Below are 57,671 nucleotides of genomic sequence, written 5' to 3'. Positions count from 1 at the left end.
AATGCAATACTCTTTGATGATCAGATCATACCGTTTCTGTTCCACAATCGTTCGGTAGTGATCATCATAATATTCACTCATTCGAGTAAAACGTAAAATTTCAAAATAAACAGGCAGCATTCTTTCTTGCAAAAAATGTTCCGGATGTTCTGCTAGCCATTCTTTGATCTGTTCCTGTAATTTAAAAAGACTATTAATCAAACTTTCCGGTGCCGCTTGCTGCTGGTGATACGATTCCCCATCCAAAGCTTGCACAATCAGTTCAAATTCATTGTCGACTTTATTAAAAGCTTTCTTTAATTTTTTAAAAGATTTATCTAAGTCCTTTTGGATTTGTGCGATCGTTTCGCGAGAAATACTAGCTGAATACATCTCTTTCGAACGATTGACCAAATTATGCGCTTCGTCTACCAAAACTAAGTTTGTTTTATTCTCTTCATCGAAGAAACGACGCAAATAAACCGTTGGATCGAATAAATAATTGTAGTCGCCTACCACCACGTCACAAAACCGGCTAATATCTAAAGAAAGTTCAAATGGACAAAGTTCATGTTTGCGAGCATAGTGTTCAATGACTGGCCGCGTGTAATGATCCTCACTATTCAACATGTCCCATAATCCATCGTTGATTCGATCATAATACCCTTTAGCAAATGGACAATGTTCCGGTGTGCAATTTCGTTCTGACATAAAACAGATTTTATCTTTTGCGGTTATCGTAACACTTTTAACCCGAACGCCCTTTTTTTCAAGTTTTGTGACTGTTTCTTCGGCAACTTGTCGAGTAATTGTTTTCGCAGTTAAATAAAAGATCCGCTCTCCTAATTCTTCCCCCATTGCTTTAAAAGCCGGAAAAAGTGTCGACATTGTCTTGCCTGTTCCAGTTGGTGCTTCAACAAATAATTTTTGCTGAGCATGGATTGTTTTATAAACAGCGGCTGCCAATTCTCTTTGGCCTGCACGATAGGTGTCAAAAGGAAAAGCTAATGACTTTAGCGACTGATTCCGCGTTTTGCGCCATTGGATTTGAAAGACTAGCCAGTTCTCATAACGTTTGATCAAATCATTGAAAAAATCAGTCAATTCAGCAAAAGTGAATACCCGAATTTGCCGCGTGATTTTTTCTTCCGTTGTTTGGAAATAGGTCAGTCGAGTACTGATCTCTGTTAATTCTTCTTGTTCACTATAAATATAGGCATAAACCATCGCTTGATAAAAATACAGATTAATCGTTCCTGCTTCTAGTTCTTCAAAAGGTGTTTCAGAAGTTTTGATCTCATCAACAAAGACTCGATCCCCTTCGCGATAAATTCCATCTGCACGTCCTTCGATTTGAACAGCGGTTTCGGCAATCTCAAGCGGTTTTTTTAGCCAAACTTCTTTTTGATAGTCAGGACCTGCTTCTTTTTGTAATTTTCGATGAATTCGCGCGCCTTCTTGCGGTGTGTGGTTGCTGTTTTTTCCCTCATCAAGGCTCCCGCTTCGCAAGATGAACTCGACCAATTCACGAATCGCCAATTTTTTTACTGTCATCTTGTCCCCTCATTCTTTGTTTCAACTAGCTTTTTTGAAATTATTTTGCTGTTTCACCATAGAAGAATTTTTCGTACTCGTCAAGTTTTATTTGTCTTTATTTTTTTTGAACAGCTGCTGAAGAAAAGTTCGAAAAACCTCCGTTTTGATCCCCATTTTTTCATAATTCTCAAGGATCGAGTGCAGTTCCATCAAAAGAAACGAAAGATAGAAAGCGTAGAGTAAGACACTCCCCGCTTGAAACGGGATCAAACTTGAGACAGGCAAGAAAAACAGCAATAATAAAATACTGGCAATTTTTCGTAAAATACCATTGATCCCGATTTTTGATGAGATTTGTTTTGTTAATTTAGCAGCGATCAATCCTGTTAATAAATCCAATAACATCGCGACTGAAATCAGCATTAATACAAAAAGTAAACGTGGCTCCTCTTCGATCATTTTTATCCAATTCGTCATTTTAACTCCTCCTATTTATTATTTGGCTTCTTTTTTGATCTTGCGTTTTAACGAAAAGATCAGTTTTGATCGCCTTTATAACTATTAACGAAAATTTTGAGCAAAATGCGTACCTGAAATACCAAAATCATTCACAGAAGCCACAATTTTTTTGCTTTTAAGGTATAATTAGAAGAGGAATTTATGATGTTGGCTTTTGCTGATTTTTGATTGTGTCAGCACTTATAAATCGATTCAAAGAAATTTATTTATTCATCCAGGGAGGAAAATAATGATTCAAATCGAAGGCTTTGTTACTGGGAGCGCACAAGAAAATTGCTATTTGATTCATAATGAACAAAATTTACTGATCGTCGATCCAGGTTCGGAAGGCAATCGATTAAGTCGAGAAATTGACCGCATCGGTAAAATCCCATGCGCGATTCTCTTGACCCATACTCATTTTGACCATATTGGTGCAGTTGAACAATTGCGAAAAAAATACGATGTTCCTGTCTATGTTAGTCCCTTGGAACAGACATGGCTGGGAGATCCTATTTTGAATCTCTCTGGTTTGGGACGCCACGATAATATGCCTGATTTAATCGTTCAGCCAGCAGAATATGAATTTGAAATGAAAGACTACACGATTGGTGGCATGACGTTCCAAGTTGTCCCAACTCCAGGACATTCGATTGGCAGTCTCAGCTTCATTTTTGATGATTTTGTCGTTGTTGGCGATGCATTATTCAAAGGCAGTATCGGTCGCACAGATCTTCACACTGGCGATCTGCAGCAATTACTATACAGTATCAAAAATTATCTATTCACCTTGCCTCGCGAACTGCCAGCATATCCTGGTCATGGCGATGCAACAACGATCGGTCATGAGATCGATACAAACCCATTCTTTAATTAATCAACTTTTTGGAGGTTTTAAATATGGCAGAAACTAATCTTTATATCGTTCGACATGGTAAAACAATGTTCAACACACTAGCTCGGGTCCAAGGTTGGTGTGACACTCCCCTGACAAAAACAGGGCGTGAAGGTATCCATTATGTAGGACTTGGTTTACAGGATACACAATTTGAAGAAGCGTATTCAAGCGACTCTGGTCGAGCAATCGAAACGATGCGGATTCTTTTAAGCGAACACCCGGAAGGCAAAAATATCCCTTACCACGTAGATCCACGCATTCGCGAATGGTGCTTTGGTTCTTTAGAAGGCGCCTATGATGCTGAGATGTGGGGCGTTTTACCGCGAGTATTGAATTTTAAAACAGAAGATGATTTGTTCGCAACAGATGTTACTTTTGAAGAAATCGCAAATGCCGTTGAAGGCGCAGATACAGCAAATTGGGCAGAACCTTATACTCAATTAAGAGATCGCGTTTGGAATGGTTTTGAAGACATTGCACAAAACCGCGAAAAAAATGGTGGCGGAAATGTTCTGATTGTTTCTCATGGATTAACAATCGCCTTTTTACTTAGTTTAATTGATTCAAATCAACCTGTTCGAGCAAACCTATTGAACGGCAGTATCAATCGTCTAAAATACGAAAATGGTGAATTTTCGATCCGCGCGATCAATGATATCAGTTACATGGAACGTGGAAAAACAATTTCTGATCATACTGGTGCCTAGAGACAAGTTATGATGGAAAGCAATAGCTTCTTCGCAATTTCGACTTCCTTTCGAAGAAGCAAAAATAGCATTTATTTAGAAAGAGGTGTGACAAAACTTTTGTTACACCTCTTTTCTTATAAAAAGCTTAGCCTTTTTTCGATGGTCTTTTCAAAGATGAAACGGTATACTATTTATTGTTATTAATTTGAAAGGACGTAAATTATGCTTATTGCAAATATTTTTAAAGCAATTATTTTGGGGATCGTTGAAGGAATTACCGAATGGTTGCCGATTTCTTCTACTGGTCATTTGATCTTAGCAGATGAATTCATCAAATTAAATATGAGTTCAGCATTTATTGAAATGTTTAATGTAGTGATCCAGTTAGGGGCTATTTTAGCGGTTGTGGTACTGTACTTCACCAAATTGAATCCCTTCGCCCCCAGCAAGACTCACGAAGAGAAACAGGATACATGGACATTGTGGTTCAAAGTAATTATTGCCTGTTTGCCTGCAGCGGTGATCGGGTTACCATTAGATGATTTTTTAGAAGCACATTTTCATAAATTTTTACCAGTAGCAATTATGTTGATCGTCTACGGGGTCGCATTTATCATTGTTGAGCGGCAAAATAAAACAAAGACACCAAAATGTACAAGTTTAAACGATTTCACCTATAAAGCGGCACTGATCGTAGGTGCTTTCCAACTGCTTTCACTGATCCCCGGAACTTCACGTTCAGGTGCTACGATTCTTGGTGCGATCATTATCGGGTGCTCTCGGTATGTTGCGACAGAATTTTCCTTTTTCTTAGGAATCCCTGTTATGTTTGGTGCCAGCGGCTTAAAAATCATCAAATTCCTATTAAAAGGAAATTCTTTTGGCGCTTCCGAACTTATTATTCTGTTGATTGGTATGGCGACTGCTTTTATCGTTTCAATTATCGCAATCAAGTTCTTGTTAAACTATATCAAACGAAATGATTTCACCGTTTTCGGCTGGTATCGAATCGTTCTAGGAATCATTTTGATTGGCTACTGGCTAATCGCTATGTAAGATCTGCATTTTTGCAGGTCTTTTTTGTTGTGCCAAACAGATGATAATTACTATAAATTATAATTACGATCAATGATTTTCATAATTGCACCTATTTTTGATTAACTATGAATGATAGTCATTCTCAACACTAATTGATAACTACTTTCGTTCTCATTTAGCTGGTTTTGTTATCATTTACGTTAGTTTCCATGATACTATGAGATTGAAAGAATGAATGAATTTGTTTATTGATTTCAAAGTTAGAAAGGAGATTACGTTATGAGCTCAAAAGGAAGGAACGCCTTATTCTCGACCCTTTTCTGTCTATTATTTTTGATCGTCGGTAAAGTTCTGATGATGCTCTCCCAACCTATCTATCCCCTCTTTTTCATTCTGGCGATTATCAGCGGCGGTTGGAAACAAACCTTTGAAGGGGTTAGCGAACTGCTGAATGAGCGAACGTTGAATGTAGATTTATTGATGGCTTTAGCTGCGATCGGCGCCTGTCTGATTGGGAATTGGTTTGAAGGAGCAATGTTGACGTTTATTTTTTGTTTAAGCGGAACATTGGAAGAATACGCGACCAACAAAAGCAAAAAAGAAATCACTGCTCTGATGAATGTCACGCCGAATGAAGCTTTAAAAATCTGCGGCACTGAACACATCGCGACTCCTGTAGAAAAAATAAATGTAGGAGACTTGGTCTTTGTTCCTAAGGGTCAGGCGATCCCAATTGACGGACGCATGTTAAATGCCTCTTTGATTGATGAATCGGCCATCTCCGGTGAGTCCGTTCCTGTCGAAAAAAAGATCAATGACGAGGCTTTCAGCGGAACAATTAATTTAGGACATGCTTTTACGTTAGAAGTAACCAAAACTAGTGATAATACTTTGTTTGCTCAAATTTTACGCTTAGTCGATCATGCGCAAAATGAACAAAGCGCAACTGCTACGTTTATCGAAAAAATTGAAAATATTTACGTCAAGATCATTTTATGCGCAGTTCCTTTGATGATCCTACTGACCCATTTTTTATTAGGCTGGAGTTTTACTGAAAGTTTTTATCGCGGAATGGTATTGCTTGTAGTCGCTTCTCCTTGTGCTTTAGTTGCCTCAGCAACACCGGCGACATTAGCCGCTATTTCTAATGGCGCAAAAAAAGGACTCCTGTTTAAATCTGGAAAAACATTAGAAAAACTTGCTGATCTTCACGTCATCTCCTTTGATAAGACTGGGACTTTAACTCAAGGCGACCCACACGTAACTGATTACAAGAGTTTTTCTGATAATCCAGTAATTCCACAGCTGTTCTTATCGATGGAAAAACACTCGACCCATCCGCTTGCAGTAGCGATTACAACTTTTTTTAGCGACGAAGACAGTTTACAGCTAAAAGTAGAAGAAAAAGCCGGATTTGGACTAGAAACAAATTATCTCAATCAAACGTGGCGTTTAGGAAAACCTCTTGAAAATCAAACTCACCCCTTGATTGAGCAATGGCATAAAGAAGGAAAAACAGTAGTCGTTCTTAGCCAAAATAATCAACTAGCCGCACTGATTGCATTGATAGATCTCCCCAAGCCCCATACGAAAGAAGTTATCGATTACTTTCAAGAACAAGGTATCCAAACAATTATGCTCACTGGTGATAACTTTGGCGCTGCCAATTATGTGGCTCAACAAGTCGGATTAAGCAATTTTTACAGCGGCTGCCTTCCCGCTGATAAAACAAAGCTCGTCAAAGAACAGCAGCAAGACGCAACGATCAATGCGATGGTTGGTGATGGCATCAATGATGCTCCTGCTTTAGCGACTGCTAGTATTGGGATCGCAATGGGCGAAGGAACAGACGTCGCGATGGAAGTTGCTGATATGGTTCTAATGAAAAATGATTTGACTAAATTGACTTACAGTCACCGTTTAGCAAAAAAAATGAAGCGCGTCATTCGTCAAAATATCGTATTCTCACTCAGTGTTATCATTTTATTGATCGCAAGCAATTTTCTTCAATTTCTAACCCTTCCTCTTGGCGTAATTGGCCACGAAGGCAGTACTATCTTAGTTATTCTAAACGGCTTACGGCTGTTGCTTCCATTAAAAGAGCTTGATCGTTTTAATAAATCAAGCTGTGTAACTTGCCCGCTATATAAAGCAACTCTTTAAAACAACGGATGATAAGTAAAAAACCAGACTGCGATAATTACAGTCTGGTTTTGCTTTATGAATTTTTGATTACTAACCCTTCAATAACATCTGCTGCAACCTCACAAGCATCGGTGATCTTCTCAAGGTGATTGTAAATGTCGCGCCATTTGATGACCTCGATTGGATCTTTCTCGTTGGCGAATAGATCCTGTACTAATGCACTGTATAATCTATCAGCCTCTGATTCTGTTTCATTTACTTGCTCGATATATTGTTTCAACACTTTTGAGTGTTTGAATTTCGCAAATTCTTTCGTTGCTTGTACTACATCAGAAGTTGCCGTAACAACTAATTGTAAAAATTTGTCAGTATTGGGCCGAACGGTGTAAACCAATAAATTTTCAAACAAATAAGTCGTTGCGTTTAATTCATCCAACATATCATCTAAACAATTAGTGATCATCACGATATCTTCACGATCGATTGGTGTAATAAAAGCATCGTAAAGTTCTGTCATGATCTCTTTGGAAATGCGATCACCGTATCCTTCTAAACGATGGATTTTTTCTGATTTATCGATAAACTTCTCAGTTGAATAATCTAAGATCAAATCTAATAATAGAGTCGCTGATTCGGAAGAATATTGCGCCATTTGTTCTAATTTACCAAAATAATCGAATTGTTTTTTTCTAGCCATTATTTATGATCCCCTTTTTAAAAAATTGCGACAAATACTTTTGCCATGATGAATGCGATCGCTCCGCAGCCAGGAAAAGTCAGTACCCACGCGCTAATCATTTCCTTTACGATACTCCAGTCAACACTTGAAGGTCGTTTAGCAGCTCCGGCACCCATGATCGCTGTTGTTTTTGTGTGTGTAGTGGATACTGGAACACCGAAAATAGAGGCCAAGAACAAACAAATCGCCGCACTTAAATCCGCTGCAAATCCTTGATAACGCTCTAATCTGACCATATCCATCCCAACTGATTTAATGATCTTCATACCACCGACAGACGTTCCAAAACCCATCGTTAATGAACATAAAACCATTACCCATAACGGAATAACAAATCCATTACCCGTTTTTTCAGCCAAATTATTATAAAAAAGTCCGAGCATAAAAACACCCATAAATTTTTGGCCATCTTGCGCGCCATGTAAAAACGCATTCATTCCAGCGCTAACTGCTTGGCCAATCGTAAATACATGATTGGCAACTCGTCTGGAGACTCCTTGGAAAATCAATACAATCAGCTTTGTAACTAACCAGCCACCACCAAAACCCATGATGGTTGAAACAACTAAACCTACGAGAACTTTTGTCCATTCTGCACCGCTAACCGCTTCCAATCCGCCCATCGCCATTGCTGAACCCGTTAGACCAGCGATCAGTGCATGGGATTCACTTGTAGGGATACCAAAGAACCATGCTGCGACTGCCCAGACGACGATTGCAAATAAAGATGCTGCCAATGCGACTTGTGCGGCGTTTCCAGCCCCTTCGAAAGTAACAATATTACTGATTGTTTCAGCAACTTGTGAATTAAAATAAGTCATAACCAGCGCGCCTAAAAAATTCATTGCAACTGCCATCCAAATAGCAACATTCGGTTTTAATACCCGCGTTGAAACCGCTGTAGCAATTGCGTTTGGCGCATCTGTCCAACCGTTAACGAAAACAACCCCCATAACCAACGTTATTGTAACAACTAAAGCAATACTCATACTGCACCACCCATTTTTTTATTTCCCCAGTAATGATAGCATAATCATAACCTTTCGTCTTCAAAATTCTTCATTTGTCTCTTTTTTCTATTTATTTTCTGTTAAGGAAAAAAACTTGTCACGATTTTATTGCATTGAAAAGCGGCTTTATGTATAATGAGTAATGTTGAATTGTACGGCTATAACCGTATAAGACTGAATTCGGAGGTGAAATCCATGCCAAACATTGAATCTGCAATCAAACGTGCACGCACTAGTGAAGTTGCTAACGCTAAAAACTCATCACAATTGAGCGCAATGCGTACTACTGTTAAGAAATTTGAAGAAGCTGCTGCTGCTGGCGCTGAAAATATGAACGACCTTTATAAAGAAGCTGCTAAAGCAATCGATATGGCTGAATCAAAAGGTTTGATTCACAAAAACAAAGCAAATCGCGACAAAGCACGTCTTGCTAAAAAATTAGCTAAATAATAAAAACCGATCAGATGATCGGTTTTTTTATTTGGTTCTTTCATGAAATTAGTTGTATAACGGGCTTTAAACCAATTGTTCTTGCTTGGTCTGTTGAACATAGCGATCTATTTCTGTTGCTGCAATTTTTCCAGCTCCCATTGCTAAGATGACGGTCGCTGCACCAGTCACAATATCTCCTCCTGCAAAAAAACCAGGAATTGAAGTCGCACAAGTTTCTTCATCCGCCTCGATATACCCCCATTGATTTAGTGCCAATTCTGGAAATGTGTCTAATAAAACTTTATTAGCACCTTGTCCAATTGCCTCAATCACCGTATCTGCTTCGATGATAAATTCACTATCAGGAATTACGATCGGACGACGACGACCAGACTCATCTGGTTCGCCTAACTCCATTTGAACGCATTTAACTGCCCTTAACCGCCCAGCTCCATCATCAATATATTCAATCGGATTGCTCAGCCAATGATAGTCAACTCCTTCTTCTACTGAGTGATGATATTCTTCCTGACGAGCCGGTAATTCTTCCAATGAACGACGATAAACAATCGATACTTTCTCAACACCTAGACGTTTAGCTGATCGTGCCGCATCCATCGCAACATTTCCACCGCCGATAACAACTACATTTGTTGATTTTTGGACAGGTGTATCATAGATTGGGAATTGATAGCCATGCATCAAATTCACCCGAGTCAAATATTCGCTGGATGAATACACGCCATTCAATGACGTCCCCTTGATTCCTTGAAATTTTGGCGCTCCAGCACCAACGGATAGATAACAAGCATCAAAATCAGCCATGATTTCGTCCATAGTAATTGTTTTTCCAACGACTACATTTGTTTCAATTTTTACACCTTGAGCAATGATTCGTTCGATTTCTTGCTTCACGACCCGTTTTGGTAAACGAAATTCAGGAATTCCATAAGTCAATACACCGCCAGCAGCATGTAATGCCTCATAAACAGTTACATCATAGCCTAATTTCACTAAATCACCGGCGGCAGTCAATCCGGAAGGGCCAGAACCAATAACTGCTACACGGCCTTTTTCACCAAATGTTTCACTGTATTCTATTGGTTGCTCCAACGCCCAGTCAGCCACCAGTCGTTCTAATTTCCCAATTGCGACCGGTTCAAATTTTTTCGAACGCCCTAACCGACAGACCATTTCACATTGCTTTTCCTGCGGACAAACTCGTCCGCAAATTGCAGGTAAATTTGTATAGCGACTCAAAATTTTATGCGCTAGCGGCATGTCACTTTCTTCAACCGCTTTAATAAAGCCTGGAATATCAATCATCACTGGGCAATTTGTGATACAAGGAGCATTTTTACATTGTAAACATCGGCTAGCTTCCAGCTGACCTTCTGCCAATGTATACCCTAAAGCAACTTCATCAAAATTTCGGCTGCGAATCTCTGGTGCTTGTTCTCTCATCGGGGTTTTAGTATAACTGCGTTTAGCCATTTATACTCACCTGCTTTTTGTACCTTTCGTCAGCCAACAATTCTTCTGACCGGTATTGTTGCATCCGATTGACAAATTCGTCCCAATTAACTTCTTTTCCTAAAAACTCTGGCCCATCAACACAAGCAAATTTAATTGAATCTGCAATCGTTACTCGACAGCCGCCGCACATCCCAGTTCCATCGATCATAATTGGATTTAATGACACATAGATCGGTACAGAATATTTTTGTGCAGTCAATGTACAAAACTTCATCATAACACTTGGTCCGATTGCCCAAGCCATCGCGATTTTCTCACGTTCAAAAACCGTCTCCATTGCTTGAGTGACCAAACCTTGTTCACCAGCTGAACCATCATCTGTCATTAAAATCAGTTCATCAGAATATTTGGCACACTCATCTTGGAGAATCAATAAATGCTGATTTTTTGCTCCAAGAATAGTGATGACATGGTTCCCGGCTGCTTTTAGGCCTTTGATGATTGGAAACAGTGCCGCGATTCCTACACCACCGCCAACTAAGAGAACGGTTCCATAATTTTTGATATCAGTTGCTTTACCCAGCGGACCAACGACATCTTTCAAATATTCTCCGGCCATCACAGTGGCAAGTTGCGCAGTTGATTTACCAATTACTTGAAAGATTAACCGGACCCAACCTGCTTTTTGATCTGCATCTACGATTGTCAGCGGAATCCGCTCGCCGCGTTCATCGATTCGTAAGATCACAAACTGCCCTGGCTGTGCTTTATTAGCAATTCGCGGAGCAACAACTAAAATCTCATACTCAGTCGGTGCCAACTCCTTGCGCTCTAATACTTTGAACAAACCCCTCACTCCGTTCTGTTCATCCCTATTTTGCCGCTTCGACCAGTGCTTTCACAAAAGCTTCTAAAACTTCTTCATCCTCGTCATCAGCTTCATTTTCAATTTTTACAGTTTCTGCTGCTTTTTTTGCGCCGGTTTTCTCAAAAGCTTCCTCAAATGCAACTGCTGCATGACAGAAATAATCTGGATACAGTTCACTGTCTCCGCTTCCAACTACACCATAAATTTTCCCTGAAAGATCTTCATCTGGCAAGTCTTCGTGCAAATCTTCCAAGTCAAACGGCAATTCGCCATCACCATCCGTATAAGTAGCTAAAACACAAATATCTGCATCTCTATAAAAGTCTGCATCTGCATCGTCAGCTTCGACACGTTCAACATCAATTCCAATTTCATCGAAAGCATCCTCCAAAATTTCAGAGATTCCTTCTGTATTTCCTGTGTTTGTTGCATAAACGATCTTTGCTAATGTCATTTTATTCATCCTTCCTACAATAAATTTGTTATTTGTGATGCATATATAAAGTCAGACACACTGACTATTATCAAATAAAAAGTAGTGATTTAATTATTTTAAGCATAAAAATAGAACACAAAATCTTATTTTTTCTTTTGAACCTTTTTCGCGAAATAATCTTAGTTATTAGTATTATGGAGTTGTTACTCTTGTTTTATCATACCTTAAAAATGTGAATTGTTAAACATTACCTAGATATTTTTATGCTGATTTTTTTGAAAACAATTGCTATTATCTATTTTCGGCGATGTTCCATTCCAAAGATATAGTCATAAACCTTACTATTTAATCAACAAAAAGAATCAACGAGATAAAATGACTCCCTCGTTGATTCTTTTTTCTTATTTGATAATTGTTATTTAAAAGTTTATTCTGACTATTTCTTTATTTTTTCTGTAGTCTTTAGAATGAATAATTGGAAGTTCAATTCTTTATCTGCTTGTCCAGTTTTTACTTCATAGTCATTTTCAACCAATTCATCATACATCGATACTAATAAATTTAGCGGAAATTTCGCAACTTGCTGCAATGCTAGTTTTACCCGATACGGATGCACACTCAAAGTTTCGGCGATATTTGCTTGTTGGTACCCGATCTTTTGTAACATTTTAGTTTGTAACAGTAAACGGATCTGACCAATCAAAATAGCCGTCAACTTAATCGTTTCTTCCCCTTGCAAATGCAACTCTTCATATGTTTGATACGCTTTTGCTGCATCGCCTTTTAAAATCTGTTCGGTCAATTCAAAAATATTATGTTCCAGTGTTTTTGGAACCAAATCTTGGACCAATTGAAGTGTAATGGTTCCACCTGGTCCAGCAAGCAATAATAATTTCTCAAGCTCATTCATGGCTTTAGACAAGTCATAATCCGTTAAACGTAAAAATAGATCGAACGCTTCTTTTGAAATCTTTGCCTTTTCATTGCTGATGTAACGCTGTAAGAAATTTCGCAAATCACGTTCTTGTAATGGTGCAGCGTCAATGACTTCAGTTTTCTTCAATGCCTTCGTAATTTTTTTCCGTGCATCAAGTTTGGGGTAGTTTGCCCAAAAAACAATGATCGATGTTGCTAAAGGATGTTTCAAGTAATCTACCAAACCCTCGGTATCTTGTTCTGGAACGTTGTTTTTCTTTTCACTAGTCAAAAAATACGGGTTTTCGACAAAAATTAAACGATAATCACCAAAAAATGGCAACGTTTCGGCTTCATCGATCACAGCACCTAAGCCACTATCTTCCAGATCAAATGACATGAAATTCAATTCTTCCAAATCATCTTTTTTCATTCGATCGAAAAAAGCTTGGCGAATTGTTTGGACCAAATAATCTTCCGTCCCGGTAACAAGATAGGCCGGTTTTAATGGGGCATTTCTAATTTGCTGAAGAGCTTCTTGTGTATTCATGCGGTTACTCCTAATTCAATAATAAAACTTTTTCATTCTATCAATTGTTCCCTATGAACAAGTCTAGTTTTAAGATGAAAAGACCAAATGGGTCTGCTATCCTGACTATTCATGCTACCACGATTAATCGATAAAATCTATTAGGACTTTAGTTTTCCCTATTTTTGTTATCGCTGACCATTCGTAATAAATCATCCCTTGCTGATCCGTTCGGAAAATCTTTACTCGATACTTTTTTAACTTTGCAAGCGTCTCTTTAGTAGGGTGCCCATAGCGATTATTTTCTCCTGCTGAAATGATTCCATATTTTGGTCGGATTTTTTTTAATAATACTTCACTGGTTGACGTATTGCTGCCATGGTGACCAATTTTTAGAAAATCTGTTTTTAACTGTGGGTAATTTTTCAATAGATTTTTTTCACCAGATACCTCTAAATCACCGGTCAGCAAAAAGCGCTGACGATTTACTCTAAAATAGGCAACGACTGAATCATTGTTTTCCCCTCTGCTTTGCTCAGGTGAAAGTATCTTTACTTTCAATCGTTTACCGATCGTATCGCCGCTTTTTACTAACTGAATGCTGGTTCCTTTCAGCAACTCTAAATCTTTTTTTAACTCTGTTTGAGAACCTTCTGCCAAGTAAAGCGTTTTGACCTTTACCTTCTTCAATACATGCATCAACTCACCCATATGATCTGCATCATTATGAGTAATCACTAGATGATCGATCCGACTGATCCCTAATGATTTCAATAAAGGCAAAAGCTGATAATCGGAAAGTTGTTTTTCCTGTCGAACTTGCCATTTCTTTTGTTTGAACATTAACCGTCCTCCTGTATCAATCAAGAAGGTCTCTTGTTTGAACGGCAATTTGATGAGAATACTATCACCTTGCCCGACATCAATGAATGCAACGATCCCATTAGCCGAAAAAGATGTCGCTGCTACTAATAGAACTGCACTACCTATCAACCAATAGCAATTTTGTCGGTATTTCAGTCGATCGATACTTAAAAGAACCAAGAAGACAAGAACCAGGAAAACTATAAAAGTCGGACGGCCGATTACTAGATTTGAAAAGGCCAAGTGCCCTAACCCATTTTCTATTAATTGAAAAAAGTTATTTAGCAAACTGCTTAAAAACTGTGGAATCGGTAAAAAGCAGCCTAAAAAGAGCAATAAACAGCCTGGCAAAATGCCCCACTCAAAAAGTGGAAACAACAACAATGTAAAAAAACCACCTAGAATCGTCCACTCACTAAAGCTAAAAAGTAAAATCGGCAATGATAGAAGTGAAAACAAACCCATTTGCTGCCAATTCTTGAACTGTAAGTCACGGATATATAGTAACAATAAGGCAAAGTATAGACTTAATTGTGCCCCGACCGACCAAAAAATCAACGGAAAACAAATAATCATTACGAACAGCATCAAACTCCATTGATCGAGCTTAGCAAGTGCTATGTCATAAGTTACACAAACAAAAGCAATAAGAAAACTCACAACTGCGCGAATCGTGCTGAAGCTTGCACCAGTTAGATAGATCAGACAAATCCCCAATACACTCAGTAAGTTGAGCCGAACTTTTCTAGTCAATCCTATTCTCTTCAGCAATAAATGCAGACCACCTAAATAAAATTGAATATGCAAACCAGATAAAGTAAACAGATGCAGTAGTCCTGTTGTTTTATAAGCAGCCGTATATTCAGCAAATTGAGCGTCCTTGTAACCGATCACGATTGCTTTGACATAACTGGATAATCGTTTGTTATAGCGCTGATCGATTTTCCAGATCAGTTGTTGTCGAATGTCAGTCAATCCGGCTTTCTTTTGTCTAAATGGCTTCAATGACTCTCCTCGGATCTTTTGACTAAACCCCAGACTTTGATAGTACTTCTTTTCATCAAACCCATTTAAATTCCTAGCGTTTGTAAAATTTATGGTCTCACCACTGATCACTGCAGCATTTGGTAGTTTTTTTCTTTGCCAGATTTGTTTTTCTGCTGGTGATTTCAATGAATAGTAGACCAAATATTTCTTATGTTTAATTTTCCCTGTTAGTTTTAAAAGATTGCCATCGACAGTTATTGAATCTGTCTGGATCGTTAATGTTTGATTGGCGATCTTTCCTTCTTCTGTTAGTTGCATGTAAGAATAGGTTCGCGGCACCAAAAAAAGACTGCACAAAACGACCAGCAGCAACAGCTTTTGGTTTTTCATACAGACAATTCGGATCATCAGAATACTCATTATTAAAAAATTCCACTGATTAGGCTGATAGATCAAGCTAGCCAACAAAATAGCTACTAAGATCGGCAAAATCAAATAGTTACGGATAGCGTTTATCCTTTTGGTAATGCGGCGGCAGCATCTTCTCCTAATTGAAGTTTCGTAAAATATTTATTTTCTAAATGGACTTGATGGGCACTCGCTCCCACTTGATTGATTAATTCAATCGCATAAGGATCATTGCGGTAGTCATTCAGATAGTGAATTTTTTTGATTCCTGCTTGCAATAAAGCTTTCGTACAAGCCAAACAAGGAAAGTGCGTCACATAAACTTCCGCTTGATCAGTAGCAATACCCAGTTTTGCACATTGCAACAAAGCGTTCATCTCAGCGTGGATCGTCCGCAGACAGTGCCCGTCCACTACGTAGCAACCATCATCTATACAATGGACATCGCCACTGACCGAGCCATTATAGCCTCCTGCGATGATTCTTTTATCTCGAACGATTGTCGCTCCTACTTCTAAACGTGCACAAGTGCTGCGCAATGATAATAATACTGATTGCGCCATAAAATATTGGTCCCAAGGGATTCTCTGCATGGTCAAATTTTTCGTCCTCTCTTTTGATCTTTCTTATATTGTAATCGAGTCTTTCAAATTTTCAAGCGTCTTTTCGCCGATACCTGACACTTTAGTCAAATCCTCGACCGCTCGGAAGCTGCCGTTTTCTTCGCGGTACTTTACAATATCTGCTGCCCGTTTTTCACCGATTCCTGATAGCTGCTGCAGTTCATTGACGTCTGCTGTATTGATATTGATTTTTTCTGTTTCAGAAGCTGTTGTTTTATTTGAATCAGTCTCGTGGATAGTCGGAAGCTCTTCACCTATTTTTGGTACATAAATAATCTCTTGATCCGCTAATAATTTAGAAAAATTGATTTGATTCTGATCCGCTTCTGTTGTAAAACCGCCGGCCAATTCAATTGCATCCATCAGCCGCATTCCTTGTGTAATTCGATACATTCCTCCTTGTTTTACCGCACCTTTGACATCAACATACCACTCTTGACTGCTTTGCTTCGTCTCTTGGCTGCTGCTCGTCGCAAAAATCATTGGATCTACTTCTTCTTCAGGCTCATTTTTAAACAAGAACCATGCCGCAAGTGCTGCAATTAGTGGCAATACAATCAGATAAGGATATTTTTTAGATAGGTTCTCATAACACCCTCCTTATTACCAATATACGCAAAAAGAGTGGTCGTCATTTTTAACGATCACTCTTTGGTCTGATTATTTCATTTTTGCTAAATAATCCAATGCATCTTGGACTGTTTTGACTGGCACGATCTTCATGTCCGTCTTTAATTTTTTAGCAGCTGCTTTTGCTTCTTCGTAGTTTGATTTGATTCCTGGTTGGGCTTTTTTCATCTCTTTTGTGATTTCATCATTAGGAGCAAAAAAGATTTGATTGCCGCTGGCCGCTGCACTAGCAACTTTCTTATCGATACCGCCGATCCGACCAACTTCACCGTCAGAATTGATCGTCCCTGTTCCAGCGATCTTTTTACCTTGGCGTAAATCTTTGTCGCTTAATTGTTCGTAAATCTCTAAGGTGAACATCAATCCCGCCGATGGTCCGCCGATATCGCCGGCATCTATTTTCACCTCATCTTGAGAATCAATCTCCGTATGATCAGTTAATGTAATGCCGATACCTGGTTTTTTATCGGTTGGAAGTTTAATCAGTTTTTCAGTTGCTTCTTTGACTTTATCATCATGAATATAGGTGACCGTCATTTTTTGGCCCACTTTTTGTGCTTTTACGTATTTCATAAATTCTTCACTGCTGGTAAAAGACTTTCCATCAGCTTTTGTTACTGTATCGCCGACACTGATTTTCCCAGCAAAGTTTGAATTATCTTCCACTCCTAAGACATAGACCCCTTTGTAGTCCATCTCATAGGATTTGTTTGCTAATTTCAACGCTTGTTCGATCGCAAAATTTTGCGATGTTTCCATATTGAATTCTTGGATCTGCATGTACTCGTCGTCACTCGCACCGCCAGTTAATTCATCCATTGAAATAATTTCATGGAAAGGTTCTGTTTTCGCTTTTAGTGCCGAAAAAACGGTTGCCCGTCGAATCCCCACTGAAGTCAGACTAAACGAGCCTTTGTCATTATCTTTTTGATTATTGACTGTGATTAATTCTTTTAAATCAATCGTCTCTCCAGGCTCTTCAATATAATATGGAATTGGAACAACGACACAGGCAACAACGACTAAAGCTAAAAAGATAATTAATAATCGTTTGAAAAGTTTGTTATTTTTCACTATTCTCACGCTTCGCTTTCAATACCCGATAAACAGCCTCAGGCAAATATTCTTTGATGTCACCATTGAATGTCCAGACTTCTTTTAAAATCGAAGAACTGATGTGACTATATTTTGGTTCAGCTAATAAGAAAACCGTCTCTAGTTCTTGATCCAAATGGTGGTTCATCAAGGCGATTTCCTTTTCGTATTCATAATCTTTAATACTGCGGATTCCGCGTAACAAAAATTTTGCGCCAATTTTCTTTGCAACATTAACTGTCAAATCATTTTCCTGTGCGATCACTCGCACATTAGAAAGATGTTTTACTGACTCCTGTACAATAGCAAGTTTCTCTTCTGACGTAAAGTAACTTTTCTTATTGGTATTCACGAAAACGCCGATGATCAGTTCATCAAACAATTTCGCTCCCCGTTCGATCGTATCTAAATGACCCATTGTCAATGGATCAAAACTGCCGGGAAAAAGTGCGATTCGTTTCATCTCAATCCTCCCAATCATAAATCGTTATGGCTGTGATACCATACTCTTGACGTTTCCGTTCTTTTAATTTGCCAATTGTTTCCGGTAATACAACTGATTGATCCGTCTCACAGACAACGGTTGCTCTTGTTGATAATAAGCCATTTTGCAACAGCAGCTCGATTTGTTTTACGATTTCCTGTTTTGCATAAGGCGGATCTAAGAGTACTAAATCAAATTGTTCCTTGCGCAATGCTAACTGTTGGATAGCTTGATTTGCCGGCATTTTCATTAATTGAAAGGCAGCTTCATTTTTAGTCATAGTGACATTTTCACGAATAATCTCCATTGCTCGAAAATTTTTCTCGACTAGAACCGCCTGTTCCATCCCCCGAGAAACAGCTTCGATTCCCAATGATCCGCTGCCAGAAAATAGATCCAGCGCTACCCCTCCATCAAAATATGGCCCAATCATATTAAAAATTGCACCTTTTACCTTATCCGTAGTTGGTCGAGTGTTACTTCCCGTTAGTGTCTTTAACTTTCGACCGCCAAATTCACCCGCGACTACTCGCATGGCTTGCGTGCCCCTCTCTTCTCACTGACGACCGTCTTGTCGTTCACATCAGATCATCAATACAAAAATTTTTCTATCTAATTCTCAGTTTTTTTGCCGTCTTTTTATCTTGCTGAAAGCTAGAAAAGTCAAATCGGCCTCTTTATTATCAAACAAAAAGATGAAAAATGTTTGAATAAATCAGACATTTTTCACCTTACTCATCATGATTGGCTTAAACTGTTTCAGCTAAGCGAATCTCTGTATTGGCTTCTACTACATCTAACTCATCATCATCGTTTACTTGATAAGCAGCCTTCGTTCCGATTCGATCAGCAAAATTCATTTCAATATCTGGTCGGTAAGAACGTTCGACTTGACGTACAAAATGTAGCGCCCGAAGTTTTTCTTCTGTTTCATCCGCAACTTCTTCATTTACATACAATACGACATATTTCATTTTTCTTGAGACAAAATGAACCAAACCATATCGTTTCAAGGTTTTTAACTGTTTCAAGGAATATACCCAAACGATCATTCCTCGTCTCTTTTGTACTATAAACTCAGCATTATCCATGACAATTCCCCTTACAACTATGATTCTTGGTTTCAAAAAAAGGATTTCCTGCATCAACTTTGATCTCCGAAGAAACAGTTTGTGCCAAGCGCTGACTAATTTCATCCAATAGTTGCTGGAAATCGGTCTCTGCCAAACGAAAAGCCGCCACTTTCTCATTCAAGTCAAGTGCACGTTTGCTCGCACGGACCCTGCGCTGCTGTTGACGATAATCAGGCGCATACTCGCCATAACTGGAAATTCGTTCAAATTTATCTTTTTCAACCTGAAAAGCTTTTTTAAGCTTTGCAACTTCTGCACAATCATTCATTTGATTTTTTTTCTGAAGATAGGTGTTATAGGTCTGACTCGCTAAAATCGCTTGAATTAACACGTGATTCTGATCCTCTAGTTGAAAAAAAGCATCATTAATGATCAATCTATTCACTATCCTTTGTTTTTTCTGGTTCTTGTAACAAGACTAGCACATTTTCTTGATCAATTGCAACGCCAAGTTCTGATTCCGGCGCATCAATTATCTGATTCAAATGATCTTGACTGATCCAATTAAACAAATTGAATAATGGATCGATCGTCGGTGAATAAAAGAAGCCGGCTTGGTAATTGATTTTTTCTTGTTTAGCTAAATCTTCAAACTCTGCAACCGATAGTTCAAAAGATAGATTGCTTAAATGTGCCTCTTGATCCGTCTGCCATTCTTCCAAACGCTCGTTAGATAATACTTTTTTTGGTGCTGTTAAAAAACTCTTTAATAACTTTTTACTGTCATTGGTTGTCGTCTCGTTTGTTGTAAAATTCGGCAACTTATACAAACTGCGGTAGCGATTAATCGCTTCGATCATCCTTGCCTGTTTTTGCTGATTCAACATATCCCAATCTAAACTGCTTTCCTGCACACGATTGGCTAAAGGATTTCCACTATTGATCTGATAAGGCATCAACCTCAACAAATTTTCCAAATCTAAATAGACCGCACCGACCATTTTTTCACTCTCGCCATTGAAAAAAAACATCGCAAATGTCTGATTGTCAAATGCGACTAATGGTCGAAAGCGCATGTCATTTTCACTCAATTCGATTGCCACAGGTTCCTCATCATAATTCAAAGCGAAATTGGCAGACAAATTAATTTGATTTGAAAACTGACTGCTAGTCATACCAAATTTAAAAGGTTCGATCTTAGCTTTTTTAGCCATGACTTTAATGACACTAACTTTGCCCGCTTCTACATTGACTTCCAATGTTCCTTGAGCAAAGGCATAATTACGCGTTTCAAAAAAGAAGCCGCTGTTCTCTGTCTTTGTTGGTTGACCAAATTGCTGTTCAAATGTTTCGATTGGCTGTGAAACGTACTTAGCAAATCCTTCAGTTTTAATCGTCTGATGTTTCAGTGCCTTATGATGAACGGTTTGATTGGTCTGTTCGACGGAAACTTTCTTTGGTGTCGGCGGAAAGAGGACCGGTTGAATATAGTAGCCCATCAAGACTACAAAGAAAATACTAAGAAATCCGATCACTCTTTTCACGCTTTCACACTCCTAACCACTACTTTAACTATAGATTATTTTTCCTTTACTTCAATCAATAAATCACCAGAATCGATACTTTCGCCTTCTTCAACATATAAATGAGAGACTTTACCAGCAAACCGCGCATCGATCGATGTTTCCATCTTCATTGCTTCGGTAATCAATAATGGTTGGCCTTTTTCGACATGGTCGCCTTTTTTGACTAGGACTTTCAACACAGAACCCGTCATTGTCGCGCCGATTTGTTCACGATTTGTTGGTTCAACTTTCCGTTTTGTTTGAACAGCACTCTTGATCGATGCATCTTTCACAACGACTTCACGACGTTGACCATTTAAGTTGAAGAACAATGTCCGATTTCCTTCGACATCCGCTTCACCGATCTCATCTAAGCGAATGATCAATATTTTCCCTTTTTCGATCTGGACATTGATTGTTTCACCAAGTCGCATCCCTGCAAAGAAGGTTGGTGTATCTAGTAACGTAACGTCGGCAAATTGCGCATAAGCTTTTTGGTAATCCAAGAATACTTGCGGATACATCAAATAGCTTAAAACATCCGTTTTGCTTGGTTCAAAGCCAATCAACTCTTGTAATTCTTGTTTTACTTTTCCAAAATCAACTGGTTTAGCCAATTTTCCTGGACGTTCTTGCATCGCTGGGCGTCCTTGTAAAATAATTTGTTGAAGTTTTTCAGGGAACCCACCAACCGGTTGACCAAGTTCGCCTTGGAAGAAACTCACTACGGAATCAGGATAACTTAATTCATCCCCGTGATCGTAAATAGCTTGTTCAGTTAAATCATTTTGAACCATGAACAACGCCATATCGCCAACTACTTTAGAAGACGGCGTCACTTTTACGATATCACCAAACATCATGTTGACTGTACGATACATCTCTTTGATTTCATCCCACTTGTCGCCTAAACCAACTGCTTTTGCTTGCTGTTGCAGATTTGAATATTGTCCACCCGGCATTTCGTGGTCGTAGACTTCTGTTTGAGCAGCTACGATTCCATTTTCAAAACTTGCATAATATGGACGCACATCTTCCCAATAATGGTTCAACTGACGAACGTTTTTCAAGTTTATTTTCGGTGTACGATCGCCGTATTGCAAAGCATAATATAAACTGCTGATACTTGGCTGACTTGTTGCTCCACTCATGGCACTCGTTGCAACATCGACAACGTCTACCCCTGCTTTAACGGCCGCAGAAAGCGTGATAATCCCATTTCCAGCGGTATCATGCGTATGCAAGTGAATAGGCAGATCCGTGGTCTCTTTTAATTCACTGATCAAATGGAAAGCAGCTTGAGGTTTTAATAATCCGGCCATATCTTTGATCGCGATCATATGAGCACCGATTGCTTCCAATTCTTTAGCCATGTCTTTATAGTATTGAACATTATATTTTGTTCTACTTGAATCTAAGATGTCGCCAGTGTAACAGATCGTACCTTCAGCAATTTTCCCCGCATCACGAACATACTGGATACTTTTTTCCATTTGGGGAATCCAGTTCAGACTGTCAAAGATTCTAAAGACGTCAATTCCATTATGAGCGGCTTCTTTAATAAACTCTTCCAATACATTGTCTGGATAGTTTGAATAGCCGACTGCATTTGACCCGCGGAAAAGCATTTGCAATAAAGTATTCGGCATTGCTTTGCGTAATAATTTTAGTCGTTTCCATGGATTTTCAGTTAGGAAACGATACGCTACGTCAAATGTCGCGCCGCCCCACATCTCACTTGAGAACAACTCAGGCATTCCTTCACCAGTTGCTTGTGCGACGTTCAATAAATCATGTGTTCGAACGCGGGTTGCTAATAAGCTTTGATGGGCATCGCGGAAAGTCGTATCTGTCAATAAGACTGAGTCTTGTTCTTTGACCCACTTAGCTACTGCTTCAGGACCATTTTGATCTAAAATATTTTTAGCTGTGATCATTTGTTTTTTTTCAACTTTTGGTAATCGTGGTGTTTCAAAGTAACGTTTTTCTTGTTTCTCGATCCCTGGGAAACCATTGACCGTAATCTCAGAAATATAACGCATTGTTTTATTTCCGCGGTCGCGGATCCGAGGAAATTCAAACAATTCAGGTGTATTGTCGATAAATGTTGTTTTTGCATCTCCGCTTTGGAAAACAGGGTGACTAATGACGTTGTGCATAAATGGGATATTGGTTTTGACACCGCGGATCCGGAACTCGATCAGACACCGCTGCATTTTTTCAATCGCTTGATCAAAACTCAATGCATACGTACATACTTTTACTAACAATGAATCAAAGTAAGGAGTCACCGTTGCGCCGGCATAAGCATTCCCAACATCCAAACGTACGCCAAAACCACCTGGTGAACGATACGTATCAATTTTACCTGTATCAGGCATAAACCCATTCAACGGATCTTCCGTTGTTATCCGGCACTGGATAGCTGCTCCAGACATTTTAAGATTTTCTTGTTTTGGCAAACCAATCTCTGTATGCAGATTTTTTCCTTCAGCAATCATTAATTGAGAAGTAACGATATCAATTCCAGTGATCAGCTCAGTGATTGTATGTTCAACTTGAACTCGTGGATTTACTTCAATAAAGTAGAAATTATCGCCCTCAACCAAAAATTCAACTGTTCCTGCATTGACATAGCCGACATGTTTCATTAACTGAACCGCTGCTTGACAGATTTTCTCACGTTGTTCTGGACTCAAAGAAATGCAAGGTGCCACTTCAACGACTTTTTGATGACGACGCTGAACGGAACAATCACGTTCAAATAAATGTAGAACATTTCCGTGTGTATCCCCTAAAATCTGAACTTCGATATGTTTAGGATTGGCAACATATTTTTCAACATAGATTTCATCATTCCCAAAAGCCGCTTTCGCTTCGCTCTTGGCACGTTCATAGCCTTCGCGTGCTTCTTTTTCATCATGAGCTACTCGCATACCGCGACCGCCGCCGCCTAAAGCCGCTTTGATCATGATTGGATAGCCATGGGATTGAGCGAAGTCCAAGACGCCTTCAATCGTATCGACCGGGCCATCAGAACCCGGAATTGACGGAATTCCAGCTTCTAGTGCGGCAGACTTCGCTTTGATTTTATCACCAAAAATATCTAAATGGTGCAATTCAGGACCGACAAAAATAATGCCCTCTTCACGACAACGCTGCGCAAATTTTAAATTTTCAGAAAGGAAGCCGTACCCAGGATGGATTGCATCCACATTCGCTTCTTTAGCTACCCGAATGATGTCCTCGATATCTAAATAAGCATCGATCGGTTTTTTACCTTTACCGACTAAATAAGCTTCATCAGATTTGAAGCGGTGAACGGAATATTGATCTTCCTCTGCGAAGATTGCTACCGTTTTAATGTTTAATTCACTACACGCACGAAAGACTCGTGTTGCAATTTCTCCTCGATTTGCTACCAAAACTTTTTTCATATACTTTACTCCTGACTTTTTAAGTATTCATACTCGATTGCTAGTTTCGTCCGCTTTTCATCCGCACTGATATTCAGTGCAAATGCCACGCCGACTGACAATACAAGTAAGCTGTTTCCTCCCTGACTCAAAAACGGGAACGTGATCCCGGTCAATGGAATAATTCCTAAAATACCACCAAGATTAATAAAAACTTGTAATAACAACAAACTTCCAATTCCGATACAAATCAATGAATTGAAAGGTTTTTTTGAACGAATCCCAACCAAGTAGATTCGTGCAATCATAAAAATCAAAATTGCTAAAATAACCAAAGCACCGATCAAACCAACTTCTTCTATTACGATAGAAAAAATGAAGTCCGTATGAGCTTCACTTAAAAAACCTTTTTTCTCAATACTATTGCCTAATCCACGGCCAAACCAGCCGCCATTGAACATCGCGTAGTACCCATTGACCATTTGATGCCCTTGATCCAACTCATACTTGAAAGGATTCTTGAAGCTCTCAAAACGACTGACAATATATTGTAGCTTCTCTGGAAATATTTTCTCTCCAAAACGAGTTAAAAACTCGATTGCAAGAAAACTACCGATGATCCCTGCTCCGCCGACAATCAGGCTGTAGACCCAATTGATCCCGCTAGCTAAAAGCAAAATCAACGCTAACAATGTAATGATCGCTGCGTTTCCCATATCAGGCTGTACTGCGACTAAAAAGATCATCGCAAAAACTAACAACAATGGGCGCTTCATATCCGTGACAAAATTGTCTTGAATCGTTTCTTGGCGCTTGGATAAAATATAGGATAGGTACCAAACAACCATGATTTTCAAATATTCCGCCGGCTGCATACTGAAAGAACCGATCCGAATCCAACCTTTTGCTCCATTGACCTCATCCCCAATAAAAAAGACAACAATCAACAGTGCAAGAATCAAATACGTCGCAGAAATAATCAACTGCTGACTCTTCAATACATCTGTTTTCATCTTGTACATCAAACTAATTACGATTAAACTTAGCCCCCAGAAAATCCCTTGATTCATCACCAAGCTGGCGGGGTTTGCATCATTTGTAATCAATAAATAGGAAGTTGAACTATAAACAAAGATCAAGCCGATCACAGTTAAAATTAAATATGGAAGCAAAATACTATAATCTAAAAAATGACGTTTCTTTATCTTACTAGGCAACGGCTAAGCCTCCCAGCCGGTATCCGTCAGATCCTGACGAGTTTCGTATAATTCCGTATATAGACGATTCAATTCAGCTTCTAATTCACTAAGCATTCGCTGCCCTTCTCCTTGCTTCAAGATACCTACCTTTTCAGCAAAAAAGACTTGACGCGAGAAGCCATACATTTGCGTATCAACGACTTCTTCGAAAGCTTTACATTGAGCGATACATAAACTATTCGTTTGATTACGAATCAATCGTTTGATTCGGTCAGCATCCTCTTGTAACACCTTCACGGCAAAATCAGAAGAAATATTTTCCATTTTGCTTCCCTCCTATCTCCTATCTTGATTTCAACATTATAACATAGAAAAATTTCAAAGAGGGAAAAAAAACGTGAGACTAAGCTTTTTCTAAACTCTTCGTTCGGGTTTTGACTTTTACACAACCAATCAAATATTACATAAAGATTACAAACAAGAAACTTCAGCTGAAAACGCGAAAAATCAGTTTTTTTATCCATTCATCCTGTGAAACAAATCGCGAATATGAAACATAACGGTTTTTTATCATTTAAAAAGCAAAAAAACTCTTTCGTTTAAATTAAAAAAAGACCACACTATAACGTGCGGTCTCAAGATAATTATTCAGCTACTTTGCGTTTTTTCGCTGCTTTTTCACGTTCTGCTTTATTCAGAAGTTGTTTACGCAGACGGATTGATTCTGGTGTAATTTCGCAATATTCATCATCGTTCAAGAATTCCAACGATTCTTCTAAAGATAAGATCCGTGGTTTTTTGATAACTGATGTTTGGTCTTTATTTGCAGAACGAACGTTAGTCATTTGTTTTGCTTTCGTGATGTTGACACCTAAGTCTTTATCACGGCTGTTTTCACCAACGATCATTCCTTCATAGATTTCTGTACCCGGTTCAACGAAAACTGTTCCGCGTTCTTCTACACTCATGATTGAGTAAGTCGTTGCTTTTCCGTTATCAACAGAAACTAAAGCACCGTTGCGGCGTCCACCGATTACACCTTGGATCATTGGCAAATATTGGTCGAAAGTATGGTTCATGATTCCATAACCACGAGTCATTGATAAGAATTCAGTAGTGAAACCAATCAAACCACGAGCAGGTGCTAAGAAGACTAATCGGATCTGTCCGTTACCTGAGTGGATCATGTCTTGCATTTCTGCTTTACGTTGACCCAACGCTTCAATCACGCTACCCATATATTCTTCTGGTGTGTCAATCTGAACTCGTTCAAACGGTTCACATCTTACGCCGTCGACAATACGTTCGATAACTTCTGGACGAGAAACTTGCAATTCATAACCTTCACGACGCATATTTTCGATCAAAATCGACAAATGCAATTCTCCACGACCAGAAACAGTCCAAGCATCAGGAGATTCTGTATTCTCAACGCGTAGTGAAACATCGGTATGCAATTCTGACATCAAACGTTCTTCAATCTTACGAGAAGTCACATATTTACCTTCACGTCCAGCAAATGGTGAATTGTTAACTAAGAAAGTCATTTGTAAAGTCGGCTCATCAATGTGTAGAACCGGCAATGCTTCTTGATGATCAACAGGTGTCACTGTCTCACCAACGAAAATATCTTCCATCCCTGAAACAGCGATCAAGTCGCCTGCTTTTGCTTCTGAGATTTCTAAACGTTGTAAACCGAAGAAACCAAAGATTTTCGTCACACGGAAGTTTTTAATCGAACCGTCAAGTTTCATAACAGATACTTGGTCGCCGACTTTCATTTTTCCACGGAAAACACGGCCGATTCCGATACGACCCACATAATCATTGTAGTCTAATAATGATACTTGGAATTGTAATGGCTCGTCGCTGTTATCAACTGGTGCTGGAATTTTTTCAATGATCGTGTCGAAAATTGGAGCCATCGTTGCTTCTTGTGAAGCAGGATCATCTGATAAGCTAGAAGTTCCGTTGATTGCAGAAGCATACATCACTGGGAAGTCTAATTGATCATCATCAGCGCCTAATTCGATAAATAATTCTAACACTTCATCAACTACTTCTTCCGGACGAGCAGAAGGTTTGTCAATTTTATTAACGACCACGATTGGTGTTAAATGTTGTTCCAATGCTTTTTTCAGTACGAAACGTGTTTGCGGCATTGTTCCTTCATAAGCATCCACTACCAACAATACACCATCAACCATTTTCATGATCCGTTCCACTTCACCACCGAAGTCGGCATGCCCTGGAGTGTCCATGATGTTGATCTTGTAATCTTTATAGTTTACGGCTGTATTTTTTGCTAAGATCGTGATTCCACGTTCTTTTTCTAATGCATTTGAATCCATTGCCCGTTCTTGTAACTGAACATGGCTATCAAGGGTATCAGATTGTTTTAGCATTTCATCAACTAAAGTTGTTTTACCATGGTCAACGTGGGCGATAATAGCCACGTTGCGAATATCTTCTCTGTATTTCAATTTAATTGCTCCTTTTCTTGTAGCGCGAGACTCACTCGATTGACAATTATAACAGAAAAATCGCAAGAGTGTTAGTAAAACATTTTCATTTTTTCAGAAAAATAATTTCTTTACTGATTCTCCTGATTAAATGCCTGAATTTCCCTCACTGCCGCTTCTGTTCCACCGATAAAAAGCTCACGCTTACGGAAAGTCAACGACTGTTGATCTGCGCCGTATGATGGCATGCCTAATTGATCCATCATAATTTTTCCAGCAGCATAATCCCACGGGCTCAGCATACTGATATAACCAATTTGGGTCCCTTTGATCATGGCGATGAATTCAAGTCCTGCACAACCCAAAATCCGAATCCCCATCGACTTGTTCCCGATATCTTGTGCATGATGGAAATTATGGCGATAAAGCGCCGCATTCATCCCAATCAATCCTTGCTTCAACTGTTTATTCTTCGGAACAGAGATTTCTTTCCTATTATAGAAGACTTTGCCAACTCTTGCTCCGCCCCAAAAAAGTTCATCTCGCATCACATCATAGATGAAGCCTAGCTGACCGATTCCGTCCTCATAAACAGCAACCATGACACAAAAATTTTCTTGTTGCATCACAAAATTCATCGTGCCATCAATCGGATCGATTACAAAAACGCGTCCTTCATCAATGGGCGTTTGATCCAATCCATTTTCTTCGCCTAAAATCTTTGCATCTGGATCATAGGTATTGATTTTTTCAACAAGAAAATTTTGCACTTCTTTATCGACATTGGTCACTAAATCTGTTCGATCAGATTTTTCATCGACTTTCAGCGCTGAGCCCAATCCGGTTTTTATTTTTTCTGCGGCCTCATAGATCCAACTAATAATCTCTTTTTCCACTAGCTTATCCCCCTAACTTGCGACTGATCGATAAAAAATAAGAGTAGTCTATCACTCTACATTTTAAAACGTTTACCCGTTGCGCCTTTTGCCTGCTGGAGCGTTCGATAAATCGAATATCCGCTAACTTCTTGAAATTGACGCCCTAGCTTCTTTTCTTCGCCAATACTTTTTACAACCGTTTTAAATTTCTTATAGCCCGCTAAAAAAGCTACTTTTTCTACACCCGTTTCATTGGCTTCCTCAACTAAGTTGAAGAAATCGATTACTAGTGCCAACTCCTCATGAGTCCAATCTTCATCAATCGGATAACTATAATTTGCCATTCTTCTACACCCCACTTAAAGATAGTTTACCATATAAAAAGAAAAGCTTTGATCAAAAAAATTCGTTGACAATCTTAGTCGCTAAATGGGTTACACAGCATTTCTCTAGTTTCTGATTACGCCGAATCGTTTAAAAAACTTTTTAAAAACTTAATCAAAGCTATAAGAAACAAAAGAAATTCCATCCATTCTCTAAAAACTTCTAAAAGACTCTAAATTGTTTTTTCAATATATTCCATGTTATTACAGTAATTAAGAATCCACCTTTTTATATCCTTGAATCTACTCATAGTTCAATAAAAAAATTAGGCTGCAAGTCATCGATAAGCAATCGACAATCTGCAGCCTAGAAAACTATTTTATTGTTTTAATAGATCCGTTTTATTTTAAATATGAATTGGTAAACCTAACGCTAATTCAGCTGTATCCATCACGATTTCACCTAAAGATGGATGAGGGTGGATCGTCAATGCGATATCTTCTGCATTCATGCCTGATTCAATAGCTAGTGCTAATTCAGATACCATATCACTTGCTCCAACACCAGCAATTTGTGCGCCGATAATCACATTATCGTCAACAGTTGTTACTAAACGCAAGAAACCTTCTGATTTGCCTAACGACAATGCACGACCATTACCAGAGAATGGGAATTTGAATGCTTTTGCATCAAGTCCAGCCTCTTTTGCTTCTTTGATCGTCATACCAACAGAGGCTAATTCTGGGTCTGTAAAAGCAACAGCTGGCATTGCTTTGTAATCAACCGCAACTTTTTTACCAGAAATTGCTTCAGCAGCGATTTTTGCTTCATAACTTGCTTTATGAGCCAAGGCAGCACCGGGAACGATATCACCAATCGCGTAAATACTTGATACATTTGTACGACCTTGTTTATCCACTGGGATCAATCCACGATCAGTCATTTCGACACCAGCTTGTTCTAAGCCCATGTCATTTGTATTTGGACGACGACCGACTGTTACCATTACGTAATCTGCATCAATTGTTTCTTCTTTTCCATCGACTTCGTAACGAACAGTTACACTATCACCATTATCGACTGCTTCACGAGCCATTGCAGAAGTAACGACTTTAATTCCTTTTTGTTTGAAATCTTTCTCAACAACTTGTACCATATCTTTTTCATAAGTTGGTAAAATTTGTGGTGAGCCTTCAAGAATAGTTACGTTAGAGCCTAAGTTCGCATACGCTCCGCCTAGTTCAGCACCGATAACTCCGCCGCCGATGATTACAAATTTTTCAGGAACTTCTTTTAAAGCAAGTCCGCCAGTAGAATCTAAGACCCGTCCGCCAAATGTAAATCCTGGAATCTCGATTGGACGAGAACCTGTTGCGACAATTGCATTGTTGAAAGAGTATGTTTGAGCAGAATCTGGATGAATCACACGTAACGTTTTATCATCAACGAAGAAAGCTTCACCTTCAATGATTTCTACTTTATGTTTTTTCAGCAAGAATTTTACACCCGTCGTTAATTTATTAACGACGCCATTTTCTTTCCAATCTTGTGTTTTAGCAAAATCTAATGTAACTTTTTCGCTAGTAACACCAAACAATGAAGAATCAAGTGCTTCTTGATAATGATGCCCCGCAGAAATTAACGCTTTTGAAGGAACACAGCCGACGTTTAAACAAACACCGCCAATGTATTCACGTTCAATAATCGCTACTTTTTGTCCCATTTCAGCTGCACGGATGGCGGCAACATATCCACCAGGTCCGGCACCAATCACAACTGTATCTAATTCAATGGCAAAATCTCCAACTACCATGTTTTTATCATCCTTCCATTAATAACAATTCTGGGTCAGCCAACAAACGTTTGATATTGTTCATGGCTTTTTGCGCTGTCGCGCCATCAACGATGCGATGGTCGAAGCTTAATGAAAGTTTCATTACACGGCCAACCGCTAATTCACCATCTACTACGATTGGTTGTTGAGCAATCGTACCTACGCCTAGGATAGCAACTTCAGGGTAGTTGATTACTGGAGTAAACCAGCCGCCACCTACTGAGCCAATATTTGAGATTGTCACTGTACCATTACGCATATCATCTGCTGCTAGTTTTCCATCATGAGCCAAAGCTGCTTTCTCATTGATTTCATCAGCAATTTTGAACATGCCTTTTGTATCAGCATTTTTTACATTTGGTACATACAATCCATGATCTGTATCTGTTGCGATACCGATATTGTAGTAATTTTTGTAAACAATTTCTTGTGCGGCATCATCGATTGAAGCATTTAAGACTGGATATTTTTTAACAGTTGCAGTTAAAGCTTTTACAACGTACGGTAAGAAAGTTAGTTTTGTGCCGTTATCCAAGGCAACTTGTTTGAATTTCTTACGGTGATCCCATAATTTAGAAACTTCTACCTCATCATGCAAAGTAACATGAGGAGCAGTATGCTTGCTGTTAACCATTGCTTTAGCAATTGCTTTACGTGTTGGTGTCAATTTTTCACGTGTTTCCATTTCGCCTAAGTTAGAAGTAAATGGTTGTGCTGGTTTTTCAGCTTGAGCTTGGACTGGTGCAGAAGCAGGAGCTGTTTGAGTTTGAGCTGGTGCTGCTTGAGCTTGGCCGCCAGAAACAAAGGCATCGATATCTTCTTTTTCGATTCTTCCACCTTTACCAGTAGCTGTTACTTGTGTAATATCAACATCTTTTTCACGTGCATATTGACGAACAGATGGCATCGCTAATACTCGTTTGTCAGGATTGCTTGCTTCAACAACTGTTGCGGTTGCTCCACTAGCTGCTGCCGGTGCTTCTGGTGCTGCGCTTGCTTCAGTTGAAGCGCTAGAGTCATTGTGTCCTGGTGCATCAATTTCAACTAGAACATCGCCGACATTTGCAACAGTTCCTTCAGTAACAATGATGTTCTTAACTGTTCCGGTTACTGGAGATGGAATTTCTTCTACTGATTTATCATTTTGTACTTCTAATAAAGTATCGTCTTCGTTGATTGTATCGCCGGCTTTAACAAACCATTTAACGATTTCGCCTTCTGCAATTCCTTCGCCGATATCTGGCAATTTAAATTGGTAAACGCCACCGCCATTGCCGGCAGCTGGTTCTGCAGCTGGTTTAGCAGGAGTTTGTGCCTCTGCTGCAACACCTGAGTCACCTTCGTTGTCCTCATGTCCTGGTGCATCGATTTCTACTAATACATCACCAACATTTGCAACAGTTCCTTCAGCAACAATGATGTTCTTAACTGTTCCGGTTACTGGAGATGGGATTTCTTCTACTGATTTATCATTTTGTACTTCTAATAAAGTATCGTCTTCGTTGATTGTGTCGCCGGCTTTAACGAACCATTTGACGATCTCGCCTTCTGCGATTCCTTCGCCGATGTCCGGTAATTTAAATTGGTAAGCCATATTTTTTCGCTCCTTCTAAATTAAAATTCTACGATTTCTTTTACTTTTGCTTCAATATCTGCTGCGTTTGGCAACCAAATACCTTCCGCTTGTCCAAATGGGAAAATCGTATCTGGAGCAGAAACTCGTCCGATTGGTGCTTCTAGAGATAAAATTGCCCGTTCAGAAATCTCTGAGATGACTTGTGCAGCAACACCCGCTTGTTTTTGAGCTTCTTGCACAACGACAACTCGCCCTGTCTTCTCAACAGATTTGATGATTGTTTCAACATCAAGCGGTGCTACCGTCCGTAAGTCGATGATTTCTGCATTGATATTTTCTTTTGCTAAATTATCGGCTGCCTTGATTGCTTCGCGAACCATTGCGCCATAAGTGATAATTGAAACATCAGAACCTTCTTTAGTTACCGCTGCTTTGTCCAATGGTACTTCATAGATTCCTTCTGGTACTTCTTCACGGAATGAACGATACAGTTTCATATGTTCTAAGAACACAACAGGATCATTGTTTCGAATAGATGCAATCAATAATCCTTTTGCATCGTAAGGGTTTGATGGGATAACTACTCGTAAACCTGGTGATTGCGCCATTAAACCTTCTAAGTTGTCTGAGTGTAATTCAGGTGTGTGAACTCCGCCACCAAATGGTGCGCGAATAGTGATTGGCATATTCCGTGTATTTCCCATCCGGTAACGTGTACGAGCCATTTGTCCAACGATTTCGTCCATTGCTTCAAAGACAAAACCAAAGAATTGAATTTCGGGAACAGGACGGAAGCCTTGTAAAGCTAAACCAAAAGCAAGTCCGGCGATTCCAGATTCAGCTAATGGTGTATCAAACACTTGATCTTCGCCGAATTTTTCTTGAAGACCTTCAGTGGCACGGAAAACCCCGCCGTTTTTACCAACATCTTCACCAAAAATCAGAACTTCTTTATCTTTTTCAAGCATCAGAGCTAAGGCATCTGTAATTGCTTGGATCATTGTTTTTTGTGCCATGACTATTTCGACTCCTTCGCTTCATAGAATTCAATTTGTTCTTTGATATTTTGTGGTTGAACTTCGTACATATTTTTCAAGAAATCAGAAACTTTTTGTTTTGGTACACGGTCAGCATCTGTAACTGCTTGTTTAATTTCTGCTTTTGTTTCTTCAATTACTTTTTCTTCTTTTTCTTCTGACCATAAACCTTTTTCAGTTAGGTATTTACGGAAACGAATCAATGGATCTTTTTTCACCCATTCGTTGTCTAATTCTTTTGTCCGGTAACGAGTTGGGTCATCACCAGATAGTGTATGCGGACCGTAACGATAAGTCAGTGTTTCGATCAGTACCGGACCATTGCCGCTTGCTGCCCATTCACGTGCTTTTTTAGAAACATAGTATACAGCTAATGGATCCATTCCATCGACTTGGATACCCGGAATTCCAGCAGCTACTGATTTTTGTGCTAATGTTTTTGCAGCTGATTGTTTTTCACGAGGAGTTGAAATCGCAAACCCATTATTTTGGATATAAAATACAGCGTTTGCATGATAAGATCCAGCAAAGTTGATAGCTTCGTAAAAATCACCTTGTGATGAACCGCCATCACCAGTATATGTGAAGACAACATTTTTACTATTACGTTTTTTCAATCCTAAAGCCACACCGGCAGCTTGTACATATTGAGCACCGATAATGATTTGCGGTGGCAATGCTTGCAAATCAGCGGGATAATTATTTCCAGCAACGTGCCCACGTGACCATAAGAACGCTTCAGCTAATGGCAATCCGTGTTTGATCAATTGAGGAACATCACGATAACCCGGTAATAAAACGTCTTCTTTTTCAAATGCAAAATGACTTGCTAATTGGCTTGCTTCTTGTCCAGCCGTTGGTGCAAAGAAACCCAAACGTCCTTGACGGTTCAATGCAGTCGAACGTTGATCCAAGACACGCGACCAAACCATAGAAGTCATTAATTCAACAAGTTCCTCATCCGATAAATCAGGAATTAGATTTTTATTTACAACTTTTCCATCCTCATCCAGCGCTTGATAAACGGGGAAATCCGCGTTTACATCTTTTAGTAAGGCTTCAAAATCGATTGTTAGCTTTTTTTCTGCCATGGTGTCACACTTTCCTCTCTTTAAGTAAATTAAATCATGTTATCAGTACAACAGTAACTCAATCTGTATCATTACTATTGGGCCTTCTTCTTTAAATTAGCATTTTTAGCCGCACTTGACAACCAAATTGCTCATTTTTTTCGAATAAATTAGAGCGCTTTACTTTTTTCGTTTGTGAATTTTTCCGCATACTTTTCTCGAAGGGAGAACTTTTCTATTGAGTCGTTTAAAGAGTTGAATAGCTAGAAAAAACATGAGTCGGTCTCGCTTTCACGAGCGCACGAAGTAAAGTCATTTTCAAAAAAAGGTGCCGTGTATCTTCGAGATTCAAAAAAACAAAAGTCCTTTTTTCACAAAAAAAGAAACAGAATGGTAACATAGACCATTCTGTTATAGTTCAGATCCATTCTTTCGCAATTTTAATATAGATCATTTTCCCAAATTGGGTTGCGATCATATATGCAACAACGATTAAGATGTACCATAGCCAATATTCACTTGGTAGGTGTACAAAATCAAATTGGTCTGCAATCGGGGTCAAAACTACTAAACCGCCTACAGCGACTGCCAGCAATAAACTAATCAAAACTTGTGGTGCTGGTCGGCTTTGAATAAACGGAATTTTCTTTGTCCGTACCATTAAGACGACTAACGTTTGCGTCGTTAAACCGATCATAAACCAGCCTGTTTGGAATAAATTTTGAGCAGCGACTGTGTTTGCTCCAAAAGTGAACCACATCACTAAGAAAGTAACGATATCAAAAATCGAACTAATTGGTCCGATGCAGATTGTAAATTTTAATAAACCTTTTGTCTCCCATTTTGTCGGCATTTGCAATTCTTCCTCGTCAACATTGTCCCAAGGAATCGTCAGTTGCGCGATATCATAGATTAAATTTTGCAACAATAATTGAATCGATAACATTGGTAAGAAAGGCAAAAAAGCACTAGCAACTAAAATCGAGAAGACATTGCCAAAGTTGGAGCTGATTGTGATCTTGATATATTTCATCATGTTACTGAATACACGACGGCCTTCAAGCACTCCGTTTTCTAAAACGCCTAAACTTTTTTCTAATAAAATAATTGAGCTGGCGTCTTTAGTGATATCTGCTGCAGTATCTACTGAGATCCCCACATCAGCTTTTCTTAACGCCGGTGCATCATTGATCCCATCACCCATGAATCCAACCGTATGCCCTTTGCTTTGCAACGATTCAATGATCCGTGCTTTTTGCATTGGATTTAATTTGGCGAATAAATTAGTTGTTTCTGCTGCTTGATACAATTCCTCATCCGATAGCGCGTCGACTTGATTGCCTAATAGATAGTTCTCTGCAGGTATCCCGACATCTTGACAGACTTTTTGTGCGACGATCGCATTATCGCCCGTCAAAACTTTTACCACTACCCCGTGTTGATGCAACGAGCGAATCGCAGGTTTTGCAGAAGCTTTAGCCGGATCAAGGAAACCCATGAACCCCACCAAAACCATGTCTTGTTCATCCTCCGTCGAATAAATTGCGTCATCATGAGCGTCGCGTCGGACCGCTACAGTGATGACCCGCATTCCCTGACGGTTCATCTTTTCATTGACTGCTTGCAATTGTTGGCGAATCTTCGGTGTTAATTCTGAGATTTCCCCATTGACTTCAACATATTTGCAAACAGCAGCCATTTCTTCAACTGCGCCTTTTGTGATCATCAACTGGTGCTCATCTGTTTTCATTACGACTGTCAATCGCCGACGAGAAAAATCAAAGGGAATCTCATCAATCTTTTGAACCTTCTGATACGGCAGATGCCGGTTTTGGGTCTCAAAATAATTGATTACAGCTATATCCATTAAATTCTTCCAGCCAGTTTGATAAGCAGAATTCATAAAAGCTAGATTTAATACTTGTTCGTTTTCGTTTCCTAATGGGTCAAGATGCTGAACGAGAACTACTCGGTCTTCTGTGATTGTCCCAGTTTTATCCGTGCAAAGCACATCCATACTGCCTAAGTTTTGGATCGAAGCCAGTTCTTTTACGATCACTTTGTGTTTCGAAAGAGTCAAAGCTCCTTTTGCTAAGTTGGAACTCACAATCATAGGCAGCATTTCAGGAGTCAGTCCTACTGCTACAGCAATGGCAAAAAAGAAGGCACTGCTCCAATCCCCCTTGGTCAAGCCGTTGAGCAAAAATACTAACGGAAATAAAACCATGACCATTTGTAGCAACAGTTTGCTGACTTTAGATAAACCGATGTCAAAGGTCGTTTTCCCGCGTTTAGAAGTTGCGTTTTTTGCAATATCGCCAAAGAACGTTTTTTGACCAGTTTTTAAAATGATCGCTTTGCCTTGGCCACTCAGTACATCTGTCCCCATAAAAACTAGATTTGTTAGATCCAACGCTGTCAATTCTTCGGTCAATTGTTGATCTTTTGCAATAAATTTTTCAACAGGCATCGATTCTCCCGTCAGTGAGGACTGATTCACAAAAAGATCCTTTGTCCAGATTAAAACAGCATCTGCAGGGATCATATCACCAGTTGCTAGTGTTAAAATATCGCCAGGTACTACCTCGTCCATCGGAATTTCTTTCGTCTCACCGTTGCGAGTGACAGCTGCAGTATTTTCGATCATTTCTTTTAATGCGATACTGGCTTTTTGCGAACGATATTCTTGGATAAATGTGATCACCACACTGGCTAAAATCATAATCACCATTACAAGCGCAGCTTCTAAATCATTGGTCAGCAATGAAACAAGTGCTAGTAGAGCCAAAACATATACGAACGGATCATTGAACGCTTGTAATAATAATAGAATTCCTGGTGTAGGTTTTTGTGCCGAAACTTCATTTGGACCATATTCCTCCAAACGGCTTTGCGCATCTTCTTCTGACAATCCTTGCAATGAGGTCCGTAAATTTAGAAAAAGATCACGATCAGATAAAATGGCTAATTTTTTCAATTCTTGGTCTTTGTTGCTTTTGCGAGCAAGAAGGTTTTTTTTGTTCATCATAATGGTTCCTCCTAAGATTCAAGGCAACCAGAGCCGCCCTGTTATAGTTACTTTTGGGTCGACTGTCTTCATGATCCATCTTCCTCACATCCTTTCATTTACTAAACGGTGACCCGCATCCTGTTTTTTAATCTGCTGCGAAGTGAAATAAAAATTTCATCAACCTATCTCACCTAGAAAAACCTACAAAAAAAGCACGTACTCGAAAATGAGCACGCGCGAAAAATTCATTCATGACCATCGTCGAGCTTTAGCACTATAGGGCGTAGACAAAATTGTCAGCTACGTTATGAATCACCTTCACGATGATTCCTGTTCTACCCATTGGCGTCTCTCGACATTTTTGGGCAGTAGCCTGTGTCCGTATAGGAGCCTCACCTAACAACTATTTAGATTTACCTCTTAACTATATGTTACTTATCCGTTACTGTCAAACTTAAGATTGAAAAAATTTGTTTTCTTTCAGAAACTCATCAACTTGCTTATTTGGCGAACTTTCAAAATAATCTGCAAACTTTTTGCTCCAGCGTTTGGTTTCACGGGCTTCAGCAAATTTCTCCATCGTATCGTCATACTCTTCAATCAATGAGTAATCATACTCTTGATACGTATCATAGTGGATCACCGTTTCTTTGGGCAAACGGGGTTTGACCCGCATTTCTACGGAGGGCTTTCCAATACTCAAGCCTGCGACTGGCAGTACATAATCTGGCAATTGCAACAACTTTCCAATCTCAGAAATGTCTTTTCGAATACTCCCAACAACTACAGATCCTAAACCTAAAGCTTCAGTCGCGATCACCGCGTTTTCTAATGCTAAGGCGGTATCTGTAACAGCTGTGATCAATGAATCCAACCCTTCATCGATTCGATAGTCCACTTGGTAATGCTCTGCAACTTTTTGAGTTCGTTTTAAATCAGCTACAAAAACTAAGAACACCGAACTATGCAACATATGCGGATTTCGCGGATTCAGTGCAACTAGTTGCTCGCGGATCCCGCGATCTTTCACAACGATAACGCTGTACATCTGACCATTCATCCAACTTGGCGCTTGACGGCTGGCTTGTAAAATCGTTTGCAACTCTTCTTTTGACAGTTGATACGTTTCATCGAAATTTCGATAGGTCCGGTGTTGTTTCATAATTTCTAATGCTTCCATCTAATTCCTCCTTAATTCATTTGAGATTGTTTGCAATTTCAAAAAAAACTGCTGACGCATTTCTGCTGTCATTCGAGTATAATTTACCCTCATGGCCATTGTATCATTACTAAAAAGAAAAGCTGGGGCAATCACTATTTTTTCACGCAAAAAAATTTCCCAATCTTTGCGTGTTAGATGGCGATGGCTCCAAGTTAAATAGACATAGATCCCACCCTCGATTTTCGAAACATTCCAATCTGCAGCAATTGCTTGGGACTCTTCACAAAATGCCTGTGCTCGTTGTTTTAATGCTGCAACTAACGCCGCTTGATTTTTCTCAAAGTGCGGATCTGTCAAAGCAGTATGAGCAATTACTTGCGGGAAAATACTAATGGAAAAATCCATCATCTGTTTTGCTTCTGACAACCGCTGTATCAAATCTTGATCTGCAACGACCCAGCCAATTTTGATTGAAGAGCCGAAAATCTTTGATAACGATCCTAGATGGATTACTTGATACGGTGCGAGCTCCTTTAATGAAGGTGGGATCGCACTAAAGTTCAATTCACTGAAAACCTCATCTTCTACGATCGGCAACTGATATTTTTGACTCAGTTTGATCAACTCATTTCGACGCCGTTTCGACATTGTTGAACCGGTAGGATTTTGAAAAGTCGGATTAAGAATGATCAACTTGATTTTCTTCGTCAAAATCAACTGTTCCAATTTATCGACGCGCATCCCTTCACGATCCATTTCTACCCCATAAAGTTTGACTCCGGCGCTAGCGAAAATCGGCAATGAATATAAAAACGAGGGATCTTCAATCGCAACACTGTCGCCACTTTGCAACATGACTTGTAGCAGCAAAAACATCGCTTGCTGTGCACCAGAGGTAATCAGGACTTGATTGGAGGAGATATCGATTTTTTGTTCGGCTTTGATTCGCTGGCAAATCACTTGCTGCAACGGTCGGTAGCCTAAAGGGCTTTGTTTTTTCTCTTCTAACAATAATTCTTCCCATGTATAGGAAGGAAACCGAAAATCTGGAATCAACCCTAGCGGTAATTCACCAGAATACAGATCCATCGCACTTGGATCATTTAGCGATGCTTGGATTTTTTCTAAAAAAGGTTCATTGGGATGGGACTCTTGCGTGAACAAACTTCGCCAATCGACCCGTGGTGTCGTACTTCGACCCCAATTTCCTTCATTTACAATCGTTCCGCTACCTTGCCGGCGCAATACCCAGCCAAGACTGACTAATTCATCTAAGGCATGTACCACAGTTGAACGATTCACTTGATAAAATGCCGCAAGTTTTCGCTCAGCTGGTAATTTATCTCCTGGTTTTAGTGTCCCGTCTTGAATATAAGTAATAACTTGCTCAATAATCTGCTGATAAATCGGCGTTGTTTTTTTTTCTGCTAATTCCCACATAGGATCTCCTCATTCAGTATTGGATGATTTAACGCTACTCCAATCATTCATTGCTGTCAATAGGCTGAAAAGTTGCAGTTTTTGAATGATAGTTTTCTCTATAATTATAATAACAATAGAATAGATCATAAAAAAAGAGCGATCAAAATCGCTCTAAATCGTATCTCCATTAAAGATTGAATTTTTAACAACTACATAATCAACTTTTTGCAAGGCTTCCAAATCTTTTCCGCCCGCATACGAAATGGATGATTGCAGATCTTGCTGCATTTCAACTAATGTATCTTTTAGCGAACCTTTATAAGGAATCCAAATTTTTTTGCCTTCGACGTTTTTCTTTTCGCCTTTTTGGAATTCAGAGGCGCTGCCGAAATATTCCTTATAAACGACACCATCTTCCACTTTTGTTTCTCCTGGCGATTCTTCGTGTCCTGCAAATAATGATCCAATCATGACCATTGTCGCACCAAAGCGGATTGATTTAGCGATATCGCCGTGGGTACGGATCCCGCCATCTGCAATGATTGGTTTGCGAGCGGCTTTTGCACACCAGCTTAAAGCTGCTAATTGCCAGCCGCCAGTTCCAAAACCTGTCTTGATTTTTGTGATACAGACTTTCCCTGGTCCAATCCCAAGCTTCGTTGCATCTGCTCCGGCATTTTCTAATTCCCGGACTGCCTCAGGAGTTCCGACATTTCCGGCAATGACGAAGGTTTCAGGTAAATATTTTTTGATATGCTTGATCATATTGATCACTGGATCGGAATGGCCATGGGCAATATCGATCGTAATAAAATCAGGATTTAATTTTTCTTCAGCTAATTGTTTGACAAAGTCATATTCATAGCCTTTTACACCAACACTGATCGATGTAAACAATCCGCGAGACTGCATTTTCTTTATGAAAGGAATTCGTTCTTCTTCATAAAAACGATGCATGATATAAAAATACCCATTCTCCGCCAAAAATTCTGCGATGCTTTCATCAATAATCGTTTGCATATTGGCTGGTACTACTGGCATCTTAAAACTAAATTTGCCTAATTGAACAGTCGTATCGCATTCTGAACGACTGTTTACGATACACTTATTAGGGATCAACTGAATATCTTCGTAATCAAATACTTTCATAATGGCCTCCAGTAAATAAGATAAAAAAACATAGAGCGTTATCGCCCTATGTAATTTACAACATATCCAATTAAAAAGCAAGCTATTTTTAAAACGAATAGGCCAAAACACGAACATTAATTTTTAAACTACTAATTTTCTTAATTTTTTAGCTTGTAGACTAACTAAAAAGATAACATCTTCCATTTCTTCTTCACTCATTACTTTCATTTCGATTTGTTGTGTATTTTTTGATACGGTTTCAAATTTTTCTTTGAATTCATTCGACATCACTTTCACCATGGGGGTGAGATAACTTATGCCGAATTCTGGAAATGGTATAATAACAGAAAAATATTCTTTATGAATGTTGATTCGGCAAAGCAAGCCATTATATTGTTCAATTACTAACTGCCAACCTGTTTGTTTTTGGAAAATGTACTTGATTTTAGGATCATAATGCCGCATGATTTGAGCCAATAATATTTTTAAATATTGAGAATTAGGCAGTCCTGCCAAAATCAGTTGCAACTCATGCTTTTCATCAACTTTGGATCCTTTCCTTTCCATGATTCTCTCCTCTTTCATTATGCTCTGAAATAAAATTAATTTTAATAAATGTCCCTCTTTTCTAGCTATAACAATCAAATTGTTCTTTCTTCTAGGACACAGCCCTTTCTAATGTTTTCTTCATGTTAAGTCTAACACTTTTAATGAAACCTGTCATTTTTATTCTCTTCCTTAAAGGCAACAAAAAAACGACGCGAAGGCCGTTTTTTAATTATTTTTGAGCTTTTGCGCCAATATCTTTACGATAAAAGTACCCGGTTGTATCAGCTTTTATCAACGCTTGATAAACTTTCTTTTGTGCTTTTGCAATCGTCGAAGCTTCTGCAGCGGCCAAAAGGACGCGTCCGCCAGAAGATCGCATCATTCCTTGATCGTCAACTATTCCAGCATAATAAACCGTCAAATCTTCAAACTCTGGAACAGCCAGCCCTTTTTGATAGTCTCCCGGATAGCCTTCAGCTGCTAAAACGACTCCGACAACTGCTTGGTCACTCCAAGTCAATTCAGGTTCTTGATCATTTAGCAAATCAGAGATTATTTCGGCAAGATCACTTGTTAGTCGCGGCAAAACAATTTGAGTTTCCGGATCACCAAAACGTGCATTAAATTCAATTACTTTTGGTCCATTCGCAGTTGCGATCAAACCTGCATAAAGAATCCCTGTAAAAGGTGTTTGATTTTTTACCATTCCTGCTGCCGCTGGCTTTAGAATTTTTTCGACAGCTGATTCGACTATTTCTGTTGAAATTTGCGGTACAGGAGAATACGCGCCCATTCCGCCAGTATTTGGTCCGCGATCACCGTCATAGGCTCGTTTATGATCTTGAGCAACTACCATCGGATACACTTTCTCATTGCGTACAAATGCTAGCAACGAAAATTCTTCACCACTTAAAAATTCTTCCACTACAACTTTATCACCGCTTTTACCAAAACGATGATCAGCCATCATTTCCGTCAAAGCTTGCAGCGCTTCAGCTAAAGTCAGCGCAACTGTTACCCCTTTACCTGCCGCCAGTCCGTCTGCTTTGATCACGATTGGTGCACCTTTTTCTTTTACATACGCACACGCAGCTTGATAATCTGTGAACACTTCGTAATCGGCAGTAGGAATATCATTATCTTCCATCAATTTTTTCGCAAATTCTTTAGACCCTTCGATGCATGCGGCTGCTTTGTTTGGTCCAAAGATTTTGAGCCCTGCTGCTTGGAAATCATCGACAATTCCGTTAAGTAAAGGAATCTCTGGTCCGACAAAAGTCCAATCGATTTTATTTTGTTGAGCGAAAAAGATTAGTGCTTCATGATCCTCTTCAGAGATATCTACTAATTGAATCCCGTCTTTTTTCATCCCGATGTTTCCTTTAGCACAAAAAACAGCGCTGACTTTTGGACTAACCAACAACTTTTTTGCAATAGCATGTTCACGACCACCGCTGCCAATAATCAATAATTTCATGGAGTCCTCCTCAAATTAATGTCTGAAATGACGCACACCTGTAAAGACCATCGCCACACCGTATTTATTTGCCATCGCAATCGAATCGTTGTCTCTGATACTTCCTCCCGGCTGAATGATTGCTTTGATTCCATGCTGAGCAGCATACTCGACGCTGTCATCCATTGGGAAATAGGCATCGCTGGCTAAAACTGCACCATCCATCCGACCTTTCGCGGCTTCCAAAGCAAGCTTAACTGAACCGACACGATTCATTTGACCCGCACCAACACCAACTGTTTGATGTTCGTTGGCTACAACAATCGCATTGGATTTCACATGTTTGACTGTCTTCCAAGCAAATGCTAAGGCCTTTAATTCACTTTCAGTCGGCTGACGGTCGGTTGCGACTTCCCATTCTGTTGGAATTTCTTCAATGATATCTTGATCTTGAACTAATAGTCCGCCTAAAACGGCAACTACTTCGGGCTGATTACTTGTTTGTTCGCTAAAATCTAATGTCAACAGCCGCAAGTTTTTCTTGCTTGCCAATACTTCAAATGCTTCTTTACTGAAACTTGGCGCAATAACGATTTCTAAAAATAATTTGTGAAGCTCTTCTGCTGTTGCTAGATCGATTTCACGATTAGCGACTAAAATTCCACCAAAAATCGATGTGGGATCAGCTTCATAAGCAAATTGATAGGCTTCTGAAATTGTTGGAGCACTGCCAATTCCGCAAGGATTCATATGCTTCAACGCAACAACCGTTGGTTCAGCAAATTCTCTGATGATCCGAAGCGCGGCATCGGCATCTTTGATATTATTATAAGACAGCGCTTTTCCATGTAATTGCTGAGCACTTGCGATCGAATAAGGAACAGGTAACGCATTTTGATAAAATGCGGCAGTCTGATGGCTATTTTCGCCATAACGTAATGTCTGCTTCAGGTCATAAGTTGCCGTCAATTTTTCCGGCTCGCTGTCAGCTGTCTGTTTAGTCAAATAGTCTGCAATCAAAGCATCATAAGCAGCCGTATGACGAAAAACTTTTGCCGCTAACTGTTTACGTGTAGCTAAAGAAGTCCCTTGTCCACTTTTTATTTCTGCCAATACAAGAGCATAATCTTTCGGGTCAACCACAACCGTTACGAAAGCAAAATTTTTAGCTGCCGAACGCAACATACTTGGTCCACCGATATCAATATTTTCAATTGCTTCTGCTTCAGTTACTGCTGGTTTTTCAATCGTTTCTTTAAAAGGATAAAGATTCACACAAACAAAATCGATTGGCTGGATATCTTGTTCTTTCATAGCAGTCAGATGACTTGTCAAATCACGCCGCGCTAATAAACCGCCGTGAATCTTAGGATGCAATGTTTTCACTCGACCATCCATCATCTCCGGAAAGCCGGTTACTTCATCAATACTCAAAGTTGGAATCTCCGCTTCAATCAAAGCCTTTCTAGTCCCGCCGGTAGAAATGATTTCAATTCCCGCTTGGACCAATTCTTTTGCAAATTCGACAACTCCCGTTTTGTCTGAAACACTGATCAATGCTCTTGTCATTCTGATTCTCCTGTCTGATACTATAATTATTTTCATATTTCTAACTCCATCAAAAACCAGTTCTGATTTCGATTAAATTCAAAAAAATTTTCTAAGCTCTTTTAACTAAGACCGCTCATTTTTCACGATTTTCGCCAAAACTTGCGGATACAGTTGATGTTCTACCTGATGGATCTTTGTTTCTAAATCAAACAAACAATCCGTTTTCTCGATTTGGACTGCTTTTTGAGCAATGATTGGACCAGTATCTACACCGCTATCGACATAATGGATTGTCACGCCAGTTTCTTTCACACCAGCTTCATACGCATCCTTGATTCCATGCAATCCTGGAAAATCAGGCAGTAATGCTGGATGGATATTGATTATTCGATTCGGGTAAGCGGCAAGCAAGTCTTTACCGATGATCCGCATATAGCCCGCCAATACGACTAACTCCACTTCGTATTGTTTCAATAAATCTAATAAAGCTGTTTCATATTGTTTCTTACCAGGAAATTCTTTTAGTTCAAAACTTTCGCAAGCAATCTTAAATTTTTTCCCCCGTTCCAATACATACGCATCATGATGATCCGAAAATAATAGAACAATTTCAGCGGCGATCTTCTTTTCTTTGACCGCTTGGGCAATTACTTCAAAATTCGATCCATTTCCTGAGGCTAGAATGGCTATTCTCATTCCTTGGCTCCTTTAAAAATGATTGCAGCTTCTTGTTTTTTTGTTACTTTACCGATAATAAAAGACGGTTCAGCCCTTTTGTTTAGATTCGTTTGTAAATCTGCCAGTTTTTCCGGAGAGACTGCTAACACCATACCGATCCCCATATTAAAAATTTCGTACATTTCCATTTCGGGTATTTCACCATATTTTGCCAAAACATTAAAAATTGGCAAAACTGGCCATGAGCCTAATTCGATCTCACATGCTAAATCGGCCGGCAGCATCCGCGGCAGATTTTCAACAAACCCACCACCGGTCACATGGGCGATTCCATTGATCAATTCTTTTTTGACCAACGGCAAAACTGCGTCAACATAGATTTTTGTTGGTATCAGAATTTCATCGCTTAGTTTGCCGGCTAATTCCGGTAATTTTTCATCGATTGAAAAACCATGCGTTTCAAAGAAAATCTTGCGCACTAGTGAATAACCATTGGAATGGATCCCTGATGCAGGCAAGCCGATCAATAGATCCCCTGACTTGATTTTTTCTCCAGTGATCATTTGATTTTTTTCAGCGATACCGACTGTAAAACCGGCTAGGTCATAATCGGCTTCAGCGTACATTCCCGGCATTTCTGCCGTTTCTCCACCAATTAGAGCGGCTCCGGCTTGCACACAACCTTCTGCTACTCCTGCGACGACTTGTTCCAACCGTGCTGGTACATTTTTTCCTGTCGCGATATAATCTAAAAAGTACAAAGGTTCTGCCCCTTGTGCGACGATATCATTGACACACATCGCTACACAATCGATCCCGATCGTATCGTGTTTGTCCGCTTGAATCGCAACCATTAACTTAGTTCCGACACCATCTGTTCCCGATACTAAAACAGGTTCTTTCAATTTGAATTGACTTAAATCAAAACATCCGCCAAAACCGCCGATCGCCCCCATCACGCCTAAACGTTCGGTTCTTTTTACGTGCTTTTTGATCCGTTCCACGACTTCATAACCTGCCTCTACATCCACGCCGGCTCTGGAATATGCATTTCCCACTTGATTCTCTCCTTTTCGATCTGCTCATTTTTACAAAAATGACATTTTTTCTTTCAAAGTTGCTTGATAATGTTCCTCATAATCATATAGCGGCGTTGGGTAATCACCATTGAAATAAGCCATACACAACCCTGAATAAGGTGCATCAAAATTTAAACCGATCGCATGAATCAATCCATCTTCGCTTAAAAATGATAATGAATCTGCACCAATCACCTCACGAATTTCTTCAACCGAATGATTTGCTGCGATCAATTCTTTTCGTGTCTGAATATCGATGCCGTAAAAACAAGGATAACGTAACGGCGGTGAAGCGATTCGAACATGGACTTCTTTTGCTCCAGCCTCTTTTAAAAGGTTTACGATTCGACGACTTGTCGTCCCGCGTACAATCGAATCGTCAACCATAATAACGCGTTTACCCGCTACTACCCCGCGAACAGCTGAAAGTTTCATCCGAACTCCTTGCTCCCGTAATTCCTGAGTTGGTTGAATGAACGTTCTGGCAACATATTGATTTTTCACTAGACCCATTTCGTACGGGATGCCCGATTCTTCAGCATAGCCGCTAGCTGCCGACAATGAAGAATTTGGTACACCGACGACCATATCTGCGTCAATTTCTGCCTCTTGAGCTAAAATCCGCCCCATATTTTTTCGAGCACTGTGGACGTTGACTCCTGCGATATTTGAATCTGGTCGTGCAAAATAAATATATTCCATTGAACAAATCGCGTGTTGCGTGTCTTTTGTGAACTGCTCAACTGTCAGTCCTTCATCATTGATAGTGATGATCTCGCCAGGATTAACATCTTGAATAAACGTTGCCCCGACAACTTCTAGCGCACAAGTTTCTGATGCCACAACATAAGCACCATTAACCATTTGCCCAATCGATAATGGGCGGAACCCATTTGGATCAAGCGCCGCCACCATCGAGTCTTTCGTCATCATTAAATAAGCAAAGCCACCTTTTACAGTATTCAGTGCTTCTTTCATTCGTTCACACAAAGTTTCTTTTTGACTCCGGCGAATCAAATGCATCAAGATTTCTGTGTCAGAATTTGAATGGAAGATTGCGCCGTTTTGTTCCAGCGTCTTGCGTAAACTTTTGGCATTTGTCAAATTACCATTGTGTGCCAGCGCAAAATCGCCATCATAAAATTTGAATAAGAAGGGTTGGATATTGTCGACACTGCCAGTTCCAGCAGTCGCATATCGAACGTGACCGATCGCCGCATGTCCCGTTAATTGATTTAAGTGCCGTTCGTCTTTAAACACTTCAGATAATAATCCTAAGCCGCGGGTCCCGTTTAGTTTTCCACTATCATTACTAACGATTCCAGCACCTTCTTGCCCCCGATGTTGCAAGCTATGTAAGCCAAAATAAGTGACCCGAGAGGCATCCGGGTGTCCCCAGATGCCAAAAACGCCGCACTCTTCATTTAAACTTCTTACTTCATTAGACATGGAATGGCTTCCTCCCACAATTCTTTGGCCTTTTTCGTACTTACATCGATCTCACCGTCAGAAGCAATTATTTTAAGTTTGCCGCTAGCTGCGACTTTTCCGATTCGAACTGCTCTTTCTCCAGCTAAAGCTTCGAAAGCTATTTGATTTTCTGGTTTTACTGACAACACAAAGCGTGATTGTGTTTCTGCAAAAAGATTTGCAACCGGCAGTTGAATTGTTGCCTCGACCCCTAAAAGATTATCGAAAGCTGATTCAGCGATTGCCACTGCCAATCCTCCTTCCGCACAATCATGCGCACTTTCGATCAAACCTGTTTTGATTGCTGAAAGAACTAGCTCTTGATTGGCTTTTTCAACAGTTAGATCAAAGGCCATCAATTTTCCTTCGATCAAACCTTTTTGCATTTTTTGGATCTCAGTTCCATTAAAATCAGCTTTTGTCTCACCAACTACATAGATCAAATCGCCCACTTGTTTAAAATCTTGCGTAGTAACATGTGCTAGTTCTTCAATCAAGCCTACCATTCCGATCACCGGCGTTGGATAGATCGATTTGCCGTTCGTTTCATTGTACATTGAGACATTTCCAGAAATCACTGGTGTGTTCAACGTACGGCATGCTTCGGCAATTCCGTCGGCTGAAGTCCATAATTCCCAAAAGCCTTCTGGTTTTTCCGGTGATCCATAGTTCAAACAATCTGTGATTGCCAACGGTTGACCACCAGAAGCTACGATGTTGCGAGCTGCTTCAGCTACCGCGATCTGCCCGCCGATTTCAGGATTCAAGTATAAGTATTGCGCATTACAATCAGTCGTCATCGCCAGTGCTTTATTCGTTCCACGAACACGCAGGACTGCAGCATCGCTTCCTGGACGAACAACCGTATTCGTACGCACTTGTGAATCGTACGTTTCATAAATCATTTTTTTCGAGGCGATCGTTGGTTGTTGCAACAACTCCAACAATATTTCAGAAGGATCAGTCACAATCGGTTTAAAATCTGCTAACTCAGCAAATTCTTTGATCCGATCAGGTTCTTGCTTTTCATTTTGGTAAACCGGAGCATCTTCTGCTAGCGCGTCCACTGGTAAGTTCGCTACCTCTGCTCCATAATGATACAAGCGATACATCCCATCATCAGTTACTTCACCGATTGTCACTGCATCTAACTCATAACGTTTGAATAATTCAACGACTTCTGCTTCATGTCCTTGCTCTACACAGATCAGCATCCGTTCTTGCGATTCTGACAACATCATTTCATAAGGCGTCATATTTGTTTCTCGTTGCGGAACATCATCTAAATAAAGCTTCAAACCAGAGCCAGCTTTTGAAGCCATTTCAGCACTCGACGAAACCAATCCAGCTGCACCCATATCTTGAATTCCAACTAAAATATCCGCATGGTCTAAGATCAATTCCAAACACGCTTCTAGCAATAATTTTTCCATGAAGGGATCGCCGACTTGGACAGCTGAACGTTGTTGTTCTTCTCCTTCAACGAATTCTTCCGAAGCAAAGGTCGCGCCATGGATCCCATCGCGCCCAGTTTTTGCTCCGACATACATAATTGAATTACCGACACCTTTTGCTTGACCCTTTTGGATGTCTTTATGATCGATCAAGCCAACACACATCGCATTTACTAAAGGATTGCCTTCATAGCAAGGATCGAACGCAACTTCCCCGCCAACAGTTGGAATGCCGATACAGTTGCCGTAACCACTGATTCCGGCAACGATTTCTTCCAATAAGTATTTCGTCCGCGGAGTAGTCAATTCGCCAAAACGCAAAGAGTCTAGCAACGCGATCGGGCGAGCGCCCATACTGAAAATATCCCGAATGATCCCGCCAACTCCAGTTGCTGCACCTTCATAAGGTTCTACCGCAGAAGGATGATTATGGCTTTCCGCTTTGAAAACTACTGCTTGACCATCACCAATATCTACGATTCCAGCACCTTCACCTGGTCCTTGTAAAACTTGTGGCCCATCTGTTGGAAATTTTCGTAAAACGGGTTTCGAATTTTTATAAGAACAGTGTTCGCTCCACATAACTGAAAAAAGTCCTGTTTCGGTATAGTTCGGCAAACGGCCAAGAATGTCTTCTGAAATCAAACGATATTCTTCATCAGTCAAGCCCCATCCAGCATAAATACGCTGATCTTTAATTTCTTGAGCTGTTGGTTCCAATTTCATCATTAGTTTGCCGCCGCCTTTTCAAAATTAGTTAAAATAGATGCAAAGAACTTTTTGCCATCATCTGAACCAAGCAATTTTTCCATCGCTCGTTCAGGATGAGGCATCATTCCAAGGACATTTCCCGCTTTATTTGTGATTCCAGCGATATTTTCAACACTACCATTGATATTTTCACCTTCATAAGTAAAGACGATTTGATCGTTTACTTTCAATTCCGCTAAAGTTGTTTCGTCGCAGTAATAATTTCCCTCGCCGTGAGCGACTGGAATTTGGATCACCTCATCTGAATCGTATTCAGAAGTGAATTTCGTTTGGTTGTTAACAACTTTCAATGGCGTGATCTTACTAATAAATTTCAGTGACTCATTTCGGCGCAACGCACCTGGTAAAAGGCCGGCTTCTGTCAAAATTTGAAATCCATTACACGTTCCAAAAACCGGTTTACCTTCTTCGGCAAAACGAACGACTTCGGACATAATATTGGCAAAACGAGCAATTGCTCCGCAACGTAAGTAATCGCCATAAGAAAATCCTCCAGGTAACAAGACGCCATCGAACCCTTCAAGACTGTCTGCATCGTAACGAACATACTCACACTCCGCTCCCATAATTTCTTTCATTGCCCAAAACATGTCTAAATCACAATTTGAGCCAGGAAACACAATGACTGCAAACTTCATGTTAGGCTTCCTCCAATGTCAAAATTTCATACCGATACGTTTCCATATTGACGTTGGCTAATAATTTATCGCAGACTTCTTCGATCATCACCTCGACTGGACGATCGCTTTTAGCAACTTTGATCTCAAAGTATTTTCCGATTCGAACATCCTCAATCTCGTCATAGCCCAAACGATGGACGGCACCTTTGACTGCTTCTCCTTGCGGGTCCAATACAGAATCCTTATACGTTACATAAACTTTTACAAAATACATTCTATTTTCCTCGCTTTTCTAATCGATTTAAGACTTCTTGATAAACTGGGACGATGTCGCCTAAGTCGCGACGATAAATATCTTTGTCTAGGTGTTCATTCGTTTTTTTGTCCCATAAACGGCAAGTATCCGGTGAAACTTCATCCGCCAATAAAAGCGAACCTTCTTTTTGACGGCCAAATTCTAATTTGAAATCAATCAATTGAATATCTATCGAATCAAAAAGTTCGATTAACGCGTGATTTACTTCCAACGCCAGTTGACGCAATTGTGCGATTTCTTCAGTTGATGCAATTTGTAAAAATAAGATGTGATCATCAATAACCATTGGATCATCCAGCTCATCCTTCTTATAGTAAAATTCAACGATTGGCAAACTCAAAGAGGTCCCTTCTGGAATTGCTAGTCGTTTAGAAAAACTTCCAGCAGCAACGTTTCGAACAACTACTTCTAAAGGAATGATCTCAACAGCTTGAATCAACTGTTCGTTAGCAGATAATCGTTTAATAAAATGATTCTTAATTTTTTTGCTCTTCAAGTAATCAAAAATCAAACTAGTAATCCGGTTATTAAGTTCGCCTTTTCCTTTTATTTGATCTTTCTTTGCTCCATTCAAAGCAGTCGCCTGATTTAAATATTCGACCCAGATAACTTCGGACTCATTTGTTCGAAACAATTTTTTTGCCTTTCCTTCATACAGTAATTTTCCTTTTTCCACGCTATAACGCTCCTTTTTAATGAACATTTGCAAACTAACAATCAAAAATCATTCGTTTATTGCTTTCGTTTTTAGTGTAACAAGCGGAATTTGATAATTCAACATTTTATCGTATATTATAATCAAAACATTTGTTTAATGTTCGTGTTTACAACGAGAGCATTTATAAAGATTCCAAAACAAATGATAGAGAACGTTTACATTTTATGAAAAGGATGCTATATTTAACTCGAATAATCGATATGGAGGACTCGCTTATGTTGGATGCATCTGCAGCAGCTCAAAAATTTCTTGATTCAACAAATGAAATCGATAAGCAGCATTTATTAAATGCTTTGTTAGGTCTTGATACTACGCATAACCTTAATTGCAATACTAGTTTTTATTCCTACCGCAATTTAAAAAAAATATTTCATCCAAAACAATCTCAAGCGATACAATCTTTGCATTTTTCCAATCAAACTCAGGACCGCTTAATTATTAGACAGTTAAAAGATCACTTGTTTTTAAAAAATTCTTATCGCATCGAAATTTTATTGAACTCGCAGATCTACGACTATCGCTTAATCAAATGTTTATTAGAACAGCTTCACGAAGCTTGTTTTGTGGATGTTTATTCTTACGCATAATACGCAAAAGACCTCTTGCCAAAAAGCAAGAGGTCTTTTTTATTTGATTCCGACACGTTCAAAAATCTTATCGACATTTTTTAAATGATAGTTATAGTCAAAGGCATCGTCCAAATCGGCGGCTGATAAAACATTTGTGATCTTTTCATCAGCTTCCAACAATGGTCGGAATTGCGTTTGGTGGTCCCAAGCATAAGCCGTTTTAGGTTGCACCAAGTCATAAGCTGCTTCACGCGTCATCCCTTTGTCGATCAATTTCAACAAGACTCGTTGACTGTAGATCAAGCCAAAGGTCGCTTGCATGTTCCGCTTCATATTCTCTGGAAAAACTGTCAGATTTTTTACGATTTTTCCAAAGCGAGCCAACATGTAGTCAATTAAAATCGTTGTATCTGGTGTAATGATTCGTTCTGCAGATGAATGAGAAATGTCACGTTCATGCCACAAAGCAACATCTTCAAAGGCCGTGATCAAATGACCGCGAACCACTCGAGCCAAGCCGGACATATTTTCAGAACCGATTGGATTGCGTTTATGCGGCATTGCAGAGGAACCTTTTTGTCCTTTAGCAAAAAATTCTTCTACTTCTCGAGTTTCGGATTTTTGCAATCCACGAATTTCTGTTGCGAAACGTTCAATCGAGGTTGCGATCAATGCAAGACTTGAAAAATATTCCGCGTGCAAATCTCTCGGCAAAACTTGCGTTGAAATTTCTTGCGGCCGGATTCCTAATTTTTCACAGACAAATTCTTCTACAAATGGCGGAATATTCGCAAAGGTACCCACTGCTCCAGAAATTTTTCCCGCTTCCACCCCTTTTGCTGCGTGATCAAAACGTTCAATGTTGCGTTTCATTTCCGAATACCAAGTAGCTAATTTTAAGCCAAAAGTCGTTGGTTCGGCGTGGACTCCGTGAGTCCGGCCCATCATGACAGTATTTTTATGTTCTTTAGCTTTTTCGCCGATAATCGCTAAAAATTCTTGCAAGTCTTGGCGTAAAACATCATTTGCTTGTTTGTACAAATAGCCGTACGCTGTATCGACCACGTCGGTACTAGTCAGGCCGTAATGCACCCATTTTCGCTCTTCACCCAACGTTTCAGATACCGCACGGGTAAAAGCTACTACGTCATGTTTTGTAGACTGTTCAATTTCTAAAATGCGCTCAATGCTGAATCCGGCATTTTCCCGAATTTTTTCTGCATCTGCTTTAGGGATTTCTCCCAATTCCGCCCAAGCTTCATCTGCTAAAATTTCTACTTCCAGCCAGGCTTTATAGCGATTTTCATCGCTCCAAATATTTTCCATTTCAGCTCTTGCGTATCGAGGTATCATTATATTCTCCTTTTTCTCTACTAATTGAAGGAATCTCTTTAATAGAAATCCTTTTACTATCTAAAGCTAGCTTATTAGTCCCACGTCTCCGTTTTTTTGACATCGTCCAACGTCCGTTGGATACTGTCCGTCAAAATCGTGATATGGCCCATTTTACGACCTTTTTTTGGCTGGGCTTTTCCGTAGTAATGAAAATGCCAGTCCGGCCATAAATCAATCAGCTCATATGTTTTCAATAAATTTTCACCTAAAATATTGACCATCACTGCATTCGATAATAATTTTGGTTCGCTCAACGGCCAGCCACAGATTCCGCGAATATGCGCCTCAAATTGACTCATTGTGCAAGCTTCGATCGTGTAGTGCCCTGAATTGTGCGGCCGCGGGGCGATCTCATTAACATATAATGCGCCAGCTGTTGTCAAGAAAAATTCAACACAAAGCGTTCCAACTAAATCTACTCCTTGAGCGATCACTTTTGCGATTCGACTGGCTTCTTTTGCAACAGCCACATCAATTCCTGCTGGCGCAATTGTCTCATGAAGAATATTGTTTCGATGAATGTTTTCTACTACTGGGAAAGTTACATAGTCGCCCAGATTATTGCCTGCAACTTGGACAGATAGTTCTTTTTCAAATGGAATCCATGCTTCTAAAACACACGTTCCTTGCCGCAAAAGATTCATTGACGGTGCCAAATCAGCAGTGCTTCTTAATACATATTGTCCATGCCCATCGTAACCGCCGCGAGTTGTTTTTAACACACAAGGATAACCGATCCCTTCAATCGCATCTTGAATATCTGTTGGACTGATAATTGTTGCATAGGGCGCGATCACAATATTGTTACTTTCTAAAAAAGACTTTTCCATCAAACGATCTTGACTGATCGCTAATAAATCGGTACCTTGTGGAATATTCGCAAAATGTTGAATATGATTGATGGTATCGACATCAACATTTTCAAATTCATAAGTGATCACTTGCGATCTGCGGGCCATCTCTTCTAAAGCCGTTTGATCGTCATAATCGGCAACGATGTGCCAATCTGAAACTTGTGCAGCCGGACAGTCTCCCGTCGGATCGATCACGCCTGTACGAAATCCCATTTCCTTTGCGCTGATAGCCATCATGCGGCCTAATTGCCCTCCGCCTACGATCCCAATCGTAGAGCCTGGTTGTAACGATTTAACCAAGTCGCTCACTACTTTCTAATACAGTTTCTGTCATTCGCTGACGTTTTTCTTCCAAACGATCAGCTACGTTTTTATCATACATGGAAAGCATCTGTGCCGCAAGTAGTCCTGCATTCGTTGCACCCGCTTTTCCAATCGCGGTTGTAGCTACAGGTACTCCTCCTGGCATCTGCACAATCGACAACAACGAGTCTAATCCATTCAACGCTTTCGATTGGACCGGTACACCAATCACCGGCAATGTAGTCTTTGCCGCCACCATTCCAGGTAAGTGCGCCGCGCCACCAGCACCAGCAATGATAACTTTGATCCCACGCACACGGGCTTTTTCGGCAAATTCGAACATTAGATCCGGCGTTCGGTGAGCTGAAATGACCCGTTTTTCATATTCGATTTCTAATTCATCAAGACTGTCGCAGGCATATTTCATCGTCTCCCAATCTGATGTACTGCCCATGATTACTGCAACTTCTAAAGTCATAATCTGCTCCTTTTCCTATTAAGAATGATTTTTTGACACAATTTGAAAGATCTTCATACACGCAATATTCAACCTATCGCAAAATAAAAAACAAAACTGACGCCTCTAAGTTATCCAAACATATTTTAGCAAGAGCGATTTAGTAAGTCAAAATAAAATTCGAATATTAAACAAAATAAATATGATAACGTTCGTGTTTATTTCGTATAAAAAGAGAGACGCAGCTCACACCGCGTCTTCTTTTATTTTGTTTCTCTTTCATAACCGTGGAATATAAGGTTCAAAACAATCGCTGACAAACTGCTCATTACAATTCCGTTTCCTGTAAACATTTGCAAGGTTTCAGGCAACTTCGCAAACAAAGTCGGCATCGAATTGAAACCTAACCCAAACCCAATTGAGATTGCAATGATCAATAGATTTTTTTCGTCATTATAATTAACTTTTGACAACATCTTCATTCCTTGAACAGCCACCATACCGAACATTACCAACATTCCACCGCCTAAAACAGGTTCAGGAATAATCTGAGCTAAAGCTCCAACTTTAGGAAAAAGTCCTAAGATAATCAAAAAGATCGCTGAGAAATAGATGGGGCGACGCGTCTTTATTCCAGACAACTGAACCAAACCGACATTTTGAGAAAACCCTGTATATGGAAAAGTATTGAACAATCCGCCCAATACGACTGCTAAACCTTCTGCTCGGTATCCACGTTTCAAATCGTCTTCTTTGATTTTCTTACCTACAATATCACCTAAAGCAAAGTAAACGCCCGTCGATTCAACCATACTGACAATAGAGATAATAATCATTAATAGGATTGAAAATGGTTCAAACTTTGGTGTTCCAAAATAAAATGGTTGTGGGACATGAAACATCGGCGCATGTCCAATCGCAGCTAAATCAACTTTACCTAAAAATGCAGCTAAGACTGTACCAGCGACTAGGCCAACTAAGACCGCAATCGAGCGGACAAATCCTCGACCGAATACTTGCACCGCTAAAATCAAGAGAATTGTTACAGCAGCTAATACTAAGTTTGTAGGATCACCGAAGCTCGGAGCAGCCGCATCCCCGCCACCCATTTTGGTAATCGCAACTGGGATCAATGTCAAACCGATCGTCGTAATGACCGTACCTGTGACGATTGGCGGAAATAATTTTTCAACCTTTGAAAAGAAGCCGGCAATCAGAACAACAAAAACTCCCGCTGCAATAATCGAGCCGTAAACGGTTCCTACGCCTTGCTTTTGACCAATCAAGATCAATGGAGCCACTGCTTGGATTGCACAGCCTAAAACGACTGGTAAGCCAATCCCAAAAAATTTATTGACTGTCAATTGCAGCAATGTCGCAATCCCACACATAAAAATATCAATCGAAATCAAGTATGTCATCTGTGCTTCATTAAAACCTAATCCTGTTCCGATCAAAAGCGGTACCGCAACTGCTCCAGCATACATCGCTAATAAATGCTGCAATCCTAAAACTGCTGATTTTCCATTTCCCGTTTCATTTGTCACTTTATGCATCCTCCTTGATAAATGTTATTTCACCATCATGTAAGGAAGCAATTCTCGCTAAAGAAACAACCGGAATATCCATGTCTTCAATCAACTGACGCCCGTCTTGGAAGGATTTTTCAATCAAGATTCCGATCCCAGCAACGCTTGCCCCCGCTTGTTGACACAATTCGATTAATCCTTTTGCAGCTTGGCCGTTTGCCAAGAAATCATCGACTAACAAGACATTGTCCTCTGCAGAAAGAAATTTACGAGAAATAGAAATGGTGCTAGTTACTTGTTTAGTGAATGAATAAACAGAGGCGGTCAAAAGTTCTTCATCCATCGTTAAACTTTTTGATTTGCGAGCAAAGATCATCGGCACATTCAATGCTTGCGCAGCGTAGACAGCCGGTGCGATACCAGATGCTTCGATGGTAACTACTTTAGTGATTTTTTTATCTGCA

At 39.7% G+C, this 57,671-nt stretch carries 52 protein-coding genes and 1 riboswitch (2 of these 53 cut by a window edge); of the genes, 6 read left to right on the top strand and 46 right to left on the bottom strand.

Annotated elements, in window-relative coordinates; all coding sequences use genetic code 11:
• Positions 1–1,533, bottom strand: the 5' portion of a protein-coding gene (locus FFM68_RS06330; protein WP_137618582.1) for a helicase C-terminal domain-containing protein. The gene continues 810 nt to the left of window position 1, outside the view; 1,533 of the gene's 2,343 nt are visible here — the first part of the coding sequence; the start codon lies at positions 1,531–1,533; its stop codon lies beyond the left edge, outside the window.
• A gap of 87 nt (positions 1,534–1,620) precedes the next feature.
• Positions 1,621–1,992, bottom strand: coding sequence for a phage holin family protein (locus FFM68_RS06325; protein ID WP_137618581.1), 372 nt, complete (start codon positions 1,990–1,992; stop codon positions 1,621–1,623).
• A gap of 271 nt (positions 1,993–2,263) precedes the next feature.
• Between FFM68_RS06325 and FFM68_RS06320 the strand changes: the two genes are divergently transcribed.
• The 4 genes from FFM68_RS06320 to FFM68_RS06305 all read left to right on the top strand — a co-directional run bounded on the left by FFM68_RS06320 (position 2,264) and on the right by FFM68_RS06305 (position 6,801).
• Positions 2,264–2,890 (top strand): MBL fold metallo-hydrolase, encoded by a 627-nt coding sequence (locus tag FFM68_RS06320; protein WP_137618580.1) that lies wholly within the window; start codon positions 2,264–2,266, stop codon positions 2,888–2,890.
• Positions 2,891–2,913: 23 nt separating this feature from the next.
• Positions 2,914–3,618 (top strand): histidine phosphatase family protein, encoded by a 705-nt coding sequence (locus FFM68_RS06315; protein WP_137618579.1) that lies wholly within the window; start codon positions 2,914–2,916, stop codon positions 3,616–3,618.
• A 204-nt stretch (positions 3,619–3,822) separates the two neighbouring features.
• The gene (locus FFM68_RS06310) at positions 3,823–4,656 is read left to right on the top strand and encodes an undecaprenyl-diphosphate phosphatase (RefSeq protein ID WP_137618578.1); all 834 of its coding nucleotides are present in this window, start codon (positions 3,823–3,825) and stop codon (positions 4,654–4,656) included.
• A 261-nt stretch (positions 4,657–4,917) separates the two neighbouring features.
• On the top strand, positions 4,918–6,801 hold the full coding sequence (locus FFM68_RS06305; RefSeq protein WP_137618577.1) for a heavy metal translocating P-type ATPase: 1,884 nt from the start codon (positions 4,918–4,920) through the stop codon (positions 6,799–6,801).
• 55 nt (positions 6,802–6,856) lie between these two features.
• Here FFM68_RS06305 and FFM68_RS06300 read toward each other — a convergent pair whose 3' ends face one another.
• Positions 6,857–7,480: a DUF47 domain-containing protein gene (locus FFM68_RS06300; RefSeq protein WP_137618576.1), complete on the bottom strand. Its 624-nt coding sequence runs from the start codon at positions 7,478–7,480 to the stop codon at positions 6,857–6,859.
• Positions 7,481–7,497: 17 nt separating this feature from the next.
• Positions 7,498–8,511: an inorganic phosphate transporter gene (locus FFM68_RS06295; RefSeq protein WP_137618575.1), complete on the bottom strand. Its 1,014-nt coding sequence runs from the start codon at positions 8,509–8,511 to the stop codon at positions 7,498–7,500.
• Positions 8,512–8,727: 216 nt separating this feature from the next.
• Between FFM68_RS06295 and rpsT the strand changes: the two genes are divergently transcribed.
• Positions 8,728–8,982 carry a 30S ribosomal protein S20 gene (gene rpsT / locus FFM68_RS06290; RefSeq protein ID WP_137618574.1) on the top strand — a complete coding sequence of 85 codons (255 nt, stop codon included), beginning with the start codon at positions 8,728–8,730 and terminating at the stop codon, positions 8,980–8,982.
• 66 nt (positions 8,983–9,048) lie between these two features.
• Here rpsT and gltA read toward each other — a convergent pair whose 3' ends face one another.
• The 37 genes from gltA to purC all read right to left on the bottom strand — a co-directional run bounded on the left by gltA (position 9,049) and on the right by purC (position 52,058).
• Positions 9,049–10,458, bottom strand: coding sequence for an NADPH-dependent glutamate synthase (gene gltA, locus FFM68_RS06285; RefSeq protein WP_137618573.1), 1,410 nt, complete (start codon positions 10,456–10,458; stop codon positions 9,049–9,051).
• Positions 10,451–11,287 (bottom strand): sulfide/dihydroorotate dehydrogenase-like FAD/NAD-binding protein, encoded by an 837-nt coding sequence (locus tag FFM68_RS06280; RefSeq protein WP_137618572.1) that lies wholly within the window; start codon positions 11,285–11,287, stop codon positions 10,451–10,453. The genes gltA and FFM68_RS06280 overlap by 8 nt, the downstream gene beginning before the upstream one ends.
• Before the next feature lie 25 nt (positions 11,288–11,312).
• Positions 11,313–11,762 (bottom strand): flavodoxin, encoded by a 450-nt coding sequence (locus tag FFM68_RS06275; RefSeq protein WP_137618571.1) that lies wholly within the window; start codon positions 11,760–11,762, stop codon positions 11,313–11,315.
• A 418-nt stretch (positions 11,763–12,180) separates the two neighbouring features.
• On the bottom strand, positions 12,181–13,209 hold the full coding sequence (gene holA / locus FFM68_RS06270; protein WP_137618570.1) for a DNA polymerase III subunit delta: 1,029 nt from the start codon (positions 13,207–13,209) through the stop codon (positions 12,181–12,183).
• Positions 13,210–13,332: 123 nt separating this feature from the next.
• The gene (locus FFM68_RS06265) at positions 13,333–15,447 is read right to left on the bottom strand and encodes a DNA internalization-related competence protein ComEC/Rec2 (protein ID WP_239585106.1); all 2,115 of its coding nucleotides are present in this window, start codon (positions 15,445–15,447) and stop codon (positions 13,333–13,335) included.
• A gap of 104 nt (positions 15,448–15,551) precedes the next feature.
• Positions 15,552–16,046 carry a ComE operon protein 2 gene (locus FFM68_RS06260; protein WP_137618569.1) on the bottom strand — a complete coding sequence of 165 codons (495 nt, stop codon included), beginning with the start codon at positions 16,044–16,046 and terminating at the stop codon, positions 15,552–15,554.
• Positions 16,047–16,073: 27 nt separating this feature from the next.
• Complete coding sequence (locus FFM68_RS06255; RefSeq protein ID WP_239585105.1) at positions 16,074–16,589, bottom strand: ComEA family DNA-binding protein; 516 nt, start codon at positions 16,587–16,589, stop codon at positions 16,074–16,076.
• 141 nt (positions 16,590–16,730) lie between these two features.
• Complete coding sequence (locus tag FFM68_RS06250) at positions 16,731–17,774, bottom strand: SepM family pheromone-processing serine protease (protein WP_244925811.1); 1,044 nt, start codon at positions 17,772–17,774, stop codon at positions 16,731–16,733.
• Complete coding sequence (gene coaD, locus FFM68_RS06245; RefSeq protein ID WP_137618566.1) at positions 17,764–18,258, bottom strand: pantetheine-phosphate adenylyltransferase; 495 nt, start codon at positions 18,256–18,258, stop codon at positions 17,764–17,766. Before coaD ends, FFM68_RS06250 begins: the two co-directional genes overlap by 11 nt.
• A 1-nt stretch (position 18,259) precedes the next feature.
• Entirely contained in the window at positions 18,260–18,814 is a 555-nt protein-coding gene (gene rsmD, locus FFM68_RS06240) for a 16S rRNA (guanine(966)-N(2))-methyltransferase RsmD (RefSeq protein WP_137618565.1), read from the bottom strand.
• A 214-nt stretch (positions 18,815–19,028) separates the two neighbouring features.
• Complete coding sequence (locus FFM68_RS06235; RefSeq protein WP_174784506.1) at positions 19,029–19,376, bottom strand: YlbG family protein; 348 nt, start codon at positions 19,374–19,376, stop codon at positions 19,029–19,031.
• Positions 19,363–19,788 (bottom strand): YlbF/YmcA family competence regulator, encoded by a 426-nt coding sequence (locus FFM68_RS06230; protein ID WP_137618710.1) that lies wholly within the window; start codon positions 19,786–19,788, stop codon positions 19,363–19,365. Before FFM68_RS06230 ends, FFM68_RS06235 begins: the two co-directional genes overlap by 14 nt.
• 1 nt (position 19,789) lies before the next feature.
• Positions 19,790–20,896 carry a CAP-associated domain-containing protein gene (locus FFM68_RS06225; protein ID WP_137618563.1) on the bottom strand — a complete coding sequence of 369 codons (1,107 nt, stop codon included), beginning with the start codon at positions 20,894–20,896 and terminating at the stop codon, positions 19,790–19,792.
• A 35-nt stretch (positions 20,897–20,931) separates the two neighbouring features.
• Positions 20,932–24,354, bottom strand: coding sequence for a pyruvate carboxylase (locus tag FFM68_RS06220; RefSeq protein ID WP_137618562.1), 3,423 nt, complete (start codon positions 24,352–24,354; stop codon positions 20,932–20,934).
• Between the two features lie 5 nt (positions 24,355–24,359).
• Positions 24,360–25,550, bottom strand: a complete 1,191-nt coding sequence (locus tag FFM68_RS06215; protein ID WP_137618561.1) for an FtsW/RodA/SpoVE family cell cycle protein — start codon at positions 25,548–25,550, stop codon at positions 24,360–24,362.
• Positions 25,551–25,553: 3 nt separating this feature from the next.
• Positions 25,554–25,856, bottom strand: coding sequence for an Fpa/YlaN family protein (locus FFM68_RS06210; protein WP_137618560.1), 303 nt, complete (start codon positions 25,854–25,856; stop codon positions 25,554–25,556).
• Between the two features lie 320 nt (positions 25,857–26,176).
• Positions 26,177–28,015 (bottom strand): translational GTPase TypA, encoded by a 1,839-nt coding sequence (gene typA, locus FFM68_RS06205; protein ID WP_137618559.1) that lies wholly within the window; start codon positions 28,013–28,015, stop codon positions 26,177–26,179.
• 110 nt (positions 28,016–28,125) lie between these two features.
• Positions 28,126–28,890: an inositol monophosphatase family protein gene (locus FFM68_RS06200; RefSeq protein ID WP_137618558.1), complete on the bottom strand. Its 765-nt coding sequence runs from the start codon at positions 28,888–28,890 to the stop codon at positions 28,126–28,128.
• Positions 28,891–28,946: 56 nt separating this feature from the next.
• Positions 28,947–29,216, bottom strand: coding sequence for a UPF0223 family protein (locus FFM68_RS06195; RefSeq protein ID WP_137618557.1), 270 nt, complete (start codon positions 29,214–29,216; stop codon positions 28,947–28,949).
• A 386-nt stretch (positions 29,217–29,602) separates the two neighbouring features.
• Entirely contained in the window at positions 29,603–31,009 is a 1,407-nt protein-coding gene (gene lpdA, locus FFM68_RS06190; protein WP_137618556.1) for a dihydrolipoyl dehydrogenase, read from the bottom strand.
• 7 nt (positions 31,010–31,016) lie between these two features.
• Positions 31,017–32,624 (bottom strand): dihydrolipoyllysine-residue acetyltransferase, encoded by a 1,608-nt coding sequence (locus FFM68_RS06185; protein ID WP_137618555.1) that lies wholly within the window; start codon positions 32,622–32,624, stop codon positions 31,017–31,019.
• 20 nt (positions 32,625–32,644) lie between these two features.
• Positions 32,645–33,622 (bottom strand): alpha-ketoacid dehydrogenase subunit beta, encoded by a 978-nt coding sequence (locus FFM68_RS06180; RefSeq protein WP_137618554.1) that lies wholly within the window; start codon positions 33,620–33,622, stop codon positions 32,645–32,647.
• 2 nt (positions 33,623–33,624) lie between these two features.
• A complete protein-coding gene (gene pdhA / locus FFM68_RS06175; RefSeq protein WP_137618553.1) occupies positions 33,625–34,734 on the bottom strand; it encodes a pyruvate dehydrogenase (acetyl-transferring) E1 component subunit alpha in 1,110 nt (369 codons plus the stop codon).
• Positions 34,735–35,131: 397 nt separating this feature from the next.
• Entirely contained in the window at positions 35,132–37,738 is a 2,607-nt protein-coding gene (gene mgtA / locus FFM68_RS06170) for a magnesium-translocating P-type ATPase (protein ID WP_137618709.1), read from the bottom strand.
• A 232-nt stretch (positions 37,739–37,970) separates the two neighbouring features.
• A riboswitch (M-box (ykoK) riboswitch) is annotated at positions 37,971–38,134 on the bottom strand.
• 43 nt (positions 38,135–38,177) lie between these two features.
• On the bottom strand, positions 38,178–38,903 hold the full coding sequence (locus FFM68_RS06165) for a nitroreductase family protein (RefSeq protein WP_137618552.1): 726 nt from the start codon (positions 38,901–38,903) through the stop codon (positions 38,178–38,180).
• On the bottom strand, positions 38,904–40,325 hold the full coding sequence (locus tag FFM68_RS06160; RefSeq protein WP_137618551.1) for an aminotransferase-like domain-containing protein: 1,422 nt from the start codon (positions 40,323–40,325) through the stop codon (positions 38,904–38,906). It abuts the gene before it with no gap.
• 153 nt (positions 40,326–40,478) lie between these two features.
• Positions 40,479–41,456, bottom strand: a complete 978-nt coding sequence (gene guaC / locus FFM68_RS06155; RefSeq protein WP_137618550.1) for a GMP reductase — start codon at positions 41,454–41,456, stop codon at positions 40,479–40,481.
• A gap of 123 nt (positions 41,457–41,579) precedes the next feature.
• On the bottom strand, positions 41,580–42,005 hold the full coding sequence (locus FFM68_RS06150; RefSeq protein WP_137618549.1) for a DUF3788 family protein: 426 nt from the start codon (positions 42,003–42,005) through the stop codon (positions 41,580–41,582).
• A 211-nt stretch (positions 42,006–42,216) separates the two neighbouring features.
• Entirely contained in the window at positions 42,217–43,464 is a 1,248-nt protein-coding gene (gene purD, locus FFM68_RS06145; RefSeq protein WP_137618548.1) for a phosphoribosylamine--glycine ligase, read from the bottom strand.
• A 15-nt stretch (positions 43,465–43,479) separates the two neighbouring features.
• The gene (gene purH, locus FFM68_RS06140) at positions 43,480–45,012 is read right to left on the bottom strand and encodes a bifunctional phosphoribosylaminoimidazolecarboxamide formyltransferase/IMP cyclohydrolase (protein WP_137618547.1); all 1,533 of its coding nucleotides are present in this window, start codon (positions 45,010–45,012) and stop codon (positions 43,480–43,482) included.
• Between the two features lie 105 nt (positions 45,013–45,117).
• Positions 45,118–45,690, bottom strand: coding sequence for a phosphoribosylglycinamide formyltransferase (gene purN, locus FFM68_RS06135; protein ID WP_137618546.1), 573 nt, complete (start codon positions 45,688–45,690; stop codon positions 45,118–45,120).
• Positions 45,687–46,730: a phosphoribosylformylglycinamidine cyclo-ligase gene (gene purM / locus FFM68_RS06130; protein WP_137618545.1), complete on the bottom strand. Its 1,044-nt coding sequence runs from the start codon at positions 46,728–46,730 to the stop codon at positions 45,687–45,689. Before purM ends, purN begins: the two co-directional genes overlap by 4 nt.
• Before the next feature lie 30 nt (positions 46,731–46,760).
• Positions 46,761–48,200, bottom strand: coding sequence for an amidophosphoribosyltransferase (gene purF / locus FFM68_RS06125; protein ID WP_137618544.1), 1,440 nt, complete (start codon positions 48,198–48,200; stop codon positions 46,761–46,763).
• On the bottom strand, positions 48,185–50,404 hold the full coding sequence (gene purL / locus FFM68_RS06120) for a phosphoribosylformylglycinamidine synthase subunit PurL (RefSeq protein ID WP_137618543.1): 2,220 nt from the start codon (positions 50,402–50,404) through the stop codon (positions 48,185–48,187). The genes purF and purL overlap by 16 nt, the downstream gene beginning before the upstream one ends.
• Positions 50,404–51,084 carry a phosphoribosylformylglycinamidine synthase subunit PurQ gene (gene purQ, locus FFM68_RS06115; RefSeq protein WP_137618542.1) on the bottom strand — a complete coding sequence of 227 codons (681 nt, stop codon included), beginning with the start codon at positions 51,082–51,084 and terminating at the stop codon, positions 50,404–50,406. The genes purL and purQ overlap by 1 nt, the downstream gene beginning before the upstream one ends.
• Position 51,085: 1 nt before the next feature.
• Positions 51,086–51,340, bottom strand: a complete 255-nt coding sequence (purS, locus tag FFM68_RS06110) for a phosphoribosylformylglycinamidine synthase subunit PurS (protein WP_137618541.1) — start codon at positions 51,338–51,340, stop codon at positions 51,086–51,088.
• Between the two features lies 1 nt (position 51,341).
• Positions 51,342–52,058: a phosphoribosylaminoimidazolesuccinocarboxamide synthase gene (gene purC / locus FFM68_RS06105; RefSeq protein ID WP_137618540.1), complete on the bottom strand. Its 717-nt coding sequence runs from the start codon at positions 52,056–52,058 to the stop codon at positions 51,342–51,344.
• A 257-nt stretch (positions 52,059–52,315) separates the two neighbouring features.
• Here purC and FFM68_RS06100 point away from each other — a divergent pair, with 257 nt between their 5' ends.
• Positions 52,316–52,687, top strand: coding sequence for a hypothetical protein (locus FFM68_RS06100; protein ID WP_137618539.1), 372 nt, complete (start codon positions 52,316–52,318; stop codon positions 52,685–52,687).
• Positions 52,688–52,726: 39 nt separating this feature from the next.
• Here the strand turns inward: FFM68_RS06100 and purB are convergent, their stop codons facing one another.
• The 5 genes from purB to FFM68_RS06075 all read right to left on the bottom strand — a co-directional run.
• Positions 52,727–54,022, bottom strand: coding sequence for an adenylosuccinate lyase (gene purB, locus FFM68_RS06095; protein WP_137618538.1), 1,296 nt, complete (start codon positions 54,020–54,022; stop codon positions 52,727–52,729).
• A gap of 74 nt (positions 54,023–54,096) precedes the next feature.
• A complete protein-coding gene (purK, locus tag FFM68_RS06090) occupies positions 54,097–55,218 on the bottom strand; it encodes a 5-(carboxyamino)imidazole ribonucleotide synthase (RefSeq protein WP_174784504.1) in 1,122 nt (373 codons plus the stop codon).
• On the bottom strand, positions 55,211–55,699 hold the full coding sequence (gene purE / locus FFM68_RS06085) for a 5-(carboxyamino)imidazole ribonucleotide mutase (RefSeq protein ID WP_137618536.1): 489 nt from the start codon (positions 55,697–55,699) through the stop codon (positions 55,211–55,213). The genes purK and purE overlap by 8 nt, the downstream gene beginning before the upstream one ends.
• Before the next feature lie 242 nt (positions 55,700–55,941).
• A complete protein-coding gene (locus FFM68_RS06080) occupies positions 55,942–57,225 on the bottom strand; it encodes a nucleobase:cation symporter-2 family protein (RefSeq protein WP_137618535.1) in 1,284 nt (427 codons plus the stop codon).
• A gap of 1 nt (position 57,226) precedes the next feature.
• Positions 57,227–57,671, bottom strand: partial view of a xanthine phosphoribosyltransferase gene (locus FFM68_RS06075; RefSeq protein WP_137618534.1) — the 3' portion only. The gene runs 137 nt beyond the window's last position; only the last 445 of its 582 coding nucleotides appear in the window; its start codon lies beyond the right edge, outside the window; the stop codon is at positions 57,227–57,229.

Source organism: Enterococcus xiangfangensis (assembly GCF_005405365.1).
GTDB lineage: Bacteria > Bacillota > Bacilli > Lactobacillales > Enterococcaceae > Enterococcus_A > Enterococcus_A xiangfangensis.
The sequence above is the reverse complement of the archived record's forward strand: the minus strand, read 5'-3'. Positions and strand labels throughout refer to the sequence as shown.

Bases quoted from the DNA above. Each gene is read 5' to 3' on its own strand.
- FFM68_RS06325 (WP_137618581.1), bottom strand. From the start codon at position 1,992: ATGACGAATTGGATAAAAATGATCGAAGAGGAGCCACGTTTACTTTTT.
- FFM68_RS06320 (WP_137618580.1), top strand. From the start codon at position 2,264: ATGATTCAAATCGAAGGCTTTGTTACTGGGAGCGCACAAGAAAATTGC.
- FFM68_RS06315 (WP_137618579.1), top strand. From the start codon at position 2,914: ATGGCAGAAACTAATCTTTATATCGTTCGACATGGTAAAACAATGTTC.
- FFM68_RS06310 (WP_137618578.1), top strand. From the start codon at position 3,823: ATGCTTATTGCAAATATTTTTAAAGCAATTATTTTGGGGATCGTTGAA.
- FFM68_RS06305 (WP_137618577.1), top strand. From the start codon at position 4,918: ATGAGCTCAAAAGGAAGGAACGCCTTATTCTCGACCCTTTTCTGTCTA.
- FFM68_RS06300 (WP_137618576.1), bottom strand. From the start codon at position 7,480: ATGGCTAGAAAAAAACAATTCGATTATTTTGGTAAATTAGAACAAATG.
- FFM68_RS06295 (WP_137618575.1), bottom strand. From the start codon at position 8,511: ATGAGTATTGCTTTAGTTGTTACAATAACGTTGGTTATGGGGGTTGTT.
- rpsT (WP_137618574.1), top strand. From the start codon at position 8,728: ATGCCAAACATTGAATCTGCAATCAAACGTGCACGCACTAGTGAAGTT.
- gltA (WP_137618573.1), bottom strand. From the start codon at position 10,458: ATGGCTAAACGCAGTTATACTAAAACCCCGATGAGAGAACAAGCACCA.
- FFM68_RS06275 (WP_137618571.1), bottom strand. From the start codon at position 11,762: ATGACATTAGCAAAGATCGTTTATGCAACAAACACAGGAAATACAGAA.
- holA (WP_137618570.1), bottom strand. From the start codon at position 13,209: ATGAATACACAAGAAGCTCTTCAGCAAATTAGAAATGCCCCATTAAAA.
- FFM68_RS06265 (WP_239585106.1), bottom strand. From the start codon at position 15,447: ATGATCCGAATTGTCTGTATGAAAAACCAAAAGCTGTTGCTGCTGGTC.
- coaD (WP_137618566.1), bottom strand. From the start codon at position 18,258: ATGAAACGAATCGCACTTTTTCCCGGCAGTTTTGATCCATTGACAATG.
- rsmD (WP_137618565.1), bottom strand. From the start codon at position 18,814: ATGCGAGTAGTCGCGGGTGAATTTGGCGGTCGAAAGTTAAAGACACTA.
- FFM68_RS06220 (WP_137618562.1), bottom strand. From the start codon at position 24,354: ATGAAAAAAGTTTTGGTAGCAAATCGAGGAGAAATTGCAACACGAGTC.
- FFM68_RS06210 (WP_137618560.1), bottom strand. From the start codon at position 25,856: ATGGAAAATATTTCTTCTGATTTTGCCGTGAAGGTGTTACAAGAGGAT.
- FFM68_RS06195 (WP_137618557.1), bottom strand. From the start codon at position 29,216: ATGGCAAATTATAGTTATCCGATTGATGAAGATTGGACTCATGAGGAG.
- lpdA (WP_137618556.1), bottom strand. From the start codon at position 31,009: ATGGTAGTTGGAGATTTTGCCATTGAATTAGATACAGTTGTGATTGGT.
- FFM68_RS06185 (WP_137618555.1), bottom strand. From the start codon at position 32,624: ATGGCTTACCAATTTAAATTACCGGACATCGGCGAAGGAATCGCAGAA.
- FFM68_RS06180 (WP_137618554.1), bottom strand. From the start codon at position 33,622: ATGGCACAAAAAACAATGATCCAAGCAATTACAGATGCCTTAGCTCTG.
- pdhA (WP_137618553.1), bottom strand. From the start codon at position 34,734: ATGGCAGAAAAAAAGCTAACAATCGATTTTGAAGCCTTACTAAAAGAT.
- mgtA (WP_137618709.1), bottom strand. From the start codon at position 37,738: ATGAACAAAAAAAACCTTCTTGCTCGCAAAAGCAACAAAGACCAAGAA.
- FFM68_RS06165 (WP_137618552.1), bottom strand. From the start codon at position 38,903: ATGGAAGCATTAGAAATTATGAAACAACACCGGACCTATCGAAATTTC.
- FFM68_RS06160 (WP_137618551.1), bottom strand. From the start codon at position 40,325: ATGTGGGAATTAGCAGAAAAAAAAACAACGCCGATTTATCAGCAGATT.
- guaC (WP_137618550.1), bottom strand. From the start codon at position 41,456: ATGAAAGTATTTGATTACGAAGATATTCAGTTGATCCCTAATAAGTGT.
- FFM68_RS06150 (WP_137618549.1), bottom strand. From the start codon at position 42,005: ATGGAAAGGAAAGGATCCAAAGTTGATGAAAAGCATGAGTTGCAACTG.
- purD (WP_137618548.1), bottom strand. From the start codon at position 43,464: ATGAAATTATTGATTATTGGCAGCGGTGGTCGTGAACATGCTATTGCA.
- purH (WP_137618547.1), bottom strand. From the start codon at position 45,012: ATGACAAGAGCATTGATCAGTGTTTCAGACAAAACGGGAGTTGTCGAA.
- purN (WP_137618546.1), bottom strand. From the start codon at position 45,690: ATGAGAATAGCCATTCTAGCCTCAGGAAATGGATCGAATTTTGAAGTA.
- purF (WP_137618544.1), bottom strand. From the start codon at position 48,200: ATGTCTAATGAAGTAAGAAGTTTAAATGAAGAGTGCGGCGTTTTTGGC.
- purL (WP_137618543.1), bottom strand. From the start codon at position 50,404: ATGATGAAATTGGAACCAACAGCTCAAGAAATTAAAGATCAGCGTATT.
- purQ (WP_137618542.1), bottom strand. From the start codon at position 51,084: ATGAAGTTTGCAGTCATTGTGTTTCCTGGCTCAAATTGTGATTTAGAC.
- purS (WP_137618541.1), bottom strand. From the start codon at position 51,340: ATGTATTTTGTAAAAGTTTATGTAACGTATAAGGATTCTGTATTGGAC.
- FFM68_RS06100 (WP_137618539.1), top strand. From the start codon at position 52,316: ATGTTGGATGCATCTGCAGCAGCTCAAAAATTTCTTGATTCAACAAAT.
- purB (WP_137618538.1), bottom strand. From the start codon at position 54,022: ATGATACCTCGATACGCAAGAGCTGAAATGGAAAATATTTGGAGCGAT.
- purE (WP_137618536.1), bottom strand. From the start codon at position 55,699: ATGACTTTAGAAGTTGCAGTAATCATGGGCAGTACATCAGATTGGGAG.